The organism is Rhodococcus opacus B4 (assembly GCF_000010805.1).
GTDB lineage: Bacteria > Actinomycetota > Actinomycetes > Mycobacteriales > Mycobacteriaceae > Rhodococcus_F > Rhodococcus_F opacus_C.
The window spans coordinates 1,541,776-1,599,446 of record NC_012522.1 but is presented as its reverse complement, the minus strand read 5'-3'; the positions used below and the strand labels follow the sequence as shown (position 1 = coordinate 1,599,446).

General features: G+C 68.3%; 48 protein-coding genes and 1 pseudogene (2 of these 49 only partly in view). 19 read left to right on the top strand and 30 right to left on the bottom strand.

The annotated features are described in order from the left end of the window. The 10 genes from ROP_RS07455 to glyA form a co-directional block, all read right to left on the bottom strand. Positions 1-338, bottom strand: partial view of a hypothetical protein gene (locus ROP_RS07455; RefSeq protein WP_148222443.1) — the start only. Its footprint begins 346 nt before the window's first position; the window shows 338 of its 684 coding nt (coding positions 1-338); its start codon is at positions 336-338; its stop codon lies beyond the left edge, outside the window. A 1-nt stretch (position 339) separates the two neighbouring features. Further along, entirely contained in the window at positions 340-1,722 is a 1,383-nt protein-coding gene (locus tag ROP_RS07450; RefSeq protein WP_012688724.1) for an L-serine ammonia-lyase, read from the bottom strand. Beyond that, entirely contained in the window at positions 1,719-2,138 is a 420-nt protein-coding gene (locus tag ROP_RS07445; RefSeq protein ID WP_012688723.1) for a glycine cleavage system protein H, read from the bottom strand. The genes ROP_RS07450 and ROP_RS07445 overlap by 4 nt, the downstream gene beginning before the upstream one ends. 153 nt (positions 2,139-2,291) lie before the next feature. Beyond that, entirely contained in the window at positions 2,292-2,951 is a 660-nt protein-coding gene (locus ROP_RS07440) for an aminotransferase class IV (protein WP_012688722.1), read from the bottom strand. Continuing rightward, positions 2,948-3,847 (bottom strand): dihydropteroate synthase, encoded by a 900-nt coding sequence (gene folP, locus ROP_RS07435; RefSeq protein ID WP_012688721.1) that lies wholly within the window; start codon positions 3,845-3,847, stop codon positions 2,948-2,950. Before folP ends, ROP_RS07440 begins: the two co-directional genes overlap by 4 nt. A 75-nt stretch (positions 3,848-3,922) precedes the next feature. Further along, the gene (locus ROP_RS07430) at positions 3,923-4,516 is read right to left on the bottom strand and encodes a sarcosine oxidase subunit gamma (protein ID WP_012688720.1); all 594 of its coding nucleotides are present in this window, start codon (positions 4,514-4,516) and stop codon (positions 3,923-3,925) included. Further along, positions 4,509-7,379 (bottom strand): 2Fe-2S iron-sulfur cluster-binding protein, encoded by a 2,871-nt coding sequence (locus tag ROP_RS07425; RefSeq protein ID WP_012688719.1) that lies wholly within the window; start codon positions 7,377-7,379, stop codon positions 4,509-4,511. Before ROP_RS07425 ends, ROP_RS07430 begins: the two co-directional genes overlap by 8 nt. Then, a complete protein-coding gene (locus ROP_RS07420; protein WP_012688718.1) occupies positions 7,376-7,654 on the bottom strand; it encodes a sarcosine oxidase subunit delta in 279 nt (92 codons plus the stop codon). Before ROP_RS07420 ends, ROP_RS07425 begins: the two co-directional genes overlap by 4 nt. A gap of 19 nt (positions 7,655-7,673) precedes the next feature. Continuing rightward, positions 7,674-8,909, bottom strand: a complete 1,236-nt coding sequence (locus ROP_RS07415; RefSeq protein ID WP_012688717.1) for a sarcosine oxidase subunit beta family protein — start codon at positions 8,907-8,909, stop codon at positions 7,674-7,676. Beyond that, positions 8,909-10,234: a serine hydroxymethyltransferase gene (glyA, locus tag ROP_RS07410; protein ID WP_050785044.1), complete on the bottom strand. Its 1,326-nt coding sequence runs from the start codon at positions 10,232-10,234 to the stop codon at positions 8,909-8,911. The genes ROP_RS07415 and glyA overlap by 1 nt, the downstream gene beginning before the upstream one ends. Positions 10,235-10,347: 113 nt before the next feature. Between glyA and ROP_RS07405 the strand changes: the two genes are divergently transcribed. After that, positions 10,348-11,019, top strand: a complete 672-nt coding sequence (locus tag ROP_RS07405; protein WP_012688715.1) for a GntR family transcriptional regulator — start codon at positions 10,348-10,350, stop codon at positions 11,017-11,019. Between the two features lie 69 nt (positions 11,020-11,088). Here the strand turns inward: ROP_RS07405 and purU are convergent, their stop codons facing one another. The 4 genes from purU to ROP_RS07385 form a co-directional block, all read right to left on the bottom strand. Next, on the bottom strand, positions 11,089-11,937 hold the full coding sequence (gene purU / locus ROP_RS07400) for a formyltetrahydrofolate deformylase (RefSeq protein ID WP_012688714.1): 849 nt from the start codon (positions 11,935-11,937) through the stop codon (positions 11,089-11,091). Positions 11,938-12,049: 112 nt separating this feature from the next. Continuing rightward, the gene (locus ROP_RS07395) at positions 12,050-12,943 is read right to left on the bottom strand and encodes a bifunctional 5,10-methylenetetrahydrofolate dehydrogenase/5,10-methenyltetrahydrofolate cyclohydrolase (protein ID WP_012688713.1); all 894 of its coding nucleotides are present in this window, start codon (positions 12,941-12,943) and stop codon (positions 12,050-12,052) included. After that, a complete protein-coding gene (locus ROP_RS07390; protein WP_012688712.1) occupies positions 12,940-13,566 on the bottom strand; it encodes a cyclodeaminase/cyclohydrolase family protein in 627 nt (208 codons plus the stop codon). The genes ROP_RS07395 and ROP_RS07390 overlap by 4 nt, the downstream gene beginning before the upstream one ends. Next, on the bottom strand, positions 13,563-16,028 hold the full coding sequence (locus ROP_RS07385; protein ID WP_012688711.1) for a GcvT family protein: 2,466 nt from the start codon (positions 16,026-16,028) through the stop codon (positions 13,563-13,565). The genes ROP_RS07390 and ROP_RS07385 overlap by 4 nt, the downstream gene beginning before the upstream one ends. A gap of 315 nt (positions 16,029-16,343) precedes the next feature. Between ROP_RS07385 and ROP_RS07380 the strand changes: the two genes are divergently transcribed. Next, positions 16,344-17,144 carry an IclR family transcriptional regulator gene (locus tag ROP_RS07380; protein WP_012688710.1) on the top strand — a complete coding sequence of 267 codons (801 nt, stop codon included), beginning with the start codon at positions 16,344-16,346 and terminating at the stop codon, positions 17,142-17,144. Between the two features lie 8 nt (positions 17,145-17,152). On the opposite strand, the gene ROP_RS07375 is transcribed toward ROP_RS07380, so the two are convergent. Continuing rightward, complete coding sequence (locus ROP_RS07375) at positions 17,153-18,331, bottom strand: NAD(P)/FAD-dependent oxidoreductase (RefSeq protein WP_012688709.1); 1,179 nt, start codon at positions 18,329-18,331, stop codon at positions 17,153-17,155. Beyond that, complete coding sequence (locus tag ROP_RS07370; RefSeq protein WP_043824374.1) at positions 18,328-18,672, bottom strand: bifunctional 3-phenylpropionate/cinnamic acid dioxygenase ferredoxin subunit; 345 nt, start codon at positions 18,670-18,672, stop codon at positions 18,328-18,330. Before ROP_RS07370 ends, ROP_RS07375 begins: the two co-directional genes overlap by 4 nt. A 198-nt stretch (positions 18,673-18,870) precedes the next feature. Between ROP_RS07370 and ROP_RS07365 the strand changes: the two genes are divergently transcribed. The 6 genes from ROP_RS07365 (at position 18,871) to ROP_RS07340 (ending at position 27,614) form a co-directional block, all read left to right on the top strand. Further along, positions 18,871-19,683 carry an IclR family transcriptional regulator gene (locus ROP_RS07365; RefSeq protein WP_012688707.1) on the top strand — a complete coding sequence of 271 codons (813 nt, stop codon included), beginning with the start codon at positions 18,871-18,873 and terminating at the stop codon, positions 19,681-19,683. A 381-nt stretch (positions 19,684-20,064) separates the two neighbouring features. Then, positions 20,065-21,231, top strand: coding sequence for an aromatic ring-hydroxylating oxygenase subunit alpha (locus tag ROP_RS07360; RefSeq protein WP_043824371.1), 1,167 nt, complete (start codon positions 20,065-20,067; stop codon positions 21,229-21,231). Then, positions 21,228-22,853: a BCCT family transporter gene (locus ROP_RS07355; protein ID WP_012688705.1), complete on the top strand. Its 1,626-nt coding sequence runs from the start codon at positions 21,228-21,230 to the stop codon at positions 22,851-22,853. The genes ROP_RS07360 and ROP_RS07355 overlap by 4 nt, the downstream gene beginning before the upstream one ends. Then, positions 22,850-24,370, top strand: a complete 1,521-nt coding sequence (locus ROP_RS07350; protein WP_012688704.1) for an aldehyde dehydrogenase family protein — start codon at positions 22,850-22,852, stop codon at positions 24,368-24,370. The genes ROP_RS07355 and ROP_RS07350 overlap by 4 nt, the downstream gene beginning before the upstream one ends. Before the next feature lie 56 nt (positions 24,371-24,426). After that, the gene (locus ROP_RS07345) at positions 24,427-25,995 is read left to right on the top strand and encodes an APC family permease (protein ID WP_012688703.1); all 1,569 of its coding nucleotides are present in this window, start codon (positions 24,427-24,429) and stop codon (positions 25,993-25,995) included. Next, the gene (locus tag ROP_RS07340) at positions 25,992-27,614 is read left to right on the top strand and encodes a GMC family oxidoreductase (protein WP_012688702.1); all 1,623 of its coding nucleotides are present in this window, start codon (positions 25,992-25,994) and stop codon (positions 27,612-27,614) included. Before ROP_RS07345 ends, ROP_RS07340 begins: the two co-directional genes overlap by 4 nt. On the opposite strand, the gene ROP_RS07335 is transcribed toward ROP_RS07340, so the two are convergent. Next, a complete protein-coding gene (locus ROP_RS07335) occupies positions 27,595-28,704 on the bottom strand; it encodes an alpha/beta hydrolase family protein (RefSeq protein ID WP_043824368.1) in 1,110 nt (369 codons plus the stop codon). The genes ROP_RS07340 and ROP_RS07335 overlap by 20 nt on opposite strands. Before the next feature lie 102 nt (positions 28,705-28,806). Between ROP_RS07335 and ROP_RS07330 the strand changes: the two are divergent. The 3 genes and pseudogenes from ROP_RS07330 (at position 28,807) to ROP_RS07320 (ending at position 31,581) form a co-directional block, all read left to right on the top strand. Continuing rightward, a pseudogene (locus tag ROP_RS07330) lies at positions 28,807-29,678 on the top strand (LLM class F420-dependent oxidoreductase). Between the two features lie 165 nt (positions 29,679-29,843). Continuing rightward, positions 29,844-31,037 carry a DUF2207 family protein gene (locus ROP_RS07325; RefSeq protein WP_012688698.1) on the top strand — a complete coding sequence of 398 codons (1,194 nt, stop codon included), beginning with the start codon at positions 29,844-29,846 and terminating at the stop codon, positions 31,035-31,037. Positions 31,038-31,059: 22 nt separating this feature from the next. Further along, positions 31,060-31,581: a hypothetical protein gene (locus tag ROP_RS07320; RefSeq protein WP_012688697.1), complete on the top strand. Its 522-nt coding sequence runs from the start codon at positions 31,060-31,062 to the stop codon at positions 31,579-31,581. Positions 31,582-31,642: 61 nt separating this feature from the next. Here ROP_RS07320 and ROP_RS07315 read toward each other — a convergent pair whose 3' ends face one another. After that, complete coding sequence (locus tag ROP_RS07315; RefSeq protein WP_012688696.1) at positions 31,643-32,188, bottom strand: dihydrofolate reductase family protein; 546 nt, start codon at positions 32,186-32,188, stop codon at positions 31,643-31,645. Between the two features lie 93 nt (positions 32,189-32,281). Between ROP_RS07315 and ROP_RS07310 the strand changes: the two genes are divergently transcribed. The 4 genes from ROP_RS07310 (at position 32,282) to ROP_RS07295 (ending at position 36,158) form a co-directional block, all read left to right on the top strand. After that, positions 32,282-33,121, top strand: a complete 840-nt coding sequence (locus tag ROP_RS07310) for an NmrA/HSCARG family protein (RefSeq protein ID WP_012688695.1) — start codon at positions 32,282-32,284, stop codon at positions 33,119-33,121. A gap of 103 nt (positions 33,122-33,224) precedes the next feature. Then, the gene (locus tag ROP_RS07305) at positions 33,225-34,079 is read left to right on the top strand and encodes a tryptophan 2,3-dioxygenase (protein ID WP_012688694.1); all 855 of its coding nucleotides are present in this window, start codon (positions 33,225-33,227) and stop codon (positions 34,077-34,079) included. Then, on the top strand, positions 34,076-35,311 hold the full coding sequence (locus ROP_RS07300; RefSeq protein WP_043824362.1) for a kynureninase: 1,236 nt from the start codon (positions 34,076-34,078) through the stop codon (positions 35,309-35,311). Before ROP_RS07305 ends, ROP_RS07300 begins: the two co-directional genes overlap by 4 nt. Then, on the top strand, positions 35,295-36,158 hold the full coding sequence (locus ROP_RS07295) for a PaaX family transcriptional regulator (protein ID WP_043824360.1): 864 nt from the start codon (positions 35,295-35,297) through the stop codon (positions 36,156-36,158). Before ROP_RS07300 ends, ROP_RS07295 begins: the two co-directional genes overlap by 17 nt. 5 nt (positions 36,159-36,163) lie before the next feature. On the opposite strand, the gene ROP_RS07290 is transcribed toward ROP_RS07295, so the two are convergent. The 10 genes from ROP_RS07290 to ROP_RS07245 all read right to left on the bottom strand — a co-directional run bounded on the left by ROP_RS07290 (position 36,164) and on the right by ROP_RS07245 (position 51,959). Then, positions 36,164-36,613, bottom strand: coding sequence for a flavodoxin family protein (locus tag ROP_RS07290; protein ID WP_012688691.1), 450 nt, complete (start codon positions 36,611-36,613; stop codon positions 36,164-36,166). Between the two features lie 34 nt (positions 36,614-36,647). Beyond that, on the bottom strand, positions 36,648-38,417 hold the full coding sequence (locus ROP_RS07285) for a sulfite reductase subunit alpha (RefSeq protein ID WP_012688690.1): 1,770 nt from the start codon (positions 38,415-38,417) through the stop codon (positions 36,648-36,650). Beyond that, on the bottom strand, positions 38,414-43,921 hold the full coding sequence (locus ROP_RS07280) for a glutamate synthase-related protein (protein ID WP_012688689.1): 5,508 nt from the start codon (positions 43,919-43,921) through the stop codon (positions 38,414-38,416). The genes ROP_RS07285 and ROP_RS07280 overlap by 4 nt, the downstream gene beginning before the upstream one ends. 320 nt (positions 43,922-44,241) lie before the next feature. Further along, positions 44,242-44,637: a nitroreductase/quinone reductase family protein gene (locus ROP_RS07275; protein ID WP_012688688.1), complete on the bottom strand. Its 396-nt coding sequence runs from the start codon at positions 44,635-44,637 to the stop codon at positions 44,242-44,244. A 43-nt stretch (positions 44,638-44,680) separates the two neighbouring features. Beyond that, complete coding sequence (locus ROP_RS07270; protein ID WP_043824358.1) at positions 44,681-46,063, bottom strand: dicarboxylate/amino acid:cation symporter; 1,383 nt, start codon at positions 46,061-46,063, stop codon at positions 44,681-44,683. Between the two features lie 194 nt (positions 46,064-46,257). Then, positions 46,258-47,244, bottom strand: coding sequence for an isopenicillin N synthase family dioxygenase (locus tag ROP_RS07265; RefSeq protein WP_012688686.1), 987 nt, complete (start codon positions 47,242-47,244; stop codon positions 46,258-46,260). A gap of 31 nt (positions 47,245-47,275) precedes the next feature. After that, positions 47,276-47,764, bottom strand: a complete 489-nt coding sequence (locus ROP_RS07260; RefSeq protein WP_012688685.1) for a GNAT family N-acetyltransferase — start codon at positions 47,762-47,764, stop codon at positions 47,276-47,278. Positions 47,765-47,943: 179 nt separating this feature from the next. Next, positions 47,944-49,437, bottom strand: coding sequence for an aldehyde dehydrogenase (locus ROP_RS07255; RefSeq protein ID WP_012688684.1), 1,494 nt, complete (start codon positions 49,435-49,437; stop codon positions 47,944-47,946). A 27-nt stretch (positions 49,438-49,464) separates the two neighbouring features. Then, a complete protein-coding gene (locus ROP_RS07250) occupies positions 49,465-49,830 on the bottom strand; it encodes a cupin domain-containing protein (RefSeq protein WP_012688683.1) in 366 nt (121 codons plus the stop codon). An 11-nt stretch (positions 49,831-49,841) separates the two neighbouring features. Further along, the gene (locus ROP_RS07245) at positions 49,842-51,959 is read right to left on the bottom strand and encodes an FAD-dependent oxidoreductase (protein ID WP_012688682.1); all 2,118 of its coding nucleotides are present in this window, start codon (positions 51,957-51,959) and stop codon (positions 49,842-49,844) included. Between the two features lie 210 nt (positions 51,960-52,169). On the opposite strand from ROP_RS07245, the gene ROP_RS07240 reads away from it, so the two are divergent. The 3 genes from ROP_RS07240 to ROP_RS07230 all read left to right on the top strand — a co-directional run bounded on the left by ROP_RS07240 (position 52,170) and on the right by ROP_RS07230 (position 55,538). Then, entirely contained in the window at positions 52,170-52,787 is a 618-nt protein-coding gene (locus tag ROP_RS07240; RefSeq protein ID WP_043826338.1) for a TetR/AcrR family transcriptional regulator, read from the top strand. A 208-nt stretch (positions 52,788-52,995) separates the two neighbouring features. Further along, on the top strand, positions 52,996-54,525 hold the full coding sequence (locus ROP_RS07235) for an APC family permease (RefSeq protein ID WP_012688680.1): 1,530 nt from the start codon (positions 52,996-52,998) through the stop codon (positions 54,523-54,525). Between the two features lie 86 nt (positions 54,526-54,611). After that, positions 54,612-55,538, top strand: a complete 927-nt coding sequence (locus ROP_RS07230) for a LysR family transcriptional regulator (RefSeq protein WP_012688679.1) — start codon at positions 54,612-54,614, stop codon at positions 55,536-55,538. A 15-nt stretch (positions 55,539-55,553) separates the two neighbouring features. Here ROP_RS07230 and ROP_RS07225 read toward each other — a convergent pair whose 3' ends face one another. Then, the gene (locus ROP_RS07225; RefSeq protein WP_012688678.1) at positions 55,554-56,759 is read right to left on the bottom strand and encodes an enhanced intracellular survival protein Eis; all 1,206 of its coding nucleotides are present in this window, start codon (positions 56,757-56,759) and stop codon (positions 55,554-55,556) included. A gap of 120 nt (positions 56,760-56,879) precedes the next feature. Here ROP_RS07225 and ROP_RS07220 point away from each other — a divergent pair, with 120 nt between their 5' ends. Then, positions 56,880-57,557, top strand: a complete 678-nt coding sequence (locus tag ROP_RS07220) for a YrhK family protein (protein ID WP_012688677.1) — start codon at positions 56,880-56,882, stop codon at positions 57,555-57,557. On the opposite strand, the gene ROP_RS07215 is transcribed toward ROP_RS07220, so the two are convergent. Beyond that, positions 57,515-57,671, bottom strand: partial view of a dienelactone hydrolase family protein gene (locus ROP_RS07215; RefSeq protein WP_043826336.1) — the 3' end only. Its footprint extends 752 nt past the window's final position; 157 of the gene's 909 nt are visible here — the last part of the coding sequence; its start codon lies off the right edge, out of view; it ends in the stop codon at positions 57,515-57,517. The two genes, ROP_RS07220 and ROP_RS07215, sit on opposite strands and share 43 nt — an antisense overlap.

The following is a 57,671-nucleotide window of genomic DNA, read 5'->3' as shown; positions in this document are numbered from 1 at the left end:
CGGTCGTCCAGGACTGCTGTCGCGTCGACGGCGTGCATCATGACGTGCGGCCAATTCGGGCCGAACGTCTCCGCACATTCGTGTTCGGTCACGGCGAACGAATCGAGAACGGCGAGCGCGTCGTCCAGGCCGGCCTGCTGCAGGATGTCGGGCCCGGGCAGGTCGAGTCGGCTCAGCAACTGGAACGCCACGAACGCCTCGCCGCGAACCTGCGCGCAGTGCACGAGGACTTCGAGAACGGAGAATCCCGTCTCGGGTGCGCAGTCGCCGGCGTCGCGGTGCCGCCGAATGAACTGCGCGGCACGGGCGGGCAGAAGGCGGAGTTCGTCGGTGATCACGTCAGCACTCGACATAGTTGACCGGAACGTTGACTGCGAGACCGCCGGTGGACGTCTCCTTGTACTTCGACAGCATGTCGGCGCCGGTCGACCGCATCGTCTCGATCACCTGGTCCAGGCTGACGCGGTGGGTGCCGTCGCCGCGCAGGGCCATCCGGGCGGCGTTGATGGCCTTGCCCGCCGAGATCGCGTTCCGCTCGATGCACGGAATCTGGACGAGGCCTTCGATGGGGTCGCAGGTGAGGCCGAGGCTGTGCTCCATGGCGATCTCCGCGGCGTTCTCCACCTGTGCCGGTGTGCCGCCGAGGATCTCGGCGAGCCCTGCGGCTGCCATCGACGCCGCCGAACCCACCTCGCCCTGGCAGCCGACTTCGGCGCCGGAGATCGATGCCCGCTCCTTGTACAGGGATCCGACCGCGCCGGCCGCGAGGAGGAACCGGACTGCGGTCTCGTCCGGGTCGGCCCGGCCGGCGGGCGTGTAGTGGACGGCGTAGTGCAGGACGGCGGGAATGATGCCCGCGGCGCCGTTTGTGGGGGCAGTGACGATGCGCCCACCCGCCGCGTTCTCCTCGTTGACCGCGAGCGCGACGAGGTTGACCCAGTCCTCCGCGAACGCGGGATCACGGTGCGGGTCTTCCTGATCGAGCCGGAGATACCAGTCCCGGGCGCGACGCCGGACGCGCAGGGCGCCGGGAAGGAGTCCGTCGCGGGAGATTCCGCGCCGCTCGCACTCGACCATGACGTCGCGGATGTGGAGCAGCCGGTCTCGGATTTCCTCGGCCGAGCGGGTTTCGCTCTCGAACTCGAGCATGACCTGGCTGATGCGGTAACCGTGCCGCGCGCAGATGTCGAGGAGTTCCTTCGCGGACCCGAACGACGACCCGCTCGCCGGCGCCGGCCGGTGTTCCGTGCTCTCGGCTTCGGTGACCACGAACCCGCCACCGATCGAGAAGTACGTCTCCCGATGGATTTCCACGTTCCCGGCCGCATACGCCGTCACCGTCATCCCGTTCGGGTGGAACGGCAGGATCGTCAGCGGGTGAAGCACGATCTCGTCCTCGGCCAGCGCGATGTGGTGCGAACCGCCGAGCGCGATGCGCCGCGTGGTCCGCATCGACTCGAGTCGCTGCTCCATCTCCTCGGTTTCGATCGTCTCGGGCCGGTACCCTTCGAGTCCGAGCAGAACTGCGGACATCGTCCCGTGGCCGGCGCCGGTCGCGGCGAGTGAGCCGTACAGGTCGACGCGGACATCGGTGACGTCGTCGAACGCGCCGAGCGTGTGCAGGTCGGCCACGAAACGGGCGGCCGCGCGCATGGGCCCGACGGTGTGCGAACTCGAGGGGCCGACACCGACGGAGAACAGGTCGAACACGCTGATCGTCACAGGGTCACCGTCTCGCTGAGTTCGGTCGCGTACTGCGCGGGGGTCAGCAGGCCGTACGTGGACGACGACGCGGTCGGCAGGATGGCGAACAACCAGCCACGGTGAAACGGATCTTCGGCGACGAGCGCCGGGTCCGCGGAGGCGTCACCGTTCGTCATCGTGATCAGGCCGCTGATCGGCGCGTACACCGTGACGGCGGTCCGCGCGGACGACCAGATCACGGCGCAGGGGGAACCCGCGTCGACAGTGCTTCGCACTGCAGGCAGGTCGACGCCGACCACGTCGATGTCGTCGAGAGCGCGGTCGGTGACGCCTGCCCGCAAGGGGAAGTCGGAGAAGTTCTGTCCCGGTGGGAGGGCCACCCAGCCGTGCGTGGCCGTGAACCGTCGATCCGAGGGAATCTGTCGAGCTCTCATGCCTTTTCCTTTGACAGTCGGGCGTTGGGGTCGCGGACGTCTCACTGGTCGTCAAATAGATCGAATATTGATATATCAGTGTGAGTGATAACGGTAGGTCAGGTGTCAGGGTGGGGTCAAGAGGTGATCCGGAGAAGGTTCGGAACGGAGCGGCTACGACCGGAGGGTCGCGGGCAGCACACCCTTGAGTGAGCTCGTCACGGCGAGCGCCTCGGCGGCCAGGAGGTCGCCCGGCGTGAGAATCCGCTCGCGCATCAACCCGCGGTCGACCTGCCACGACCGCTCGACACCGGGCAGGCACCCCGACGACAACGGCGGCGTCCACCAGACGCCGTCGATCCGGGCGGCGAGGTTCGCGATCGTGGTCTCGGTGACGTGCCCGAGTTCGTTGACCAGCACGACGTCGTCGGCATCGGGATTGCGGTGACGCCTGCGGTCGTACCGCTCGCGCAACGTCGTCTTGTGCCCGAGGAGGATGTCGAGGGAATCGACGGGCTCGTCGTCGAGGACGAGGGATACACAGGCAGGCGCGACCGGGGGCGCGAAGATGTCGACTTCGACCTCGCCGTCGCGGTGCAGGCGCACCCGAACCCGGGCCGCTCCGGCGCACGACAGCTGTTGCGCGAGGTGGCGCTGGACCTCTCGCTCCTGGAACTCGTACCCGAGCACAGAGGCGGAACGGGCGAGACGTCGCAGGTGACGGTCGAGATGCCGCAAGCCGGTGCGGGGATCGTGATACATCGTCTCCATCAGCTGGACGTCAGCTGTGTCGATCGTCGCGAGCCCCGCTGCGGCGGACACGGAGGTGTTCACTGGGCGGAGTCTCGATTCGGCGCGTGACTGGAGCTGGCGGGACCACGATATACGAGCGCGCGCAGTACCGATACCGCGTCCACGGTGGCGGCGACGTCGTGGACGCGGAGGATGGCTGCGCCGTTCTGGGCGGCGATCATCGCGGCGGCGACGGAGGCGGCTTGGCGGTGGTCGACGTCGCGGCCGGTGATGGCCCCCAGCATGCCTTTGCGCGAGAGTCCGGCCATGACCGGAAAGCCGAGGTCGGCGATCTCGGGCAGCCGCGACAGCAGCTCGAGGTTGTGGGTGAGTGTTTTGCCGAATCCGAACCCGGGGTCGAGCAGGATGCGTTCGCTCGGGATGCCGGCGGTGTGGCAGGCGTCGATGCGGGTGAGGAGGAATTGTCGGACCTCGTGCACGACGTCCCGATACTGCGGTGCGTCCTGCATCGTCGCCGGATCGCCGAGCATGTGCATGAGGCAGACCGGGACCCGCAGGTCGGCGGCGGCATGCAGAGCGCCGGGCAGTCGCAGGGCACGGACGTCGTTGATCATCGACGCGCCGGCGGCGACCGCCTCCCTCATCACCTCGGGACGTGAGGTGTCGACCGAGATCGGGACCGAGGTGTGGCGCGCGAGCGCCTCGACCACGGGAACCACCCGGGCGATCTCGTCGGACACCGACGGCGGTGTCGAGCGGGGCCGGGTCGACTCCCCGCCGACGTCGAGGAGATCGGTACCCTCGGCGACGAGCGACAACCCGTGATCGACCGCCCGTGCACGATCGAGGAAGCGGCCGCCGTCCGAGAACGAATCCGGGGTCACGTTGACGACGCCGCAGACCAGGGGAACGTCGCGGGCGAGCGCGGTGAGCAGGCGGTCGGGGTGGGACGCGATGAGAGCAGGGGACGAGGCCATCCGACGCACTCCTTCCAGAATGGGATCGGCCCGGGGGGCGCCGTCATGTCGCCCCCCGGACCGAGAACTGTCGCCTTACACCGGATCGACGCCGAACTCCTCGGCGGCGTCGATCAGCCACGCCGCGAGATACCGGGCGAAGGACGCCCGCACCAGGATCCGGTAGTCGGTGCCGCTGTCGTCGAGGGGGATGAGGACGACACCGGCGAGACCGAGCATGGTCTGCACGGCCGATCCCGGCCGGAACACCCTGGGGTGCAGGTCGATCGAGCAGCCCTTGGCGAGGATGTCGCGGGCGTGCGCTCCGGTGAGCCGGATCGTGGTGCGCTGCCCGGAGACGTCGATTGCCGCGCCGCCGTGCGGGGTCACCGCGGTCCGCAGCGTGCCCTCGAGCTCCTCGGGTGACTGGGATCGCGTGGTGATCAGCCATTCCTCCGGACCGAGCCAGACCGCGGTGACCGCGCCGCTGTCCACGCGGGTCGACGGTGTCGTGGGCAGGTCGACACCGAGCGCGGCGGCCGCCGCCGCCCCACCGGGGCCGGCCGGGTCCACCCACAGATCGACCATCGAGACGAACGGTTCCTCCGTGATGCGGACCGACTCGGGGAGTGCCGAGAACTTCTGGTCCCAGCCGTGCAGGGGGCTGAGCGGGGTGAGGGTGTCAGCCATCGCGACGTGCTCCTTCGGGATCGACGAGAACGGAACCGGTGACCTCCACGGCCACGAGACGGCCGTCCACCGGGACGTGCAGGGTGTCACCGACTCGGGCCCGGCCACCCTTGACGAGGGCGAGACCGAACGGCCGGCCGAGTTCGGCGCTGAGGTAACTGGACGTGACGTGCCCGAGCATCGGGACCGGCGCGGGCGGCAAGTTCCCGTCCAGAACCTCCTCGATGATCTGCGCGCCCTCGGGCAGCACGGTCTGCTTGTCGAGGGGCAGCAGTCCGACGAACTGCTTGCGCAGCGGGTTCTGGTTCTCCTCCCGGCTGAAGGAGCGCTTGCCGACGAAGTCGACCTTCTTCTTCGACACCGCCCAGCTCATCCCGAGATCCTGGGGGGTGACGGTGCCGTCGGTGTCCTGCCCGATGATCGGATAGCCCTTCTCGGCGCGCAGGACGTGCATGGTCTCGGTGCCGTACGGGGTGATGCCGAACTTCTCGCCGGCGGCGATCAGGCGTGCCCAGACCGCGGGGGCGTGCCAGCCGTTGACGTTGACCTCGTAGGCGAGTTCGCCGGAGAAGCTGACCCGGGCCACCCGCACATGCACGTCGCCGAGGGCGGTGTCCCGCCAGGCCATGAACGGAAACGCGTCGTTGGCGACGTCGAGGTCGGGGAAGACCTCACCGATCACGTCACGCGATTTCGGTCCGACGACGGGGAACGTCGCCCACTGTTCGGTGACGGAGGTGAGCCGCACCTGCAGGTGGGGCCATTCCGTCTGGAGCCATTCCTCCATCCAGTCGAGGATCTTCGCGGCGCCGCCGGTGGTGGTGAAGACCTGGTACCGGTCGTCGGCCAGGCGCATCACGGTGCCGTCGTCGATGACCATGCCGTCGACGCCGCACATGACGCCGTAGCGGACCATGCCGACCTTGAGGGTGCTCATCATGTTCGTGTAGAGCATGTCGAGCAGCACGCCGGCGTCGGGTCCCTGGACGTCGATCTTGCCGAGGGTCGAGCCGTCGAGGATGCCGATACTGCGGCGGACGGCGGCGCACTCGCGGAGCACCGCCGCGTCCATGTCCTCCCCGGGCAGCGGGTAGTAGCGGGGACGCTTCCACTGGCCCACGTCCTCGAACACCGCGCCGCGGCCGACGTGCCAATCGTGCAGTGCCGTCACCCTTTCGGGATCGAACAGGGCGCCGCGGCTGCGGCCGGCCAGGGCGGCGAACGCGACGGGGGTGTACGGCGGGCGGAACGTGGTGGTGCCCAGTGTCTCGATCGGGCGGCCGAGGAGTTCGGCGGTGATGCCGGAGGAGATCACCCCGGAGGTCTTGCCCTGGTCGTGCGCGGTGCCGATGGTCGTGTAGCGCTTGATGTGCTCCATCGACGTCATCCCGGCGCCGACCGCGCGGGCGAGGTCGGCGACCGTCGCGTCGCGCTGGACGTCGACGAACTGGGTGTCCTGCCCGGCGACGTCGGGAACCCGCCAGAGCACCAGGGGCTTCGTCGTCTCGGGTGCGGCGGACGGTGCGGTCTGAGCTGCGGGGGCGTCGAAGCCCAACGCGCCCAGAATGCCCCGGCCCGCGCTTTCGCCGTCGTGCAGACAGCCACCGAGGTCGAAGATGCCGTTCGCGGAGCCGGCGACGGTGACGCCGTCCAGGTCCTCGCCGGGCACGAACGCGCCGAGGTTCTCCTCGTAGCGGAGCTTGCCGCGGGCCTGGCTGAACAGGTGCACGGCCGGGTTCCAGCCGCCGCTGACGAGCAGTGCGTCGCAGGCCAGCGGGACCGCGGCGGCGGTGCCCTCGGCGGTGCCCTCGGTGGTGCGGGAGGTGACCAGGGCGTGGCTGACCCGGCCGTTGCCGCGGGTGCCGCTGACGACGGATCCGGTGCGGACCGTGATACCCCGCTTGTCGCATTCGGCCAGCCAGCGGGCGGGTGCCTGATCGCGGGCCTCGACGACCGCGTTGATCCGGACGCCGGCGTCGTGCAGGTCGATCGCCGCCTCGTACGCGCTGTCGTTGGTGGTGAACACGACCGCCTGCTCGCCGACCTTGACACCGTAGCGGTGCAGGAAGGTGCGGGCACCGTGCGCGAGCATGATGCCCGGGCGGTCGTTGTCGGTGAACACGATCGGGCGTTCGTGCGCGCCGGCGGCGACGAGGATGTGCCGGGCGCGGATCCGCCAGACGCGCTGGCGGCTCAGTGCGGCCGGGGCCTCGACACCGAGGTGGTCGGTGCGGCGCTGAAGGGCGAGGACGAAGCCGTCGTCGTAGTTGCCGAACGCGGTGGTGCGCTGCAGGTGCAGCACGTCCGGGTAGGTGGCGAGTTCGGCGACCGCGGCGGCGACCCAGTCCAGCGCCGGGGCGCCGTCGATCAGATCCGTACTGCCGAGCAGGTCGCCGCCCGCTTCGCTCTGCTCGTCGACGATCACGACACGCGCGCCGGCCCGGGCCGCGGTGAGCGCGGCGGCGAGACCGGCCGGCCCCGCGCCGGCGACCAGAACGTCGGCGTGGACGTGCTTGGCGTCGTACTTCGCCGAATCGGCGATGGTCGCGAGCCGTCCCTGACCGGGGATGCCGCGGGCGACGAGGCCGTCGAACAACTCGATGGTGGTGGCGAGCAGCATCGGCTCGGGGAACGGCTCCTCGATCTGCACCAGGCCGCCGGTGTCCTCCGCCCACGCCGCGGTGATGCCGCGGGGCCTGCCGAGCTTGATGCTGGTGGTGACCTGATGGACGCCGTTCGCGAGCAGCGCCGAGCCGAGCGTGTCACCGGGGTGACCGGTCAGTTCCCGGCCGTCGAACGTGAAGGTGTAGGAGGTGTCGCGGTCGAGGCGACCGCCCTGGCGGGTGCGGAAGGGTGCGTTCACGATATCGTCGGCTTCTGCTCGTCCAAGCGGTAGACGCTGTGGAATCGGTAAGTGGCGGTGTCTCGTACGGCGTTGAACCAGCGCCGGCAGCCGGCGCTGTGGTTCCACCGTTCCGCGAAGAGACCCTTCGGGTTCGCGCGGAAGAACACGTAGTGCGCCCACTGTTCGTCGCTGAGCTCCGCGGGATCGTCCGGGTACACGACGTGGGCTTCGCCGCCGTAGTGGAACTCGGTTTCCTCGCGGGACCCGCACCACGGGCATTCGATGAGTTGCATGGGTGTGTTCTCCTTCCGCTCAGTGCGCGACGGCTGCGGCGCCGTGCTCGTCGACGAGGGCGCCGGTGACGAACCGGTCGAGGCTGAACGGGGCGATGAACTCGTGCGGTTCGTCGTTCGCAATGGTGTCCGCCAGACACCAGCCCAACCCCGGGGTTGCCTTGAAACCTCCTGTGCCCCAACCGCAGTTGAGATACACGTTGTCGTAGGGGGTGCGGCCGACGATCGGGGAGGCGTCGGGGCAGGTGTCGACGATGCCGCCCCAGGTGCGCAGCAGATGCGCGCGGGCGAACACCGGGAACAGTTCGACCGCGGCCGCCATCTGGCGTTCGATGATGTGGAACGCGCCGCGCTGGCCGTAGCCGTTGTAGGAGTCGACACCGGCGCCCATCACCAGTTCTCCCTTGTGCGCCTGAGAGACGTACACGTGGATGGCGTTGGACATCACGATGGTCGGGTGCACCGGCTCGAGCAGTTCGGAGACCAGGGCTTGGAGCGGGTGGGACTGCACGGGGGTGCGGATGCCGAGCATGTCGGTGAGGGTGGAGGTGTGCCCCGCCGCGCAGAGCGCGACCTGCCCGGCGGCGATGTCGCCGCGGGTGGTGCGGACTCCGGTGACCTTGTTGCCGTCGGTGACGAAGCCGGTGACCTCACAGTTCTGGATGATGTCGATGCCGGCCTCGTCGGCGCGCCGGGCGAAGCCCCAGGCCACGTAGTCGTGCTTGGCGATGCCGGCCCGTGGCTGGTACGTCGCACCCATCACGGGGTAGCGGATGTCGCTGGAGATGTTCACCAGCGGGCACAGCTTCTTCACCTCGTCGGGCCCGACCCACTCGGCGTCGATGCCGTTGAGCTTGTTGGCCTCGACGCGGCGCACGCTGTCGCGGACGTCCTGGAGGCTGTGCGCGAGGTTGAGGACGCCGCGCTGGCTGAACAGGATCGGGTAGTCGAGGTCGTCCTCGAGGCCCTCCCACAGCTTCAGCGCGTGCTCGTAGATCTTCGCGCTCTCGTCCCACAGGTAGTTAGAGCGGATCAACGTGGTGTTGCGGGCCATGTTCCCGCCCGCGAGCCACCCCTTCTCCAGGACGGCGACGTTGGTGATGCCGTGGTTCTTGGCCAAATAGTGGGCGGTCGCGAGACCGTGCCCGCCGCCGCCGACGATCACGACGTCGTAAGACTTCTTCGGTTCCGGGTTACGCCACAGGAAGTCCGGGTGGTCGGGCAGGTGGGCGCCGGGCGGCTGGGTGGCACTCATCAGTTCGCCTCCGTGAGGTCGGGGTAGAGCGGGAACGCGGCGGCGAGGGCGTCGACCCGCGCGCGCAGGCCGTCGAGTCCGGCCTCGTCGGTGGCGGGGCGCAGCGCGTGGCTGATGATGTCGGCGACCTCGGTGAACGCGGCCTCGTCGAAACCGCGGGTGGCGAGCGCGGGGGTGCCGATCCGCACCCCGGAGGACACCATCGGCGGGCGGGGGTCGAACGGGACGGCGTTGCGGTTCACCGTGATTCCCACGCGGTGCAGCCGATCCTCGGCCTGCTTGCCGTCGAGCTCGGACTCGCGCAGATCCACCAGGACCAGGTGGACGTCGGTGCCGCCGGAGACGACGTTGATGCCGGCGGCCCGGGAGTCGTCCTGCAGCAGGCGGTCGGCGAGGATCTTCGCGCCGGCCAGGGTGCGCTCCTGACGTTCGCGGAACTCGGGTTCGGCGGCGAGCTTGAACGCCACGGCCTTCCCGGCGATCACGTGCTCGAGCGGGCCACCCTGCTGTCCGGGGAACACCGAAGAGTTGAACTTCTTCGCCAGCGCCGCGTCGTTGGTGAGGATGACGCCGCCGCGGGGACCGCCGAGGGTCTTGTGCGTCGTCGACGTCACCACGTGCGCGTGCGGGACGGGGGAGGGGTGCAGTCCGGCGGCGACCAGCCCGGCGAAGTGCGCCATGTCGACCATCAGGTAGGCGCCGACCTCGTCGGCGATCGCGCGGAACCGGGCGAAGTCGAGCCGGCGGGGGTAGGCGGACCAGCCGGCCATGATCAGCTTGGGGCGGTGCTCGCGGGCGAGGCGCTCGACCTCGTCCATGTCGACGAGGTGGTCGTCCTCGCCGACATGGTAGGCGGCGACGTCGTACAGCTTGCCGGAGAAGTTGAGCTTCATCCCGTGCGTGAGGTGACCGCCGTGGGCGAGGTCCAGTCCGAGGATGCCGTCGCCGGGTTGCAGCAGCGCCGCCATCGCCGCCGCGTTGGCCTGCGCCCCCGAGTGCGGTTGGACGTTCGCGAACTCCGCGCCGAACAGCGACGTCAGGCGGTCGATGGCGAGCTGCTCGATGACGTCGACGTGCTCGCAACCACCGTAGTAGCGGCGCCCGGGGTAGCCCTCGGCGTACTTGTTGGTCAGCACCGACCCCTGCGCCTGCATCACCGCGAGCGGGGCGAAATTCTCACTGGCGATCATCTCCAGGGTGCCCTGCTGCCGCTCCAGTTCGGCCGCGATCGCCTGGTGCACGGCGGGGTCGAGATCGGCGAGCGAATGAGTCAGCGTCGGATTCGCTGCTGCCACCTCGGTGAGGTTTGCGGTGTCCACGGTCATGGTTCGCCTTTCTAGAAGGTCAGTTGAACTGGAACTGATATATCAACTGGAAAGTAGAGTAAGGTCAGTACCGGACAAAGGTCAATAGCTCCGGAGAATCAGGGAGACGCAACATGAGCCTGGCGCATTCATCGGTCGCGGACGCGGCATCGAACGGCGGCACCAACGCCGACCGCGCGTACGAAATCGTGCGCGAACGCCTGGTCATGCTCGACATCCGGCCGGGCGAGCCGATCAACGACGACCGCCTCGCCGAAGAACTCGGCTTCGGCCGCACCCCCGTGCGGGAGGCGCTCAAGCGGCTCGAACGGGAGCGTCTCGTCATCGCCTATCCCCGTCGCGGTACGTTCGCCACCGCCGTCGACATGACCGACCTCGCCGACATCTCCGAAATCCGCAAGCAACTCGAACCCAACGCCGCCGCCCGTGCGGCGCGGACCGCATCGCAGGACGCGCGAGCCCGGCTGTCCGCGCTCGCCGACGAGATCGCACAGATCGACGACAGCGAAGACCCGCGCGACGTCCTGCGTAAGGACGTGCGGGTGCACCGCGAGATCTACCGGGCGTCCGGCAATCCGCACCTCGAAGACATCCTCGTCAGCCTCGACGCCCACGCCACCCGCATCTGGTGTCTGTTCCTCGACCGCCTGCCGGACGTGGCGAGCCACGTCCGCGAGCACGCGGAACTGCTGCGGGCCATCGTCGACGGCGACGGGGACACCGCCTCGGCGCTCACCCTCGCCCACGTCGCCGGCTTCGAGCAGGCGATCCGCGACCTGCTGTAGGCGCTTCGCGCCCGTGCGCCTTTCTGGTTGTGGGAGCAACCAAAAAGGCGCACGGGCGGCGGAGCCGCCTCAGCTGAAGACGACCGTCCGGTGCCCGTGGAGCAGGACCCGGTTCTCGCAGTGCCAGCGCACGGCCCGGGACAGTGCGAGCGCTTCGGCGTCCTGCCCGACCGTGGCGAGTCGCGCCGGGTCGAAGGTGTGGTCGATGCGGATGACTTCCTGCTCGATGATGGGGCCCTCGTCGAGGTCGGGTGTCACGTAGTGGGCGGTCGCGCCCACCTGCTTGACGCCGCGATCGAATGCCTGGTGGTAGGGCTTGGCGCCCTTGAAACCGGGCAGGAACGAGTGGTGGATGTTGATCGCCCGTCCGCGCAGTGCCCGGCACGCGTCGTCCGACAGCACCTGCATGTAGCGGGCGAGGACCACGAGGTCGGCGTCGAATTCGTCGACCAGTTCGAGCAGCCGGGCCTCGGCCTGCGGCTTGGTGGCCGGGGTGACCGGGACGTGGACGAACGGCAGCCCGGCGGCCTCGGCCATCGGTCGCAGTACCTCGTGGTTGGAGACGACGGCGACGAGTTCGGCGCCGAGGTTGCCTGCTCGCCAGCGGAAGATGAGGTCGTTGAGGCAGTGGCCCATCTTGGAGACCATCACGATCACGCGGGGTAGGTCGCTGCCGTTGACGGTGAACGTCATGCCGAACTTCGTGGCGACGCTCTGGAATTCGTCGGTGAGGCGCTCGATGTCGACATCTTCCGCCGACACGAACGACGTGCGGAGGAAGAAGGCGTCGCTCAGGGTGTCGTCGAATTGCTGATGCTCGGCGATATCGCAGTTCTGCTCGAAGAGAAAGGAGCTGACTGCGTGAACGATCCCGGGACGCTGCGCGCAGCTGAGCGTCAGGGTGAAGGTCTGGGTCATGTGGGTCTCCTCGATGCCGGACTGGTTGAGGTGTCAGTCCGAGCGAACTGATATATCAGAATGGGACAATGCTATTTCGGTGGGACGAGCGGGTCAAGGGGTGGAGCGTGAGTCAGCCGCCGATGCGGGCCCCGGTCAGCAGGGCATCGGTCCGGGTCCGGGCGTACTGTGTCGCGGCGGCGTCGACGGTGTGATTGAGCAGCAGTGCGGTGGTCACCGGTCCCACCCCTCCGGGAACCGGGGTCAGCGCGCCGGCCCGACCGTCGACGGCGGCGGCGTCGACGTCACCGAGCAGTTGCCCGTCATCGGTGGCCGTGGTCCCGACGTCGATCACGACGGCGCCTTCGGCCACGTGCTCGGCCGCGATCAGACCCGGTATTCCGACCGCGACGACGAGGATGTCGGCGTCTCGGGTGCCGGCTGCCAGGTCGGCGGTGTGCCGGTGGCACACGGTCACCGTCGCGTTGCGCTGCACGAGCAGATGCGCGGCGGGACTTCCCACGACCGTCGATCGCCCGACGACGGCGGCGGTCCTGCCGTGCATGGGGATTCCGTGGTGATCGAGAAGTGCGATCACGGCCTGCGCGGTGGCGGGCGCGAACGCGGGAAGACGGGCGACGAGGCGTCCGAGGCTCACCGGATTGGCGCCGTCGACGTCCTTCGCCGGATCGATCGCCTCGCGCAACGCATCGAGGTCGGTACCCTCAGGCAGGGGCGTCTGCAGGATGATTCCGTGGACGTCGGGGTCGTGGCCGAGTTCGACGAGCGTGGTGCGGATCTCCTCGGTCGTCGCCGACGGTCCGAGATCGACGATATCGCACAGAATTCCGGTGCGTTTCGCCGCGGACGCGATGGACCGCACGTACCAGGCGGTCGATTCGTCGTCGGTGGCCAGCACGACCGCGAGTCTGGGCCGGATTCCGATGTCGGTGAGAGCGGCGGCGGCGACGGACGCGTCGTCTCGGATGGAGGTGGCGAGTTCGGCACCACCGAGGCTTCTTGTCATGAACTCAGCTGCTTTCGTACTCGTGTCGTAACTGCTTCGGCGCGCTCCACGATTGCGTCGACGACGGCCAGGCACTCGGTGAGGGACCGGCGGGTGTCCGCATCGGTGATGCCGGGCAGGTTCACCTCGATGTTGACCCGGGCGGTGGTGGCGGCGGCACGGGCCGCCTCGGCGGCGGCCGCGACGTCGCTGACGACGGTGCGGTTCGCCACCGGCAGCAGCGTGTCGGCGAGTGTGACGACCTCGCCTGCCGCGACCACCACCTCGGCGGGAACGGCGGCGGCTCCGGCGAGCGCGGTTGCGATCGCCGCTGTGCGCGAAAGGGATTCGCCGTCCGTGCCGTGCGGCAGCCGGTAGGCGTCGATCACCGCCGTGAACGCCGCCATGTCGTCGTCCGCGAATTGCAGGGACTTCTCGCGGACCGCATCCGCGTCGGAGCAGATGCGTTCGACGAGCAGGCCGTGGTCGGCGTACTTCTTGCCGGTGGTGTACCGGGCGACCATCGAGACCAGTGCGGCGGCCTGGCCGAGGTGCAGCGCGCCGGTCGCGCCGCCGCCCGGCGCGGGGGTCCGGGCGGCGAGCGAGTCCAGGAAATCGGCGATCGTGTCGTCTCGGATGGTCATGACCGGATCTTCTTCATCTCGGGGTCGACGAGGGGTTCGGCCACGACGGTGGCGGGGATGCGGCGCCCGAAGTACTCGATCTCCACCGCGGTGTCCACGGTCGCCGTGGCGGGAAGCCAGGCGTAGGCGATCGGGGCGCCGACGGTGTGGCCGAATGCGGCGCTCGTGACGTAGCCGGCGGGCCGGCCGTCGACGAAGACGGGTTCGTGGCCGAGGACCACCGACTGCCGGTCGTCGATCATCAGGCACGCCAGCCGCCGCGCGACGGTCTCGTCGGAGACGCCGTCGAGGGCGTCACGCCCGCGGAAGTCGCCTTTCTGCAACCGGACGGCGAAGCCGAGGCCGGCCTCGTACGGGTTGTGTTCGGTGGTCATGTCACTGCCCCACGAGCGGTAGCCCTTCTCCATCCGCAGGCTGTTGAACGCGGCGCGGCCGGCCGCGATGACGTCGTACTTCTGCCCCTCCGCCCACAGCAGATCCCACAGCCGCAGACCGTTGTCGGCGGAGGTGTACAGTTCCCAGCCGAGTTCGCCGACGTACGACAGGCGCATCGCCGTGACGGGGACCCCGCCGATCCGGACCTCCTTGGAGCGGAAGTACTTGAAGTTCTCGTTCGAGAAGTCGTCGCTGCTGAGCGCCTCCACGACGTCGCGGGCGTGCGGACCCCACAGGCCGATGCAGCAGGTGCCGCCGGTGATGTCGCGGACCGTCACGGAGCCGTCGGCGGGGGACTGCCGGCGGAAGTAGTCGAGGTCGAGGTTGCCGTTGGCGCCGACCTGGAAGACGGTGTCGGACAGCCGGGTGACGGTGAGGTCGCTGCGGACGCCGCCCGCGTCGTCGAGGGCGAGGGTGTAGGTGACGGACCCGACGGACTTGTCCATCTTGCCGGTCGTCAACCGATCGAGCAGGGCCAGCGCGCCGGGACCGCTGATCTCCAGCCGCTTCAGCGGTGTCATGTCGTACATCGCCACCGAGGTGCGGGTACGCCAGGCCTCGGCCGCGGCGATGGGGGAGTGGAACATCGCCGCCCACGGCTCACGGGCCGGCGGCTGCCACTCGGCCGGAAGCTGCTGCACCAGATGCGCATTCGACTCGAACCAGTGCGGGCGTTCCCAGCCGGAGCTCTCCAGGAACATGGCGCCGAGTTCCTTCTGGCGGGCGTGGAACGGGCTCACCCGCAGGTCGCGAGGAGACTCCTTGGGCTGCAACGGGTGCAGCACGTCGTAGATCTCGACGAAGTTCTGCTGCGACGTCTCGCTGACGTAGTCGGGTGCGATCTGGATGTCCTCGAACCGGTGGACGTCGCAGCCGTGAAGTTCGATCTCGGAACGACCGTCGACGAGCAGTTGCGCGACGGCGCGCCCGACGCCGGCGGAGTGCGTGACCCACACGGCCTCGGCGATCCAGAATCCCGCGACGTCGGGGGATTCCCCGATCAGCGGGCCGCCGTCCGGGGTGAACGAGAAGACGCCGTTGAAACCGTGCTCCAGCTTGGCGGATTCGAGGCACGGCAGCAGCAGTTTGCTCTGCTCCCAGGACGGCGCGAAATCCTCGTCGGTGAAGGGGAGCATCGACGGCATGTCGGCGTCGGAGACGTCGCCGCTGCTCTCGGCCAGGTCGCGCAGGTTCACCGGCATCGGCCGGTGGGCGTACGAGCCGATGCCGAGACGGTCGACGTGCTCACGGAAGTACAGGTCCTGGTCCTGGTGCCGCAGGATCGGGAACCCGGCCTCGGCCAGTTCGGTATTGCGGCCGACGAGTTCGGGAATCTGCTCGGTCTTCGCGTACTGGTGCGCCAGCGGCAGCAGCGGGACGTCCATCCCGACCATCGCGCCGACGTCTGGACCCCAGAAACCGGCGCAGGAGACGACGATGTCGGCGGGGATCACCCCGTTCGGGGTGGCGACGCCGGTGACCTTGCCGCCGGCCTGCTCGATCCCGATCACCTTCGTCGAGCCCTGGAACACCGCACCGCGGGCCTCGGCGCGGCGGGCGAGCGCGACGACGACCCGGGAGGCCTTCGCGAGGCCGTCGGTCTCCACGTACAGGCCGCCGAGGACCCGCTTCTGATCGAGCAGCGGGTGCAGTTTGGCGCACTCCTGCGGGTCGAGGACGCTGCCCTCGATGCCCCAGGACGTCGCCCACCCCTGCTTGCGGTGCAGATCGGCGAGACGCTCTTCGGTGGTGGCCACCTCGAGTCCGCCGAGCTGGTTGAAGCACCACTGCCCGTCCACGTCGAGTCCGAGAAACTTTTCGACCGTGTACCGGGCGAACTCGGTCATCGTCTTGGACGCATTCGTCTGGAACACCAGGCCCGGTGCGTGTGAGGTGGAGCCTCCGGTGAGCGGCAACGGTCCCTGATCGAGAACCGTGATCCGATCCCAGCCGCGAGCGGTGAGCTCGTCGGCCAGATTCGCGCCGACGATGCCGGCTCCGATGATCACTACGCGCGGTGACCCCATGATGGTCCTCCTGATTGGGTGGGTGCCGGTATGCGGCGAAGAACGGGTGCTGTTTCGGAAAGAATTTGGAATCGCGAAATGTGCCGTAGCGGAGATCGATCGTTATCGACAACTGATATATCAACACTGTAAGTGTGTGTTCGATAACGGGTCAACCCCGAATTCCGGTCAATTCCAGTGTGGTTGGATGTGGAAAACGACGACGGTTCCGTGGATTTCGGCGGAATTGCGCGGCGGTGTGCTGTGCGATGGAACCGGAGTGGTTGTGGATGGAGGTAACCGTCGCACGGTGATGTCGCCTATCCTGAAGTCGCGATGACTGAATTGGACGATAACTCGAATGGAGATCGGAGCCGGCCGGCCGGCGCTGTGCAGTCAGTGGACCGTGCTCTGGCGGTACTCGAAATTCTCGCCAGGCTCGGCACCGCCGGCGTCACGGAAATCGCCGACGAGCTGGGCGTCCACAAGTCGACCGCGTCGCGCCTCGTCGCTGTCCTGGATTCGCGGGGTTACGTCTCCCAATTGAAGAACCGGGGGAAGTTCCAGCTCGGGAATTCGATCGTCCGTCTGGCCCGCACCGCGACGCCGGACGGCGATCTGGTGCGGCAGAGTCAGGAATTGTGTGCCGAACTGGCGGAAACTGTCGGCGAGAGCGTCAATGTGTCGATACTCGACGGCAATCGCTCGGTGAGCATCGTCAAAGCGGACGGCCCGGCCGGTGTCGGTACCAATACGTGGGTGGGGCAGAGTAGCCCGGCACACGCGACGGCGAGCGGAAAATTGTTGCTGACGGAATTGTCCGACAGCGAAATTGCGGAGCGGGTGGGAGAAAGCCCGATCGCTCTCACGTCCGAAACCCTCACCGATGTGACTGCCCTCGTGGAATCGCTGAATTCCATCCGCGAACGGGGCTGGGCGGAGTCCGAGGAGGAACTCGAACTCGGGTTGAACGCGGTGTCCGTCCCGATCCGCGACTACACGTCGAAAATGATTGCGGCCCTGAGTGTGTCCGGCCCCGCCTACCGACTGCTGCCGGAACGGTTCGAGGGCGTCGCACGCGCTGCGCTCGACACGTCCCAGCAGATCAGCAACCGCCTGGGCTACGCGGTCACGTAGCGCCGGCATCAGGCCCGCGACCTGGCGAGTTGCTTCTTGTACCGGGTGAACAGCCTGGGATTGTTCATCGCGAAGACGCCGACGGTGTCGCCGTCCCGGTCGTAGGTGGCCACGAATGTGCCGGTTCCGGGGTCGCCGTCGACGAAGCGGACCTCGTCGGTGCTGTGCCTCGTCCCGGCGAATTGCAGCATCTTGCCGTACTGGTGCGACCAGAAGTACGGGATCGCGGCGGGGCCGGACGGTGTGGCCATGATGGTGTCGGCCACGGTGGCCGCCTGGGTGACGGCGTTGCTCCAGTGCTCGCTCCGGTGATGGACCTGGTGGGCCTCGTCGAAAGTCCTTGCGCAATCGCCGATCGCGTACACGCCGGGGAGGTTCGTCCGGCACGAGGAGTCGGTGAGGAAGCCGTCGTCGATCATCAGTTCCGAACCGCCCGCCCACTCCACGTTGGGTACGGCCCCGATCCCGACCACCACGACGTCCGCGGGCAGGACCGTTCCGTCGCTGAGCCGAACGGCTTCGACGGCGTCGTCGCCGAGCAGGGCGTCGACGACCGCGCCCGTGAGAAGCCGGACGCCGTGCACGGCGTGCTGTCCTGCGCAGATCGCCCCGAGTTCGATGCCGAGCGGACCTGCCAGGGGTGTCGGCGAGGCCTCGACGACCGTGACCTGGAGGCTCATTCCGGCGGCACTGGACGCCACCTCCGCTCCGATGAAACCGGCTCCCACGATCACGAGGTTCTGGGCTCGTGACAGCGATTCCCGCAGAGCGCGTGCGTCGTCGACCGATCTGAGCGTGTGCACACCGGCGAGACCGAAGTGCCCGGGCAGTGTCCGGGCGCGCGCGCCCGTTGCCACGACCACCGCATCGGCGTCGAGGTGGGACCCGTCGTCGAAGGTGACGCGGTGGAGTCCGTCGGGGGAGCGGATGAGGCCGGTGGCCGTGCTGTTCATCCGCCATTCGACGTCGAGGGTGTCGTCGTCGCTGTTCATCAACAGCAGGTCCTCGTCCGTCACGTCTCCGGTGAGGAACTCCTTGGAGAGGGGTGGCCGGTCGTAGGGCAGGGACGTCTCGCTGCCTGCCACGACGAGGCGGCCGGTGTATCCCTTCTCGCGGAGCGCACGGACCGCGGACAGTCCGGCGAGTGAAGCGCCGAGTACCACAATGGAATTCGGGACAGTGTTCATCGGGTGTCGCCCTTCTGTTCGAAGTGGAGCAGCACGGTGCCGTCGACGATCGACACGTCGTGGGTGCGGACGGCGATCTTGGCCGGCGGACCCGACGGCACCCCGGTGCGGAGGTCGAAGCAAGCCTCGTGGAGCGGGCACTCGACGGTGCAGCCCTCGACCCAGCCGTCGGCGAGGGAGGCGTCCTGATGGGTGCAGGTGTCGTCGATGGCATACAGACCGTCGGAGGTGTGGAAGACGGAGATGGGAGCCATTCCCGGCGGTGTGACCGTGACAACTTCGCCCACGGGCAGGGTAATGAGTTCGCACACGGCGAACGGTGTGGTGCCGGGGTGGATCACAACTGGGGAATCGTTATCGAGAATCACTCGATACCTCCGGATGCGTCGGGAAGGAGGGGCAAGTTGTGGAGCGTTTGTTGCGCTATGCGCGACGACTTGCAAGCTGTGCAACACAATGCTCGCCGGTGCTGCCCCGCGGTGTCAAGCATTCGCGTGTAAAAACTGCGTACCGGAAGTTGGTGGGCATAACCTCGGGGCATGAGTGAATCCGAGGCGACGGCACCCGCGGCTCAGGGCGCGGACGGGAAGGCGAAGACCGTGCACGCGGTGGAACGCGCCATCGACGTGCTCGAGATCGTCGCGGCGGAGGGCCGAGTCGGCGCCACCGAGATCGCCATGCGTCTCGGCGTGCACAAATCGACCGTCTCACGCCTGATCGCCTCGCTGCAGCAACGCGGATTCGTGGAGGAGGCCGGCGTCCGCGGCAAGTACCAGCTCGGGTTCGCGGTCGTGCGATTGGCCGAGGCCACGGTCGCGAGGAGCGGGCTCGTCGAGGTTGCGCAGCCGGAGTGCGACCGCCTCGCCGATGCGTTCGGGGAGACGGTCAACCTCGCGGTGCTGGACGGCGCGGCGACCCTCAACGTGCTCGAGGCTCGCAGCGATCGCCACGTCGCGCTCCGCACTTGGGTGGGTCAGGTCACCCCGGCACACGCGACCGCGACCGGCAAGGTTCTGGTCTCGGAGATGACGTCGGGCCAGCTCCGAAGCAGGTTGGGCCCGCAATTGAGCGCACTCACGCCCAATACGATCACCGACTTCCGTGCCCTCGACGTCGAACTCGAGCACGTGCGGTCGCGGGGGTGGGCGTCCACGGCGGAGGAGCTGGAAGTAGGGCTCAATTCCATCGCCGTGCCGGTGCGAAGCCGGGTCACCAACCGGATCGTGGCGTCGATCTGCGTGTCCGGGCCGGAGTACCGGCTGGCACCCGATCAATTCGAGGCGGTGGCGCTCGAACTCGCCGATGCGGTGATGCGGATCGAAGCGCAGCAATCCGTCGGTGCGGGTGACTGACGGCCCGGAAGTGACTCTCCCTCAACGCTGGACGAGCCGATAGTCCCGTTTGCCCGGGTTTCGGCGTCCCGCGGTTAACGCGGTGTTTCTGCCGTGTCGCGTCCGCGAAAGAAGTGTCGAATGTGATGTTTGACACGTCCGGCGGCGACGGTCTAAGTTGTCTAAATCGCATAGCGTTGCCAATGACGCAACAATGCTGACGCCGCGATGACTCGGCGGGAACAGCTGTCCGCTGTTCGAACGATCGTCGCGGATCGGGCACCCATGTCGTCACACTCGGCAACGACGCCCCCTTGCGATCTGCGCCCCACTTCGCACACAGACATCAGGTCACGGCCCGACCGAACGCATCTTTCCCGTAACGAAAGAACGGTGACATCTATGTCCGCTCCGGACGTCCAAGCCCCCGCCCCCGCGCCCGCCCCGGCACTGATCCCCACTCTGGGGGGTCGCTATTACACCGACCCCGACATTTTCGTGAGCGAGCAGGAGAACGTCTTCGAGGCGATGTGGTTCTGCGCCGCCCGCGCCGCAGATCTCGCCGACGCCGGCGCCTTCAAGAAGGTCACCGTCGGCCGGGAGAGCGTCCTCCTCGTCCGCGGCAGGGACGGCGCCCTCCGGGCCTTCCTCAACATCTGCCGGCACCGCGGCGCCATGCTCTGCACCGAGGACGAAGGCCAGGTCCGGCGGAACCTCCAGTGCCCGTACCACGCGTGGACGTACGGACTCGACGGCAAACTGGTCGCCGCGCCGAACATGGCCGCGCTGCGCGACGAGACCGGAGCCGACATCGACCGGGTGCGGTACGGCCTGGTGCCGGTCGCGCTGCGCGAGTGGCTGGGTTACGCCTGGGTCTGCCTCGCGGACGAGCCGCCGTCGTTCGAGGACGAGGTCATCGGTTCCGTCACCGAACGGCTCGGCGATCCGGCCGCCATCGATCGGTACGAGATCGGAACCCTGGAACTCGGCCGCCGGATCACCTACGACGTCGCGGCCAACTGGAAGCTGATCATCGAGAACTTCATGGAGTGCTACCACTGCGCCACCATCCACCCGGAACTCACCGAGGTGCTTCCGGAGTTCGCGGATGGTCTTGCCGCACAGTACTTCGTGGGACACGGCGCCGCCTTCGGCGACGAAGTCGAGGGCTTCACCATCGACGGAAGCGGTGGATTCGAGGCCTTGTCCGGCATCAGCGACGATCAGGACCGCAAGTACTACGCCATCACCGTCCGGCCGCAGGTCTTCGTGAACCTCGTGCCCGACCACGTCATCTTCCACCGCATGTACCCCATGTCCGCGGACCGCACCATCGTGGAATGCGACTGGCTGTACGCGCCGGACGTCACGGTGTCGGGACGCGACGTCTCCCGCTCGGTCGAACTGTTCCACCGGGTCAACCAGCAGGATTTCGACGCGTGCGAGCGGACGCAGCCGACGATGTCGTCGAAGGCCTACCGCGACGGTGGTGTGCTGGTACCCGCGGAGCACCACATCGGCGAATTTCACGACTGGTTACTCACCCGGCTGGGTGGGGACGCGAAATGACGTACGCCGGCGAGCAACCGAGGGTGATCGACCCTCCCGAAGTGCAGGCGCCGGAACCGGAGGGCGCGGCGCCCGCCCAGGCCGAGGGGCGGGGCGGCGTCGACAAGGTGGTGTTCGGCGTAGCGGCGGGCGTCGGGGTGGGGATCATCCTGTGGGGCCTGCTGGCGCCGGAGAACCTCGCGCTCGTGTCGAACGCGGCCCTCGAGTGGCTCGTCGCCGACCTGGGGTGGTTGTTCATCACGTCGGCCACCGGGTTCGTCCTCTTCTCGCTGTTCCTGGCGTTTTCCCGGTACGGCCGGATTCCGCTCGGCAAGGACGGCGAGAAGCCGGAGTTCCGGACGGTCAGCTGGATCGCGATGATGTTCAGCGCCGGCATGGGAATCGGGCTGATGTTCTACGGTGTCGCCGAACCCCTCGCGCACTTGGTGAGCCCGCCGCCCGGGACCGACGGCAGCGCCGGGTCGGCGATGGCGACGACGATGTACCACTGGGGTCTGCACCCGTGGGCGATCTACGCGGTGGTCGGATTGTCGATCGCCTACGGCTCCTACCGGCGGGGCCGCAAACAGCTGATCAGCTGTGCGTTCGTCCCGCTCCTCGGCCGCCGCGCCGAGGGGGCGGCCGGCAAGGTCATCGACGTCCTCGCGATCATCGCGACGATGTTCGGCACCGCCGCGTCGCTCGGCCTAGGCGCACTGCAGATCGGGTCCGGGCTCGAGATCATCGGCTGGATGGGCGAGGTCGGCACGTTCGCGCTGGTGGCCCTCGTCGGATTGCTGACGTTCGCATTCGTCGGTTCGGCGGTGTCCGGGGTGGCGCGCGGCATCCACTGGTTGTCCAACATCAACATGGTGCTGGCCATCGTGCTGGCGGTGTTCGTGTTCGTCCTCGGACCTACGGTGCTTATCCTCAACCTGCTGCCCACCACCATCGCCGACTACAGCGCGCAACTCGCGACGATGTCGGGTCGCACTGCCGCGAGTGCGGGCGACGACACCGCATCGTGGCTGTCGTCGTGGACGATCTTCTACTGGGCGTGGTGGGTGTCGTGGACCCCGTTCGTCGGCATGTTCCTGGCCCGGATCAGCCGTGGCCGCACCATCCGGCAGTTCGTCGTCGGCGTGATCGTCATTCCCACCTCGGTCAGCCTCGTGTGGTTCGCGGTGTTCGGAGGCTCCGCGATCGGGGTGCAACGTGACGGCACCGATGTGGCGTCCCAGTCGTCGACCGAGGGACAGTTGTTCGGAATGCTCGACCACCTGCCGCTCGCCGGTGTCTCCACCGTGCTGGTGATGGTGCTGGTGGCCCTGTTCTTCGTCTCGGGTGCCGACGCCGCATCGCTCGTGATGGGCACCCTGTCGGAGCGGGGGACCCGGCACCCGAGCAAACGAATCGTCGTGTTCTGGGGCACGCTCACCGGCGGCACCGCCGCCCTCATCCTCTGGACCGGCGGCTCGGACGCCCTGCAGGGACTGCAGACGATGACGATCATCGCGGCCGCGCCGTTCCTCCTGGTGATGATCGGCCTGTGCCTCTCGCTGTACCGGGACGTCTCCCGTGATCCGCTCATCGTCGGCCCATCGAAGAAGTCTGCACACGAAAGGGTTTCGGACACACTATGAAGATGTCGGCGCTATCCGCTGATCTCGACGTCCAGAAATTGTTCGGCACGGTGAATTTCATCGCGGGGGAGTGGGTGGCTGCGACGTCGGGGCGCACCCGCGACTGCATCGACCCGGCAACCGGCAACGTGATCGCCACCGTCGACGAGGCGTCGCCCGACGACGCCGGGAGAGCAGTACGGGCGGCCCGGGCGGCCTTCGACGCCGGGGACTGGCCGGAGACACCGGTCGCCACGCGGTCGTCGCTGCTGTCGCGGATCGCCGACCTCCTCGAACGCGACAAGGAGGAATTGGCGCGCATCGAGACGGTCGACACCGGTAAGACTTTGGTGGAGAGCATGATCGACATCGACGACGTCGTCTCCGTGTTCCGGTACTACGCCCGCCTCGCCCTCGTCTCGAGCGACCGCGTCGTCGACGTGGGTAACCCCGCCGTCGTCTCCCGCGTCGTTCGCGAACCGATCGGGGTCTGCGTCCTGATCGCACCGTGGAACTACCCGCTGCTGCAGATCTCCTGGAAGGTGGCACCGGCGTTGGCGGCGGGGTGCACGATGGTGCTCAAGCCCAGTGAGGTCACGCCGCTGAGCACGATCGCGTTCACCCGGCTGATCGAGGAGGCCGGTGTGCCCGCCGGGGTGGTCAACCTCGTGCAGGGAAGCGGAGCCGACCTCGGCCCCGCCCTCACCGACACCGGCGACGTCGACTTCATCTCGTTCACCGGTGGACTCGCCACCGGCACCACGATCCTGGAGACGGCCGCGAAACACGTCACGAAGGTCGCCGTGGAACTCGGCGGCAAGAATCCGCACCTCGTCTTCGCGGATGCCGACTGGGAGTCGTCGATCGACCAGGTGCTCACCGGAGTCTTCCTGCATTCGGGTCAGGTGTGCTCGGCCGGGACGCGCCTGATCGTCGAGGAGTCGATCGCCGACGAGTTCGTCGCCGCCCTCGTCTCGCGCGCCGAGGCCATCCGTGTCGGCCCGGGGCTCGATCCGCGTAGCGAGACCGGACCTCTCGTGTCGACTGCGCAACGCGACAAGATCGAAGCCTATGTGGCGCTCGGTATCTCCGAGGGGGCGACCCTCCGGACGGGCGGCTCCCGGCCCGCCGATCCCGCGCTCGACGGCGGCAGCTTCTACCTGCCCACCATCTTCGACCACTGCGACCGCTCGATGCGGATCGTGCAGGAGGAAACGTTCGGGCCCATCCTCACGGTCGAGCGATTCACCACCGAGGAGGACGCGGTCCGACTCGGCAACGACACCGAATACGGCCTCGCCGCCGGGGTCCGGACGTCGGACGCCGCCCGCGGCGAACGGGTGGTGCGGCGCCTGCGCCACGGAACCGTGTGGCTCAACGACTTCGGCTACTACACGCCGGCGGCGGAGTGGGGCGGATTCAAGAAGTCCGGCAACGGACGCGAACTCGGACCCGCCGGACTCTCCGAATACCAGGAAGTCAAACACATCTGGAACAACACGGCCTCACCTCTCGCGGGGTGGTTCGCCGCGACCTGACGTGCACTCGGCAGGGGCGCGCGAGCACACCCATCGACTTCTCAGGAAGTGATCGAATGACCAGACCCGACAACACGACCGGCGATCAGGACAGTGGACTCGAAGATTTCGGATACAAGGAGTCCCTGGATCGCAGTATCGGCAAGTTCGCGAGTTTCGCCGCGGGCGTCAGCTACATTTCCATCCTGACCGGCACTTTCCAACTGTTCTACTTCGGTTTCGGCTCCGCAGGCCCCGCATACCTGTGGTCGTGGCCGGTGGTGTTCCTCGGCCAGCTCTCGGTGGCACTGTGCTTCATGGAGCTCGCCGCCAAGTATCCGATAGCCGGCTCCGTGTACAACTGGGCGAAAACACTCGGCAGCAGAGTGGTGGGGTGGTCCGCGGGCTGGCTGATGCTGACCGCATCGATCGTCACCCTGTCGGCCGTTGTACTGGCGCTGCAGCTGAATCTGCCGCGGCTGTGGAGCGGCTTCCAGATCGTCGGCGACGGCACCGGGGAACACGACTTCGCCACCAACGCCGTCATCCTCGGAACCGTGATGATCGGCTTCACCACCGTCGTCAACGCGCTCGGCGTCCGTCTGATGGCGATGATCAACAGCGCCGGTGTGTTCATCGAACTCATCGCCGCGGTGCTGATCGCGATCATCCTCGCCGCCAACATGACCCGCGGCCCTCAGGTGTTCTTCTCCACCCACGGCTACGGCGCCGGGGAAAGCGGGGGCTACCTCGTTGCCTTCCTGGTGGCCACCCTCGCGTCGGGCTACGTGATGTACGGCTTCGACACCGCGAGCTCGCTGGGCGAGGAGACGGTGGAACCCCGCCGCACCGCCCCCAAAGCGATCCTCCGCGCGATCCTCGCCTCGTTCGTGATCGGCGGCGCGATCCTCGTCTTCGCCGTGATGGCGGCACCCGACCTGGACGATCCGAAGATCGGTGCGTCCGACGGCAGCCTGCAGTACATCGTGGAGCAGGTGATGTGGGGCCCGCTGGGCACCATCTTCCTGATCTGCATCGTGATCGCGGTGACCGTGTGCTCGCTCGCGGTGCACACCGCCGCCATCCGGCTGACGTTCGCCATGGCACGCGACAACGCACTCCCGTTCGGGGAGCGGCTCGCCCGCGTCCACCCGAAGACACGGACACCCGTCGTGCCCGCCGTGACGATCGGAGTGGTGGCCGCGCTGATCCTGGTGGTCAACATCGGCCAACCGCACATCTTCACCGTGCTGACCTCGATCGCGATCATCATGATCTACCTGGCCTATCTCATGGTCACCGGCCCGATGCTGAAGCGGAGGCTGCGCGGCCAGTGGCCGCCGCAGGACCTGAAGGAGGGCGGCTACTTCACGATGGGAAGGTGGGGGTTGCCCGTCAACATCGTCGCCGTGGTGTGGGGCGCGGGCATGGCCGTCAACCTCGCCTGGCCCCGCGAGGCAGTCTACGGCGAACCCTGGTACAACACCTGGGGCGCTTTCGTCTACATCGGCGTCATCCTCGGGTTCGGGCTGCTCTGGTACCTCACCACCGGCCGGCACCACATCGGCACGTTGACGTCACACTCCGCGGCGGTGGCAACGCCCGCACCGGAATCCGAACCGAACGACAAGGAGCTCGCCCGATGACCGACGACGTATTGCGCACCTCCGCAGGAGAATTCGACTATGTGATCGCGGGCGGTGGCAGTGCGGGATGCGTTCTCGCGGCACGCCTGAGTGAAGACCCGTCGGTGACGGTGTGCCTGCTGGAGGCCGGGCCGTCCGACGTCGGTGACCGCAACGTCCTCGAGCTGTCGCAGTGGATGCACCTGCTGGACTCCGGGTACGACTGGGACTATCCGGTCGAGCCGCAGGAGCGGGGCAACAGCTTCATGCGGCACGCCCGCGCCAAGGTGCTCGGCGGCTGCTCGTCGCACAATTCGTGTATCGCGTTCTGGCCGCCGGCCGAGGCGCTCGACGACTGGGAGGCGATGGGCGCGTCGGGGTGGGGTGCGCGCGACATCCTGCCGTACGTCGGCCGCCTGGAGAACAACGACGCCCCCGGAGACGGTCATGGCCGCGGTGGTCCGGTGCGACTGCGCGACGTCCCACCGAACGATCCGTGTGGCCGCGCGGTACTCGACGCCGCCGCCGCGGTCGGGTTGCCCACCGTCGCGTTCAACCGTGGCGGAACGGTGCTCAACGGGGCCGGGTGGTTCCAGATCAACGCGTCCGAGGACGGCACCCGGATGTCGTCGTCGCATGCCTACCTGCACCCGATCCTCGGGACACGCCCCAACCTGGAGGTCCGGACCGGCTGCTGGGTCAGCGAGATCCTGTTCGACGAACGGCAGACGGCGATCGGTGTCCGGTATCAACGTCCCGACCTCACCGGGTACGACACGGTGTCGGCGCGACGCGAGGTAATCATCACCGCCGGGGCCATCGACACCCCGAAACTGTTGATGCTCTCGGGGATCGGGCCGGCGGAGCATCTCGCGGAGTTCGGCGTTCCCGTCCGCGTCGATTCGCCCGGGGTCGGGCAGAACCTCGACGACCACGTGGAGGGGCTGGTGTTCTGGGAGGCGTCCCGGCCGATGGTCGAGACGTCGACGCAGTGGTGGGAGATCGGCCTCTTCGCCACCACCGAGGATGGGCTGAATCACCCCGACCTGATGATGCACTACGGCAGCGTGCCGTTCGACATGAACACGCTCCGGTGGGGTTACCCCACCACCGACAACGGTTTCTGCCTGACACCCAACGTCACCCAGGGCCGTTCCCGCGGAACGGTGCGGCTGCGCTCGCGGGACTTCCGCGACCGCGCGAAGGTCGATCCGCGGTACTTCACCGACAGTGAGGGCCACGACGACCGGGTGATGCTGTCCGGGGTGAAGCTGGCCCGCACGATCGCCGAGCAGAAGGCGCTGCGCGGATGGATCGCCCGGGAACTGGCGCCGGGACCGGACGCGGTGACCGACGACGAGATCCTCGACTACATCCACAAGACCCACAACACGGTGTATCACCCGGCGGGCACGGCCCGCATGGGCGGCGTCGACGATCCGATGGCGGTGCTCGATCCGGAACTGCGGGTCAAGGGGGTGCGCGGACTGCGAGTGGTGGATGCGTCGGCGATGCCGAAACTGCCGCACGTCAACCCGAACATCACGGTCATGACGATGGCCGAGCGCTGCGCGGACCTGCTGCGCGGTCGCGCGGGGGCCGGGTTGCAGTCGGCGGTGTCTACGCTGTCCGAGGTCTGACCCGCGCGTCGATGGCCCCGGCGATCCTTCGCCAGATCTCGCTCGCGGGATCGATGACGGCGAAGTGGTCGCCGGGGCCCTCGATCAGGGTGACGTCGTCCGGGATCTCCGCGGCGGCCGCGTGGTATTCCCTGCTCATCTCCAGCAGGTCCGGTTCGTCGCCCTCGCCGCACGCCACCAGTTGCGGGACGCCGAGCGGCAGCCGATGGAGCGGTGACGACCGCTGGTACGTCGCCCGGTCGTCGGCCCAGTGGCCGCCGACGGCGTCGGCCACGGCGCCCGCGCCGAGACGGCGTTCGTCGGCGAGCCGCAGGTTCAGGACCCCGGCCAGGCTGACCGCCAGAGCCGGACGCACCGCCGCCCCGTCGGCGACGGCGGCGGCGTCGGCGGCGGCGCGCAGGGCGAGCTGACCGCCGGCCGAGTGGCCGAGGATCACGACGCGTCCCGGATCCGCCTGCGGGACGGACCCGGCGGCCTGCAGTGCGGCGGCGACATCGGACGTCATCGCTGCCCAACGGCCGTCGGCGGGGCGACGGTACTCGACGTTCCACGTCACGTACCCGCGGGCAGTCAGGTCCACCGCCAGACCGTCCATCAGGTCGAACTCCCAACGGGGACGCCAATATCCGCCGTGGATCAGCACGGCGACGGGGAACGGTCCGGTGTCGTTCGGGACCCGCAGTTCGGCGCGCTGATCGGGGTCGTCGCCGTAGTGGACGATCGTCCCGGGGTGAAAGCGGTGGTGGTACCAGCTGTCGACGGCGAATCGGAGTCCGTCGAGTCCCCGCCCGCGGATGTGGGCCCGGATGCCGTCGGAGCGGTCCGCCTCGCACTCTCCGAAATCGACGCGGATCGCCCCGCGGGCCGGGGCGGTGAACGATGCTCCGGCGCCGGGCACGACGACGAACTCACCCCGGCTCGCCGCCGTCCGTACGGCGCGCTGCAGATCCGAGGTGTCCGCGGCGAACGTCACCTCGCCGGTGAGGCCCCGCGCATCCAGCGCCCGGCCCACCACTTCCTCCGCGGTTCCGCGGTGCGCCACGGTGTCGGGGGCGAAGACCACGTCGAGTCGGCGAGCGGATTCGGTCACCGGGTCACCGTACGTATTCGTGACGGCATCTGGCGAGGGCACGTGTGGGTGGTACCGGCGATCCCTGGGTAGCCGGCGGCAACAGGTTTAGCGTGGAGAGCTATGGAACTGGGACTGCACATCGCCGACTTCACCTATCCGGCCGGCCCGTCGATCCTTTCGGACGACCTGCGCCGCATTGCCACCACCGCCGAGGACGTGGGTTTCTCCAAGCTCAGCGTCATGGATCATCTCTGGCAGATCGAACCGGTAGGACCGATCGACACCGAGATGCTCGAGGCGTACACCACCCTCGGATTCCTCGCTGCCGTCACCGAGAGGGTGGACTTGCTGGCCTGGGTGACCGCCACCGTCTATCGCGAGCCGGGCCTCCTCGCCAAGGCTGTGACCACGCTCGACGTCCTGTCCAAGGGGCGCGCGTACCTCGGAATCGGCGCCGCCTGGAATGAGGACGAGAGTGTCGGACTCGGCCTCGACTTTCCGCCCACCGCCGAACGCTTCGAACGGCTCGAGGAGACACTGCAGATCTGCCTGCAGATGTGGAGCGAGAACGACGGGCCGTTCGAGGGAAAGCACTATCAGCTCGGCCGCACGATGAACGTGCCGCAGCCGCTACGGCGCCCGCACCCGCCCATCCTCATCGGCGGCGGGGTTAGAAGAAGACTCTTCGGCTGGTCGCGCAGTACGCACAGGCCTGCAATGTGTTCGGTGGACCCGAGGTCTCCCACAAGCTGGAGGTGCTGAGGAATCATTGCACCGCGCTCGGGACCGACTACGACGCCATCGAGAAGACCGTGATGTTCCCGCTCGACCCGGGTGCGGGCGGACAGAACCTGGACACCTTGCTCGGTCAACTCGAGGACCTGGCGAAGCTGGGAGTCACCCACGTTCACGGATGGGTGCCGCAGGTCGCGTCGATCACGCCCCTCGAGATCCTGGGCGAACGCGTCGTTCCGGTGATCGCGGACTGGTGAATCCCGTTCGCCGCAACACACCGTGAGCGGGCGCGGCGTCCCCGATAGGGTGAGGAATCATGCACCTCGAGGTGGGGTCGGTAGTCCCTGTGTCGTCTGGTTGCCGGTGACGGTTGTGCCGAGGATTGCGGTATCAGCGAACATTCCCGGCGACGAGGTAAGCGAATGTACGACAACGGCGATGAGTACCAGCCCGATTCCGACGGGGAGGACCGCAGCGCCGGGCACCGCCGCGCGTCGGATGCGTCGAGGACGCGAGTTGCCGTTGCCGTACTCGTCGGTGTCTCGGCCTGCACAGGACTGCTGTTGCCTCTGGTGTGGGGTCCGACGTCGAATGCGCGTGGACTCGCCGCGATCGTCGGCGACTCGTTGGTGCTCGCCGCGGTTGCCGTGGGGATGTCGGTCGTCGCATGGGGCGCGGGTCTTCTGTGGTCGCGAAGTGCCCGCGAGGAGCTCCCCGAGGCGCCGGTGCGGTATGGACCCGTTCCCGGTCTCGGGCCCGCGCAGACCGAATACGTCCTGCGGAAGTGGATCGGCGACAGCACGCCGACGGCGACACTGCTCCACCTGGCCGAGCAGTCGGTGGTCCGGCTGACGCTGGTCGATGACGACCTGTGGCAGATCGAGGGGATCGGCACCCCACAGCAGTGGAGGCAGATCGATCCCATTTCCCGGGTGTTCGCCGAATGTCTCGGAATCTATTCGCCGGGTGGGGTATTCGTCGCCGACGGCTCGCCCGAATCCGGCTACGCGGTAAGGGAGGGCCTGGGCGCGATGTCCGAACGATGCCGGTCGTGGGCGGCGCAGGGCGATCTGCTCGTGTTCTCGGTGAGGACGTGGATCGGGCGGGCGATGGCGTGCCTGTGCACGGTACTCGCCGCGCTCGGGTTCCTCGGCATACTCGGTCCCACGATCATCGGCGTTCCCTTCGTCGCGTTCGTCATCGGCTCGCTCGGCGTGTTCGCCGCGGGAACGGGTCTTCGGCACACGCCGACGGGGCGGCAAGTGTGGTCGGGCGCCGCCGGGTTCGAACGCGTGCTGTCGGGTCGGTCGAAGACGATCGGCTCCGCCGCGGTCCGTGAGTGCTTCCTCGCCGCCGTCCCCTACGCCTTCGCCTTCGGTGTCGCCGACCGGTGGTCGGCGCAGTACCGCCGCGTAACCGGACATCCTGTCCCGCAACCCGACTGGTATCCGTCGACCGCGTTGTACGACGACGAGGTAGGCCTGTATGCGGAAGTCGGATTCAACAACCTCGACGCCATCTTGTGTTTCGCCCTCTACCGGCTCGAGGCCGCCGGGAGCCGTCCGGACATCGGTGGATGCGGCAACGTCGGAGCGGTGGGTGGCGAAGCCGCATAATTGAGGGTGCGAGGTGAGACCGATGCGACACACACCCTGGTTGGCGGCGACGGCATTCGTCGGGTCCGTCGCTCTGCTGCTCGCCGTCCACACCGGCGGCGGTGCGTCGAGCGAACCCGACCGGGAGGCGACGCGCATGCTCGATCCCGCTGGGCCGGTCCTCTTCGTCAGCCCGCCGCGCGGGGAGCCGGGCGACCGCATCCAGTATCACGCGACGAATCTTCCGACGTGCGGCGGACCGTGGGCGGTGGAGTTCGGCGATCGCATCCTGGGCGAGACCCGTCAGGTCGGCAGCGTCGCCGACTTCCGCGCGGCGGTGCCGAACCGCGGCAGTCGCGGTTTCCAGGTGGCCGGGCTGCGGTGCGTGCCGATCCCGTCGATGGTGGTGCAGACGACGTTCGAGGTGCTCCCCGTGACCCGCTCGTCGGAGCCGACCACGACCTGGCTGCTGCCGCCACCACCGGAGCTCCCGACGCGGACGAAGCGACCCACACCGACCACCATCACGACCACGCTCACAGCTCCTGCTGACGCGGAGCGGTAGCGGTGGCGGGGACGGACGGAGGTCGCGAAACCGCCACCCTTGGGTCGCCTCGGTGGCATCGTCAGGCGGTGTAGTGCAGCAGGGAGACACCGTTCCGGAAGCCGCGGGCCTCGGCCAGTTGCAGCCCCGGCTTCTCGTATCCGTCGGGGAACAGCCGTCGTCCCCGACCCTGGACGACGGGGTACACGAAGAGCCGGTATTCATCGACGAGGCCGGACTCGATCAGGGCATGGGTCAGCATGATGCTCCCGGTGACGACGATGTCGCGGCCCGCCTGCCCCTTCAAGGTCCGCACCTGGTCGATCCAGTCGCCCGTGAGCACGGTCGAGTTCCGCCACTGGGGGTCGGACATGGTCGAGGACACGACGTACTTCTGAATCTGGTTCAGCTCGTCGGTGATCCCGGTCCGGTCGTCGGTCTGCTGGGGCCAGTAGCTGCGGAAGTCCTCGAACGTCTGCCGGCCCAGCAACATCGCGTCCGCGCGCTCGGACTGCCGGTTGGTCGCCTCCAGCAACTGTTCGTCCTGGTCCGCTGGGTCGAACCAGTCGCCGAGCATCTCGATCGAGCCGTCGAGGGTGATGTTCTGAGTAATCGCGAGTGTTCTCATACGAATACTGACACCGGCAAGACCGCAAAATCATCGCGGCGGCCATAACTCGACCCTGCGAGTACGCTGGCGCGGTCGAGAAGGAGAGGTGTTGTGCCCATGAGTGAGCCGTATGCAGTCGTCGGAGCGACGGGTGGTCAGGGAGGCGCTGTCGTCGACGCGCTGCTCGAGCGAGGGCGTGAGGTCCGAGCGCTTGTTCGTCGAAGTTCCTCTCGCTCAGAGGCGTTGCGCCTGCGAGGCGTCGACATTGCCGTGGCCGACATCACCGATCGGGCGGCGATCGCGTCTGCGGTCGACGGGTGTGCGGGCGTGTTCGCCATGACGACCCCATTCGAGGCCGGCCCGGAGGCGGAGATTGCTCAGGGCGCCGCGCTCGTCGACGCGTTCGCTGATTCCGGTGTTCCCCACGTGGTGTTCTCTTCGGTGGCCGACGCGGACAAGAGCACCGGGGTGCCGCATTTCGAGACGAAGGCGGTGACCGAGGCGTTGCTGCGCGAGTCATCGGTCTCGTACACGATCGTCGGTCCGACCTACTTCTACGACAATCTGCTCGGTGGACTCGACGGCATCCGCCGGGGCCGACTCGAGCTGCCTCTGCCCGTCGATACCCCGCTGCAGCAGTTGTCGCGCCGGGACCTCGGCCGTTTCGTCGCCCTCGTGTTCGACGATCCGGACCGATTTGCCGGGACGAGAATCGACCTGGCATCGGACGATCCGACGCCGGCCCGAATGGCCGAGGTGCTCGGTGAGGTGCTGGGCACGCCGGTGCATGCCCATTCGTCCGACCCGGACGCCATCGCATCGCCGGACATGCGCGCGATGTTCCGCTTCCTCACCGACACGGGGTACGACGCGAACATCGGCGAACTGCGCCGGCTCTACCCCGAGGTGGGCTGGCAGAGCTTCGCCGATTGGGCGGCCGAGTTGGCGTGAGGTCCGCGGCGGCCAACTCGTATTAGACGATGCTAGCGGTCGCCACGATTATGTAATATGGAGGTCGGAGCCCGGTACTCGAACACCAGCAGTGAGGACGGCCATGGGCGTGCAGGCCAACACCAGAGCCATCGAGAAAGACATCGTCACCGATTTCAGTGAGCGGATGAGCTACGGCTCGTACCTCGACCTCGACACCCTGCTGAGCGCGCAGAAACCGGTGAGCAGGCCCGAGCATCACGACGAACTGCTGTTCATCATCCAGCACCAGACCACCGAACTCTGGCTGAAGCTCGTTCTGCACGAAACCCTCGCGGCCCGAGATGCTTTCGATGCGGACGACATCGGCAGGGCGCTCAAGTGCGTGGCACGCGTCAAACACATCCAGAAGACGCTGACCGAGCAGTGGTCGGTGCTGGCCACGCTGACGCCCACCGAGTATTCCGAGTTCCGGCAGTTCCTCGGGAATTCGTCCGGGTTCCAGTCCTATCAGTACCGCGCCGTCGAGTTCGTGCTCGGCAACAAGCACGCCGGGATGCTGGAGGTGTTCGAGGCCGATCCCGCCGCCCACGAACTGCTCGCCCGGCTCCTCGGCGAGCCGAGTCTGTACGACGCGTTCTGGCGGTGCCTGTCGCGGCTCGGATACGACGTGCCGGCGTCCGCGCTGAACCGCGACGTGACCGCCGCCTACAGCCTGAACGACGATCTGATGCCGCTGATCAAATTCGTGTACGAGAATTCCGAGGAGCACTGGGCCGTCTACGAGGCGTTCGAGGAGTTCGTCGACCTCGAGGAGAACTTTCAGCTGTGGCGTTTCCGCCACATGCGCACGGTGCTCCGGACTATCGGCATGAAGCCCGGGACGGGCGGATCCAGTGGTGTCGGATTCCTGCAGAAGGCACTCGAGCTGACGTTCTTTCCCGAACTTCTCGCCATCCGCACCGAGATCGGACGATGATGACCACGTCGACGGATGTGCTGGCGGCCCGCGCCGCGGAACTCGACGCCGCCGACCCGCTCCGCTCGTATCGCGACCTCTTCATCGGCGCCGACGACCTCGAGGTCGTGGCGTACCTCGACGGGAATTCACTGGGGAGGCCCACGAAAGCGAGCGCCGAGCGGATCAACGGTTTCGTCACGCAGTCGTGGGGTGGCCGGCTGATCCGTGGGTGGGACGAGGAGTGGTACGAACTGCCGATCACGATCGGCGACACCCTCGCGCGGGTGGCGCTGGGCGCGGCCGCCGGTCAGACCACGATCGGCGACTCGACGACGGTCCTGCTGTACAAACTCGCGCGGGGTGGGCTCGCGTTGCGGCCGGGTCGCACCGAGATCGTGGTGGACCGCGACAACTTTCCGACGGATCGGTACGTGCTCGAGGCCGTCGCCGGGGATCTCGGGCTCACCCTCCGGTGGATCGAATCGGATACCCGGGGCGGCGTCACCGTCGACGACCTGAAGTCGGTGGTCTCCGAACACACCGCGCTCGTCGTCCTCAGTCACGTCGCGTACCGCTCGGGTTACCTGGTGGACGCGGCCGGGGCCGCCCGGGTGGCGCACGAGGCGGGCGCGCTCCTGCTGCTCGACCTCTGCCATTCCGTCGGCTCGGTTCCCCTCGAACTCGACGCGTGGGGTGTCGACCTGGCGGTCGGGTGCACGTACAAGTACTTGAACGGCGGGCCCGGCTCACCGGCGTTCGCGTACGTCCGGGCCGGCCATCAGCAGGGCTTCGTGCAGCCGATCTGGGGGTGGATGGGGCGCGAGAACCCGTTCGCGATGGCGCAGGGTTACGAGCCGGCACAAGGCATCCGGCGCGTGATCAGCGGAACGCCGCCGGTCCTCGGCATGATCGCGTTGCAGGACACCCTGGCCCTCCTGGGCGAGGTCGGCATGGACGCCGTGCGGGCCAAGTCGATCGCCCTGACCGAGTACGCACTCGACCTCGTGCGCGAGGTGCTGGTTCCGCTGGGCGTGGAGATCGGATCGCCGGAGGATTCCGCCGAGCGGGGCGGCCACGTCATCATCGACCACCCGCGGTTCGAGGCCGTCGTCCAGCGGCTGTGGACGAAGGGCGTCATCCCCGATTTCCGTGCCCCACGGGGACTGCGCCTCGGCCTGAGCCCGCTGAGCACGAGCTTCGGCGAGGTGTGCGCCGGGATACTCGCGATCCGTGATGAACTCGCCGACTGAACCGGCGAGCGCGATTCTCGACGACTTCGATTCGCGGCCCGGCAGCGCCACGTCGCTGATCCGAACCGTGCTCGGTGCATACGTGCGTGACGTCGGCGGGTGGGTGGCGATCGCCGATTTCGTGGAAGTGATGCAGGCCGTCGGCATCCCGCCCGAATCGACGCGCATCGCGGTGACCCGCTTGAAGAAGAAGGGGGTGCTCCGGCCGCTGACCCGCGACGGCCGCAGCGGGTACGAGGTGACCGAGCAGGCCGAGTCGATGTTCACCCGCGGCGATCCGCGGATCTTCGGTTTCCGTCAGATGGCCGACACCGATCCCTGGCGGCTGATCTCGTTCACCATCCCCGAATCGCAGCGAGCGGCGCGGCACCAGTTGCGCAGGCGGCTCGGCTGGATCGGGTGCGGAACCGTGTCGCCGGGCCTGTGGATCGCCCCCGAACACCTCGCAACCGAGGTCGGGGACATCGTCGACGCGCTGGGCCTGTCCGAGTACGTGACCACGTTCGTGTCCACGTCGGTGTCCGTCCCCGATTCGATGGAGGACGCGGCCGCCCGGTGGTGGGATCTGGGCGGCATCGCCGCGCGGCACCGCGACTTCCTGGACCGCCACCGTGCCGCTCTCGCTGCCGCGGAGGAGGTGTCGCCGCGCGACGCGTTCGTCCGCTTCGTGCCGCTGCTCGACGAATGGCGCATCATCCCGTACATCGACCCGGGCCTGCCGGGCGCGATGCTGCCCGCGGACTGGCCCGGCGCCGACAGCGTTCGCCTGTTCGCGGCGGCGCGGGAACGCTACCTCGCCGGGAGCCGCGACTGGGTGCGGAGCGTGCAGTCGCGACTCCCGGCCTGAGGGCGTCAGCCCAGGAATTCCTCGCCGATGTTCTTGGCCCACTCCTCGGCCTGATCCTTGGGGCGGATCGAGCTGGAGCCGTCGTGCCTGCCGTGCTCGCCGACCTGCACCGCGCCGAGGGAGATCAGCTTCGCGGCCATGATCTCGCCGCCGCGGTTGTACGTCTCCTCGTACACCTTGTCGCCGAGGCCGAACAGTGCGAACTGCATGCCGGTGAGGTCGGGTTCGTCCTCCTCGAGTCCTTCGAAGAAGGGTTCCGCGCCGGTGGGCAGCTCGCCCTCACCGTACGTGGAGCACACGATGACGTGGAAGTTCGCGGGGTCGAGATCGCCCGCATCGAATTCCATCATGTCGTACAGGGACGTGTCGCCGTAGTCGCCGAGCACGTCGGCGATGTTGTCGGCCACCAGTTCGGAGGTCCCGCCCTCGCTGCCGTACAGAATCACCACTGCCATTGTTCTTGCTCCTCGTGAGTAGCTGCCGACGTGGTCAGTACACGTCGCGCAGGTAGCGCTTTTCCTTCTTGAGCTTGGTCACGTAGTCGGCGGCCTGCTCGGTGGAAAGGGTGCCATGGGTGGCGATCACCTCGTGCAGGGCCCGGTCGACGTCCTTCGCCATGCGGGTGGCGTCGCCGCAGACGTAGAAGTGGCCGCCGTCCTCGAGCCAGGAGAACAATTCGGCGCCGTTCTCGATCATCCGGTTCTGCACGTAGATCTTCTCCGCCTGGTCGCGGGAGAAGGCGAGGTCGAGGCGGGTGAGCAGACCGCTGTCGCTCATCGCGCCGATCTCCTCCTCGTAGATGTAGTCCGACGCGCGGTGCTGGTCGCCGAAGAACAGCCAGTTGCGTCCCGACGCGCCCCGCGCCTGACGCTCCTGCAGGAACGCGCGGAACGGTGCGATGCCGGTGCCCGGGCCGACCATGATCATCGGTGCGGCGTCGTCCGCGGGGACCCGGAACGACTTGTTCTTCGACACGAAGATCCCGCCGGTGCCGCCCTCGGCGATCCGATCGGCGAGGAAGGTGGAGCACACGCCGCCGCGGTCGCGGCCGGCCGAGCTGTGGCGGACGCTGGCGACGGTCAGGTGCACTCTGCCCGGGTTGGCCAGCGGGCTCGAGGAGATCGAGTAGGCCCGGTGCTGCAACGGCTTCAGCAGTCCGACGAACTCGTCCGCTGTCAGCGTCACCGACGGTTCGAGGCGCAGCAGGTCGAGCACGTCCTTGCCCCACAGCCAGGCGTCGAGGGCCTCCTTGTCGCCGTGCCGCAGCACGTGACTCAGCTCCTCGTCGCCCGCCCGCTTCTCGATCTCGTCGATGAATTCGTGGCTCGGCGTGGAGATCTCGTAACTGTGCAGCAGCAGGTCGGCGAAGGGCCGCTCCTTGCCGGTGACGGCGGCGTCTGCCGGGATGCCGAGCCGGGCGACGAGGGCGTCGACGAGGGCGGGATCGTTGATCGGCATCACGCCGAGCGCGTCACCGGCCTCGTATTCGAGGCCGCTGTCGGCGAGCGCGAACTCGTAGTGGCGGATCTCCTTCGCGGACTCCTCGCTCGACAGCAGGCGGTTCACGGACAGCGTGGAACCGTAGGGGTTCTTGCGGTTCCACTGCGACCGTGTGCGGGCGGGCTTCGCCACCGGCTCGGCGACGTCGGCGACCGCGGACTCGCCGCGAATACCCTCGACGGCCGCGAACAACGGCAGCGTCTCCGCGACCCAGGCGGCGGCGGCATCCTCGTAGTCGACGTCGCAGTCGACGCGCGGCGTCACGCGGTGCGCCCCGAGCTGCTCGAGCCGGGTGTCGATCATCTTGCCGGCCTGGCAGTACCCGTCGTACCCGGTGTCGCCGAGCGCGAGCACCGCGAAGTCGGTGGTCTCCAACCGTGGTGCGGTCTCCGCGGCCAGCGCCTGCCAGAACAGCTCGGCGTTGTCGGGCATCTCGCCTTCACCGTAGGTGGAGGTGACGACGAGGACGCGCTGCATGGCGGCGAGGGCGTCCATGTCGACGTCGTCGAGGGCGCTCACGACCGGCGCGAAGCCGTGCGAACGTGCCGCGGCCGCAGCGTCTTCCGCGACACCCTCGGCGTTCCCGGTCTGGCTGCCGTACAGCACGTGCATGGCGGGCAGCTGCCCACCGGCCGCCCCGGCGGGCGCGTCGGAGCCGCCGACGGCCAGACGCGAGCTCATCCCGGCGAGAAAGCCGGTGAGCCAGACGCGCTGGTCCTCGCTGAACGGGGCATCCTGGGGGATGTAGGGCAATTTCATGAGGGCACCACGTCTTTCGCGGGGATGTCTCGCGCGGGGATCAGATCGGGGAGGGCGTGCTGCGCGAACAGTTCCTCGAAACCGGGCAGCCGGCCGATCTTGTCGACGTTCTTCGCGTCCTGGTGCAGGATCCAGCCGTACGTGCCGGGGGCGTCGATGGACCGGACGTTGCGGCGGCGCAGCGCATCCTTGTAGTCGGCGAGCCGCTTGGCCGCCACCATCACGGCGAGGTCCTCGTCGCTGTAGTCCTTCAGCGCTTCCCGTGCGTACCGCTGCAACCGCTGCATGAGGAAGAAGTCCTCGGTGAGCAGCAGGTTGCGGACGGCCTTGTCGACGGCCGGGTCGGACGGATCCGTGACCCCGGGCAGCTTGGACAGCGCCATCTCCTGCGCAGCGTTCAGCACGGTGTAGTTGTTCAGCAGCGCGAACATCGCCTCGGTGTCGGCCTCGCCGTAGCCGGGCACGGCACCGTCCAGCACGGCGCGGCCGTCGCGGTAGTCCAGCTTGAACTTGCGCAGCTGGTGCGCGACCAGCGCTGCGGCCAGTTCGTCGGCGAGGTCCTTGCGGGACTTGGCCTTCAGGATCTCGTCGCTGTCCTGGTACTGCAGCAGCGCGCGCGGCATGCCGTACACGAAGTGGTGCTGCTCGGTCTCCCAGTTCTCCAGCAGCCACGCCGCCTTCGCGGAGCCGGTGGCCTCGAGGTGCCACCCGAGCAGCACGTGCACGGCCGAACGGTGCAGCGCGGCGTGCTCGCCGTCACCGGTGATCGAACCGAGCAGGATCGAGTCCGCGCTGGCCTTGCCGGGCAGCTTGTTCTCGGGGTCGTACTGGTAGACGAAGCCACCGCTCATGCCGTTGCCGACGCCCTTGCCGAAGCCACCGAGGTTGAGGACGGCGCCGTTCGTCATGTACTCGCAGGCGAAGTCGCCGACACCCTCGACGACCGCGGTGGCACCCGAATTGCGCACGGCGAAGCGGTCACCCGCCTGGCCCTCGACGAACGTGCGCCCACCGGTGGCGCCGAACAGTGCGAAGTTGCCGATCAGCACGTTGCCGCCGTGGCGGTCCGAACCGCCGCCGGGGGAGCGCACGACGATGCTGCCGCCGTTGGCGCCCTTGCCGACGCCGTCGTTGGCGGTGCCGGTGTGGACGAGGGTCATGCCGTCGTTGCAGAACGCGCCGTACGACAGGCCCGCGGACCCGGACGTCGCGATGCGGACGCTGCCGTCGCGTAGGTAACCGCGGCCGCGCTCGTCGCGGAGCACGGCGGGCAGCGCGACCTCGGTGAGCTCGTGGTTGAGCATCCGCTCGATGTCGACCGCCAGCTGGGCGCCGACGCTCTTGTTGCGGTTGCTCAGGTGCACGCCGTCACCGAGTTCGACCGTGGCCTCGCCCTGCTCGATCAGCGCGGCACGCAGCTGCACGAGCCAGCCGTCGTCGAGCGTGTAGTCCTTCTCCAGGTACACCGGATCGCCGATGGTGACCTCGTCGACCACGGCGAGCATCGCGCGCAGGTCGAGCTGGCCGACGCTGGACGGGTGGTCCAGGAGCTGCAGCAGATCCGAACGTCCCCGGGCCTCGCGCAGCGAGGACATGCCCAGCTCCGCCAGCACCTCGCGGGTCTCGTGCGCGATGTTCAGCAGGTACTGCGCCATCGCCCGCGGGTCGCCGTCGAACAGCTCGGGGTTGGTGGTCAGTCCGGCCGGGCACTTGATGTTGCAGTTCTTGGCCATGACGCACTTGAGCATCATCAGCGCGGTGGTGCCGAACTCGAAGCTGTCGGCGCCGAGCAGCGCCGACTTCACCACGTCGCTCGCCGTCTGGTGCGCACCGGAACAGCGGAGCAGCACCTTCTGCCGCAAACCGTTGGCGCACAACGCCTGATGGACTTCGGCGACGCCGATCTCCGCCGAACGTCCGGCGTACTTGAGGCTCGTCACCGCGGCGGCACCGGTGCCACCGGTGTTACCGGCCACGTTGATGACGTCGGCTCCGGCCTTCGCGACACCCACCGCGATGGTGCCGATGCCCTCCGAGGACACGAGCTTGACGATGACCCGGACCCGCGCCGCCTTGCAGTCGTGGATCAGCTGCGCGAGGTCCTCGATCGAGTACGTGTCGTGATGCGGTGGGGGAGAGACGAGTTCGACGCCGGGAGTGCCGCCGCGCGCGGCCGCGATCTCGACGGTCACCTTCGGCGCGGGCAGCTGCCCGCCCTCGCCGGGCTTGGCGCCCTGCGCGATCTTGATCTCGAGTTCCTCGAGCATCGGGTCGGCGAGGTAGCCGGCCCACACCCCGAAACGGCCCGACGCGAACTGTTTGATCCGCGAACCACGGATGGTGCCGTAACGGGAGATGTGCTCGCCGCCCTCACCGCTGTTCGACATGCCGCCGACCATGTTGGTTCCGTGCGCGACGGCCTCGTGCGCGTTGGAGTTCAGTGCGCCGTGGCTCATGGCGCCGGACGTGAGGAACGGGGTGATCTCGCTGGCCTTCTGCACCTGCCCGATCGGCAGGCTCGCCGGAGCGGTGCGCAGCAGCGACAGACATCGCAGTGCCTCACCGGTCGTGCGCACGAGGAGCGCGTCGCCGTCGACGCGGTGCTCGCAGAGGTCGTCGCCGAACCGCATCACCAGCGACTCGCCGAGGGCCGCGAGCACACCGGCCTCACCCGCGTGGGGGCCGGTGAGCCGGAGCCGGAACCCGTCGTCGCCGACGGCCTCGGACGCGAGTCCGCGCACCGCGAAGCTGTTGTTGCCCTTGCGGGAGAACCGGCCCATCTGCTTGCGGAACTCCGCCGCCGTGGTGAGGAACGTGACGTCGGCGGGCAGATCCAGCACGTCCCGCAGCGCTGCGGGACGGCGGGTGCGCTCGTCGGCCATGGTCCGCGCGAATGCGCGGTAGCCGGGAGTGATCTCGAAGCGGTCGATCGCCTCGGGCGTCAGCGTCTGGAAGCCGGCGTTGCGGTAGGCGTCGTCGTCGAGACCGAACGCGTCCTCGAGCCGGTTCAGCGGCAGCAGTCGCAGCGACTCCGTGTGGTCCTGGGTGCCGGCCGTGTCGAACGCGATGGGCTCCTCGGTGAGGTCGACGAAGCCGCGCACGGCCGCCGTGCCGTACGAGTGCCCGGCGCCCTCGGCGCGCTCCTTGAACAGGCCGAGCAGCGGGATGTCCTTCTCGCCCGACACGGTGACGGCACGGGCGTGCCAGTCGGCGACGGCCTGCGCGATCACCGCGAAGCCGACACCGCCGACCGGGGTCTGGACGTTCGGGAACCAGCGGCGCAGGATCGGGTCGTCGGTGTCGAGGTAGTTGGGTTCGAAGAACTCGCCGCCGATGTAGCTCTCGGCGGTGCACAGGCCGACGCGGCCCATGGTCTTCATCAGCGACTTCTCGGCTGCCTTCGCGAATCGCTTGAACGCGGCGTCGGCCTCGTCGGCGAACTTCTCCTCGGCGCGCAGCCGGACGGCGAGCGGGTACACCGCGGCGGCGCCGAACCCGAGGGCGGCGGCCACGTGGTGGGACGACGAGATCTGGCCGCTCTCCGCGACGACGGAGACCCGCAGGCGCAGACCCTCCTCGATGAGCCGCTGGTTGAGCGCCGAGATCGCCACGATCATCGGCAGCGCCGCCTTGTCGGTGGACACGTGCCGGTCGGTGACGACGGCGATGCCACCGCGCTCCCGCGCGAATGCCTCGACATCGTCACACAGTGCCGACACCGCGGCCTCGAGGGCGGCGGCGTTGGCGGCCGGGTCGCCCTGGACGGGGGTGTACAGCATCGAGAACCGCTCGACGGGGGTCTCGGTCTGCTTGCGGATCCGCAGCGCGTCGGCGTGGGTGAGGATCGGCGACGGCACCACGATCTGCGGGGCCGGGCGGGCACCGCTGTTCGGCTTGGCGCCGAGCGCCACCCGCAGCGTCATGCCGTCGGCCTCCCGGATGCTGTCCAGGGACGGGTTGGTGACCTGCGCGAACCGCTGCGAGAAGTACTTGGCGACGCCGCCTTCCTGATCGGAGAGCGCGTTGATGGCGTTGCCGTAGCCCATCGCGGAGATCTTCTCCTGACCCGATGCGAGCATCGGGTCCATCATGAACTTGAAGCTCTCCTGGTTGTGGGAGTACGCGACGAACCGCTGGTGGCGGTCGAGGTCGCCCTTGTAGCGCAGCGGGCCGGGCTCGGGCTGCACCTCGGGCAGGGCCTCGAGGGTGCGGCGCGCGTCGGCGACCAGCGCGACGTAGTCGGTGCGGGCGGCGAGCAGTTCGAGCGCCTCGTCGGTGGAGTACGCGCGGCCCTCGCGGTGATCGAAGTACAGCATGCCGCCGGCCTCGATGCGTCCCCGGTGCAGCACGGTGGCGGGATCGAAATCGATCTGCCCGGCCTCGGACGTCACGCACAGGTACTCGTCCGTCTCCACCGAACGCAGCGGACGCAGTCCGAGCCGGTCGAGGCGGGCGCCGACGACGGTGCCGTCGCCGAAGATCAGCGCGGCCGGGCCGTCGTTCTTCTCCTCGTACAGCGAGAAGTACTCGAGCATCGCGCGGACCTCGGGCGACAGGGTGGAATCGTTCTCCCACGCAGGCGGCATCATCGACACGACCGCGGTCACGAGGTCGAGGCCGTCCTCCACGACGCGGCTCTGCAGCGTCTGGTCGAGGCGGCAACTGTCGGACTGGCCGTGCGGGCGGACGATCTCCCGGTTGCGGGCACGCGCGAGCGCGGCCTCCGACAGCCGGTTCTTCTTGTCGGTGTTGAGCTCACCGTTGTGCGCCATCAGACGGAACGGCTGCGCCATCGTCGGGTGCGGGTCGGTGTTGGTGGAGAACCGGGTATGGAAGTAGAGGGTGTGGATTGCGTGCGCCGGATCGACGAGGTCCTGGAAGTAGGGCATCACCTCGTTCGAGTTGAGGCGGCCCTTGAGCACCTGGGTGCGCGCGCTGAGCGACAGGGGGTACAGCCCGGCCAGATCCGGCTGGGTGTACGCGACGGCCTCGATCGCGAGCAGGGCGTCGTGGATGCGGCGGTCGAACTCGGCCTCGTCGGCGCACGCCTCGGGCGCGGTGAACACCCACTGCCGGATCGGCAGCTGGTGCCGGATCGCGGCGGGCCGGAGCACGGTGGCGTCGACGGGCACGTCGCGCTCGAGCAGCACCTCGAACCCCTGCTCGGCGAGCGCCCGCTCGATGACGGCTTCCGCATCGGCGTGGAACGCGACGTCGGTGGGGAGGAAGAAGTTGCCGACCCCGAAGCGGCCCGCCTCGAGACCGTCGTCACCGGTCAGGGCCCGGAAGTACGGCACCGACAGGTCGACGCACACGCCGGCGCCGTCGCCGACACCCTCCGCGGACATGCCACCGCGGTGAGGAACGGCACACAGGGCCTCGTGGCCCCGGAGGAGGACGTCATGGGTCTGAATGCCGTCCTTGCGGGTAATGAAGCCCACGCCGCAGCTGCTCTTGTCGAGCGTCCTGTCGTACAGGCCGGACTCGGTGGCACTCGTAATCAACCGACTGTCTCCTCGCGATACTCGCCGAATAGGGGTCCGTGCTGGGCGCACGGGTGGCGTCGGCGAGAGGATCACGGCAGAGAACCGGCCCCGTACCGATGCGCCGGTGAGGCAGACGTCGTTGTCTGAAATGCGGACTTTGGCATGTCCACGCGAAACCGCAGATTAGCCGAGGCTAAGTCTTTACTGCAAGCTGCTCGGCCACAGCACGACGAGCGGTAGCAAATCCGCGCCCGGCGTGCGGACCGAACGTGCAGTTGCGAACATCACACCTGGCCAGGCCGCAAAACGTGCATGACCCGGCAGCCCGCGGTCTGGGCTCAGTCGGCGAGGTCGATCCGGACCGTCAGGAGGTCGGTACCGACCGCGCGGACGGCGGTGCTGTTCATCCGGGGCAGCTGCGCCAGCCGCGCCCGGGTGTCGTCGTCGGGTAGCGGCGTCGCCGTGCCCGTGTGCCACCGGCCGTGGATCCGCAGGCGAACGGCGTTGTTCGCACGGATGTTGCGGATGTAGTTCGACTTCTCCCCGAATTCGGACACCAGCCAGAACTCGGTGCCAGCGCGCCGGCCGCCGATGGGCGTGACGCGGGGCTGCCCGCTCACCCGGCCGGTGGTCTCGAGGAGGGTCTGGCTCGACAGTCGCGTGGAGAGCGGGTTGGCGACGTGCCGCTGGAATTGCGTGACGATCCGTCGCTTGATCTCGCTGAGGTCGGCCATGACGACAGCCTTCCACGTGCGGAAGGCTGTCGTCTTGCCTTTGCTATGCCGCGACGGCGGTGTCGTCGTCGGCGAAGGGGTCGCCGTTCCGCTCGGCGTTGTAGCGGGACTCGTCGAGGATGCCCTCCCGCTTGGCGACGATGGTCGGGACGAGGGCCTGACCGGTCACGTTCACCGCGGTGCGGCCCATGTCGACGATCGGTTCGACCGCGAGCAGCAGCCCCACGCCGGCGAGGGGAAGGCCCAGGGTCGACAGCGTGAGTGTCAGCATGACCGTCGCGCCGGTGGTGCCGGCGGTGGCCGCGGACCCGATGACCGAGACGACGATGATCAGCAGGTAGTCGGTGAACGACAAAGGCACACCGTAGAATTCGGCGACGAAGATCGCTGCGATCGCGGGGTAGATCGCGGCGCACCCGTCCATCTTGGTGGTCGACCCGAGCGGAACCGCGAACGACGCGTACTCGCGGGGGACACCGAGATTGCGTTCGGTGACCCGCTCGGTGAGGGGCAGGGTGCCGATCGACGACCGCGACACGAAGCCGAGTTGTGTGGCAGGCCACACGCCGGAATAGAAGGCGCGCACCGACAGACCGTGCGCGCGGATCAGGACGGGGTAGACGACGAAGAACACGATGGCCAGGCCGACGTACACGGCGGCGGTGAACCAGCCGAGCGAGCCGATGGCATCCCAGCCGTACGTGGCGACGGCGTTCGCGATCAGTGCCGCGGTCCCGATCGGTGCGAGACGGATGATCCACCACAGCACCTTCTGCACGATGGCGAGGAGTGACGCGTTGAACTGCAGGAACGGTTCGGCTTTGGCCCCGACCTTCAGGGCGGCGATGCCGATCGCGGCCGCGACGACGAGCAGTTGCAGCACGTTGAAGCTCAGCGACGTACTGGCCGCGCCCTCGGTGACGGTGGTCTTCGCGTTCAGGCCGAGGAAGTTGCTGGGGACCAGTCCGGTGATGAACGCCCACCACGAACCGGTGGTGCCGGGCGCCCTTTCGGTGGCCGCGCTGACGCCGGTGCGGGCTCCGGGCTGGGTGATCGACCCGACGACGATCCCGATGATCACGGCGATGAACGCGGTGATCGCGAACCACAGCAGCGTCTGCACGGCCAGGCGTGCGGCGTTGGCCACCTCGCGCAGGTTGGCGATCGAGCTGACGATGGCCGTGAACACCAGCGGAATCACCGCGACGGTAAGCAATTTCACATAGCTGGATCCGATGGTGTGGACGGTTCCGACGAGCCAGTTCTCGTTGCCGTCGGCGGCGACGGGCATGGCGCGGGCGACGAGACCGAGGACGACGCCGACGACGAGTCCGGTGACGATCTGGGGGCCGAACGACGTGGCCCACTGGGGGAGTCGGCGCCGAGAGGTGGTCTCGGCGCGCGTGGACAGCGCGGGGCTGGGCATGGGTGTGCCTTTCGCATGGGGCCGTGAGACTTCGCCCGGTGGGGCGGGTACGGCGAGAGAGAGAGTCCTGAAGTGAAGCGGTGCGTCAGCGCGAGCGCGGACAGATGGCACTCGCCTGCAGGCGGAGGTCGACGTAACGCCGAGAGGTCAGGAGCAACACTGCGGGAACATTACTCCCGGTGGTGGCGGGACTTTTACCCCGGTTCCGCCTCGTCCGGGTACCAGCGCGCGTAGACGTCCGGGTGGGCGCGGGTGCGGCTCTTCCATGCGTTCTCGCCGTACGTGTTGTAGAGCGGGTTCGATGGGTCCATCTCGATTCCGCGGGCTCGCGCGGCGAGGTGCGGCGGCAGGGTGATCACCGGGACCGTCGCGTCCAGAGCGGGATTGAGGAAGTACGGCACCGACAGCCGCTCGGGTGCACCGGCGGGTGTGAGCACCCGATGCCGGGTGGCCCGCAGGTAGCCACCGGTCGCGACCTCGAGCAGTTCTCCGATGTTCACGACGAACGACCCGGTCCGGGCGGGTGCGTCGATCCAGTCGCCGTCCTCCGTCTCCACCTGCAGTCCCGACGATCCCGGTTCGAGGAGCAGCATGGTCAGCACACCCGAGTCCTTGTGGGCGCCCACACCCTGTTCGCCGGTGTGGTCTGCGCTCGGCCGTGCCGGATAGCGGACGACCTTGATCAGCGTGGCGGGGGCGTGCGCGAACGCGTCGTCGAAGATCGCCGGGTCGGCGTCGAGTGACGCGGCCCAGTTCCGGAGCAGCCGCATCCCGACGTCGGCGAGGGCGGCGTCGAGGGCCTCGATCGTCTTCTCGAGATCGGGCAGGTCGGTAGGCCACTGATTGGGACCCTGGAGCCGCAGGTAGTCGGCGGCGCCGGGGATCGGCTGCCGTTCGGGACCGATGTCGATCTGTTCGCGCCAGTCGGTCTCGCCGTTGGTCAGCTCACCGCCCACGCGGTTGTAGCCGCGGAAGTGCGGGCTGTTCAGCATCGCGATGGACTGTTTGGAGTCCTCGGACAGCGCGAAGAACTCCCGTGCGACCGTGAACACGCGGTCGAGCACTTCCCGGTCCACGCCGTGCCCGTCGAGGTAGAAGAAACCCACGTGGTGGGTGATTTCCCGCAACCGTTCCCGCCCGGCCGGGGTGTCCAGTTCGGCGAGATCGACGATGGGGAGCATCCCTCCACGGTATGCCCGGTTCGTCGTGGTGTCAGGTGTCCCGGCGGCGCTCGAGCAGGACGCTGTCGTGCCAGACGCCGTCGATCTGCGCGAGCCGCTCCCGCATCCCGACCGTCCGGTAGCCGACCGCGTGGTGCAGGGCGATCGATCCCGCGTTGACGGCGAGCACCGAGGCCTGCAGCGTCCAGATGCCCGAGAAATCGGCCTCGTCGATGAGCCGCCGCATCAGCGCGGTCCCGACGCCCACGCCGCGGAACTCCCCGGCCGTGTACACGGAGTTCTCCGCCACCCCGCGGAAGCAGCGCCGCGACGACACGGGGGAGAGGGTCGCCCACCCGGCGACCGTCCCGTCCACCTCGGCCACCCACCGGTGTCCGTCCAGCCACCGCGCGTCCAGTTCGGACCGGGTGGGGGTCTGCGTGTCGAACGTCGCCCGTCGCGTCGCGATCCCCTCGGAGTAGATCCGGAGCACCGCATCCCAGTCGGTCGCGTCGAGCCGGCGGACCGCGACCGTCTCCATTGTGGAGGTGGTGCCTTGAAGTGCTGTGGCACAACGCAATCGAGGATCCGGTTCCGAAGGGGCGAGGGCAAACATGGCGCCAGCTTAGCGGCTCGACCCGGTGGCGTGGGGTGCCACGTTTCGGGGCGAATGTACCTCCCGGCGCCTCGGGTGCGCTGAAAGGTACGTCCGCCCGCTCACTACCGCAGCCGGATCCAGGTCGTCTTCAGCCCGGTGTACTTGTCCATCGCGTGCAGGGACAGGTCGCGGCCGAAACCGGACTGTTTGAACCCGCCGAACGGGGTCTGCGCGCTGATGGCGTCGACGGTGTTGACCGACACGGTTCCGGCCCTCAGTGCGGAGGAGACGCGGTGGGCCCGGTTCAGGTTCTCCGTCCACACCGAGGCCGCCAGCCCGTAGATGCTGTCGTTGGCCATGCGGACGGCGTCGGACTCGTCGGTGAACGTCTGGACGGTGAGGACGGGTCCGAACACCTCCTGGGTCACGACCTCGGCGGTCGGGGCGAGGTCGCCGAGGATCGTCGGTTCGATGAAGCAACCCCGCCCGTCGACGGTGGTGCGGTTGCCGCCGAGCAACACCCGGCTGTCGGGGCGGGCGCGCTCGATGAAACCGGCGACCGTCTCGGTGTGCTTCTCGTCGACGATCGCGCCCAGCGTCGACGCGGGGTCGAGCGGGTTTCCGGGCCGGATCGACGACGCCCGCCGGACGAGGGCCTCGGTCACCTGCTCGGCGACCGACTCCTGGACCAGCAGGCGGGAGTTGGCCGAGCACACCGCCCCCTGGTTGTAGAAGGCGCCGAACACGGCCTTCTCCACGGCCTCGTCGAGATCGGCGTCGGCGAACACGAGATTCGGGCTCTTGCCGCCGCATTCGAGCCAGACCTGCTTCAGATTCGAGTCCGCCGCGTACCGGAGGAACCGCTTCCCGGTCGCGGTCGAGCCGGTGAACGCGACGACGTCGACGTCGGGATGCAGGCCCAGCGACGCCCCTGCGGTGGCGCCGAGCCCGGGAAGAACACCCAGGACGCCGTCCGGAAGGCCCGCCTCGGCCGCGAGTTCGGCCAGCCGCAACACCGACAGCGGGGCCTGCTCGGCGGGCTTGACGATGACGCTGTTTCCGGCGGCGAGGGCGGGCGCCAGCTTCCACACCGCCAGATCGAGTGGAAAGTTCCACGGCACCACGGCGGCGACGACCCCGAGCGGCTCGCGGGAGACGAGCGCGAGACTTCCCGGATCGGTGGGCGCGATCTCCCCGCCGACCTTGTCGAGGGCCTCGGCGTAGAACGTGAAAAGTTCTGCGGCCGATGGAACATCGACGTTAAGCGCCTCCACCACGAGCTTGCCCATGTCGAGGGAGTCGAGCAGGGCGAGCTCGTGGCGGTGCTCGAGGATCAGCTCGGCGAGCCGGAGCAGGACCCGTTTGCGGTGCGACGCCGGGCTGCGCGACCAGATGCCCGAGTCGAACGCCTCCCGCGCCGACCGGACCGCCACGTCGACATCGGGGGCGTCCGCGGCGGACACCCGGGCGAGTAGTTCGCCGGTCGCCGGGTTGATCGAATCGAACGTCTCGTCCGACTTGGCGGGACGGAATGCGCCGTCGACGAACAGTTCGCGGCGCGGCGTGATCGTCGCGGCGCGAACTGTCCAGTCGTCGAGTGTGGTCGGATCAGGCATCGTCATCCTCGTGCTCGAAAGTGGTGGTCAGGGAACGTAGATGGCGAACTGCTTGAGCAGCGGTTCGTCGACGCGGTACTCCCCGCGCCACCCCCTGGTCAGCGTGAACGCGTCGCCGGGGCCGAACGTGTGCGCGACCCCGTCGTCCGACGTCAACGTCACGGAACCCTCCAGTACCCGGGTGTATTCGTCGCCCGGGTAGCACTCGATGAACTCGCGGTAGGGCTCGGCGCGCCACGAGCCGACGGTGAACTTCTCGTCGCCGCTGCTCAGGTGGACCATTTCGTGTTCCCGGGGATCGCCGGCCCGGAGCGTGTCCGCGGTGACGTAGGCGCTGGGGGTCATCGCCGCGACGTTCTCGGCGCCGGTGGGGATCGGGTGTACTGCGGTCATGGTGGGACTCCTCAGTTCTGTGCGTTGACGAGCGGGGGGACGGACAGGGTGCGGACGGGTTCGATGGACAGGCCGGTGACTTCCCGGCGGAACGCGACCGGTCCCGGTGCGGGTGGCTCCTCCAGTTCCTCGGCGTACCGATGCCCGGACCAGACGGCCGCCGCGATGGTGGACGGCGCCCACGCGTCGCCGATGCCGCGGACGCTGCGCAGGTCGGCGGCGGCCCATTCGGATTCGCGCGACTGCAGGTCGTGGAACAACCCGTCGTGCGGAAGTCGGGCCGTGACGAGGACGACGCCGTCCGCCTCGACGAACTGTTCGTCTCCGGTGAAGGCGCACACGGTGCGGACACCGTCCGGCGTGACCGCCGTGGCGGCGCGGTTCACCTGAACGTGCACCCCGGCCTTGATGATTCGCTTGCGGATGCGGACCACCTCCATGGTGTTCGTCGTCCACTGCGACACGTGCGCGGCCGGCGTGATCAGGGTGACGTCGAATCCCTCCTTCGCCAGGAGTTCGGCGACGACCGCCCCGAGGTAGTAGTGGTCGTCGTCGAAGAGCACCACCTTGTTGCCCGCGGGTCGTAGCCCCGCCATCACGTCGTCCGGTGTCAGGACGTCGGCGTGCTCGTCGACGGGAACGGCGTGGGTGTGCCACCGGCCGACACCGTCGCGGCGCCAACTGGAACCGGTGGCGACGACCACGTGGTGGAAGTCGTTGTCGATGACGTCGTCGGCGGTCATCTCGCTCTCCATGAACACGTCGACGTTCGACAGCGTGCGGAGCTGCTGCTGCCGGTAGTCCACCACCCGGATCCAGGCGGACAGCCCGGGCAGCTTCGACTCACGGGTCACCCGGCCACCGAGTTGCCGGCTCGCCTCGGCGAGGCTGACGTTGTAGCCGCGTTGCCCGAGGGCGCGTGCCGCCTCGAGTCCGGCCGGACCCGCGCCGACCACGAGCACGTTCGACTCACTCGAGCGGACCTTGATCCGCTCCGGGTGCCACCCGCGACGGAACTCCTCACCCATCGTCGGGTTCTGCGTGCAGCGGATCGGCGACATCGTGAAGTCACCGGACACGCAGATGTTGCAGCCGATGCATTCCCGGATGTCCTCGAGGTTCCCTTCCTCGATCTTGCGGGGCAGGAACGGGTCGGCGATCGACGGGCGGGCCGCCCCGATGAAGTCGAGGATGCCGCTCTTCACCTGGTGCAGCATCGTGTCGGGCGAGGTGAAGCGGCCGACGCCGACGACGGGTTTGGTGGTGAGCTGCTTCAGTCCCCGAACGTACGGTTCCTGCTCCGCCTCGGGTCCGAACCGCGAGGTGACGGAGTCGTCCTCCCAGCTGCCGAGCACGAAGTCCCACAGGTCCGGGGTCTCGCCGAGCAGGCCGATCACGTCCTCGATCTCGCTGCGGGTGATTCCCTCGTCGCCGAGGAGTTCGTCGACGGAGATGCGGCACGCGACCGCGGCCTTGCCGTCGGCGACCTCGCGTGAATCCTCGAGGATCTCGCGGAGCAGGCGCACCCGGTTGGTCAGGCTGCCGCCGTACTCGTCCGTCCGGTTGTTGTAGCGGCGGGACAGGAAGTGGTGCAGGCCGCCGATCGCGTGCCCGGCATACACGTAGACGATGTCGTATTCGGCCTTCAGTGACCGGCGCACCGCCTCCTTGTGCCAGTGCCGGAGGTCCGCGATGTCCGACTTGGTCATCTCCCGGGCCTGGACGGGGTCGTAGTTCCAGGAGACGACGGGCAGGTTCTGCGGGCCGAGCGGCGTCTCGCGGCTGATCAGGTTGGGGCTGTTCAGGCCGTTGTGGGCGAGTTCGATGCCTGCGAGGGAGCCGCCCTCGTGGATCTTCTCGGAGATCCTGGTGAGGGCGGGCAGGTCCTGATCGTCCCACAGGCGCAGTTCGATGAACGGGCCGATGTCCGAGGTGGGGTGGATCTCGACCTGCTCGGTGCAGACGACCGCCCAGCCGCCCTCGGCCTTGACTCGGCGCATGTAGGCCTCGCCGGACGGGTCCCGGTAGCCCATGCCGTTGCAGTGGGGGACCTGGAAGAACCGGTTGCGGGCGGTGACCGGTCCGATCTTGACCGGTTCGAACAGGATGTCGTATCGCGGATCACGCACGGTGGGTTCCTGACTGGAGGCGGGGAGTGGGTTCGCTGTGGCGGCCTGCGCACGCGGCTGGCTGGCCGTTCCACGGTCGCCGAGACGGGCGATTCTTTGCGATCTGTCTCAAATAATTACCGATCGAATGCGGAAAGTCCAGGCTTGGTCAGCGAAATACCGCTCCGATTGCCACTTGTTTATTGATGAAGTTCATCAATAATGGTGGTCATGGCACGTCCGAAGCGGCAGGGAATCCGGCGAAGTGAGATGGTCTCGGCGGCCACCACCGCGATCACCAAGCGGGGCATGACCGGGCTGCGCATCAAGGACGTCGCGGAGGAGGCGGGCCTGTCGGCGGGTCTGGTCAGCTACTACTACCCGTCGCTCGAGGATCTGCTCGTCGAGGTGCACGAGCACGCAGTCGACCGGTTCTACCGGCGCAGGCACGACGCGGTGCAGGACCTCGCCGATCCGGTCGAGCGGCTGCGCACCACGGTGCGCCTGGGCATTCCCGATGCCGCCGACGACCCTTTGTGCACGGTCCTGTACGAACTGCATCTCCACGCGAGCCGCAACGGGACGCACTCCGCACTGCTGTCGACGCTGTTCGACCTGGAGGTGTCGCTGTACAGCACCGTGCTCGAGATAGGCCGGTCCCAGGGCGTGTTCACGCCCTCGATGCCCACCGAGGAGATCGCCCGCACGGCGGTGAGCCTCGAGGACGCCTACGGCCTCCACATCATCGCGCGGAACCGGCGCATCGAGCCGTGGACCGCACGGAACAGCGTCCTTCGCTATCTCGAGACCGTGCTGTCGTGCTCCATCGCCGAGTTCGCCGCGGACTAGAGCTGCGGGGCGAGGATTTGCGGGAGACCTGGCATCTGCAGAACTGATGCACTACCCCGGATCTTTGTGCTGTACAGATTTGCCGGGTGCGGACGAGAGTAGTGACCGGCATCACTGCAGCGTTTACCGCCGAAGACTGATACCGCGCCGGTCGAAAAGCGGTAGTACGCAGACGCATTCCTATCGACTCCAGCAACGAGGTACATCGATGAGCGACAACACCCCCACCGCCCTGGCGGACGAACAGACGCAACATCTCAAGAAGTCCCTCGGTCGTTTCGACATCGTCTTCCTCATCGTCGCGGCGGTGGTGTCGGTCGAGGTCCTCGGCCAGGTCTCCACGTTCGGCGCGGAGACGTTCACCTGGGCGCTCGTGCTCGCCGTGTTCTTCCTCCTGCCGTACGGGCTGATCTTCGCCGAGATCGGCAGCACGTTCACCGGCGAGGGCGGCGTCTACGTGTGGGTCCGGCGAGCGTTCGGCCGTCCCCTCGCCGCGCTCGCGTCGCTGCTGACGTGGGTGACCCAGCCCGTGTGGGTCGGCGGGTCGATGGCGTTCATCGCCGCCGAGACGTGGAACCACTACGTCACCGACTTCGAGGAGGGCTCGGTGACGGACTATCTGTTCAAACTCGTCTTCATCTGGCTGACGGTGCTCGCGGCCGTGGTGAGTCTCGCACGGGGCAAATGGATTCCGACAGTCGGCGCGTTCCTGAAAATCGTGTTCCTGCTGTTCTTCCTCGTCACCACCGGGATCTACGCCGCGAAGAACGGTTTCGCCGGCATCTCCGCCGGAGACTTCAGCCCCACCCTCACCGGACTCCTCGGCGTCACGCCGTTGCTGCTGTTCTCCTACCTCGGTTTCGAATCCGGGAACAGTGCCGCCGGCGAGATGAAGAACCCCGCCCGCGACGTCCCGATCTCCATCGCCCGCGCCTGCGCCATCGCCGCCGCGTCCTACCTGCTGCCGATCTTCGCGATCCTCCTCGTCGTGCCCGCGGACGACATCACCGGTGTCGGCGGCCTCCTCGAGGCGGTCGCAACCGTGTACAGCGTCTACGGACCTGCCGCGCCCGCCATGCTGACGGTGACCGGGGTGATCTTCGCGGTGATCCTGATGACCCAGGGTGCGGCGTGGATGATCATCAGCGACCGCATGCAGGCGATGGCCGCGGCCGACGGCGCCTTCTTCGGCGGATTCTTCGGCCGGTTCCATCCCCGACTCGGAACGCCGGTGCGCGTCAACTTCCTGTCCGGGCTCGTCGCCACCGTCTTCATGATCGCGGCGATGCAGATCACCGGCTCCGGCGGTTCCGTCTTCGCGGTGGTGCTGACGATCTCGATCTCGACGTTCCTGCTCAGCTACCTGATCGTCATCCCGTCGGCCGTCCGGTTGCGCACGCGGTTCCCGGACGTCGCCCGGCCCTTCCGGGTGCCCACCGGAAACGTCGGCTTCCGCGTCCTCGGCTCCCTCTGCTTCGCCTGGGTGCTGCTCGGGTCGTGGGTGGCGGTGTTCCCCGGCACGCTGGAATCGGTGTTCGGCCTGGACTACGACTTCGACGAGATCTGGGGCGTGAGCCAGGCGACGTTCGAGGTTTTCACCCTCGGGACGCTGGCCGTGCTCGCGCTCCTCGGCGCCGTCGGCTACGTGCGGGGCAAGCCGGTGCGGTCCGCGAGCGTCCCGCGTTCGGTGCGCGACGACGAGCCGGACCCCGGCCTCGTGAAGGCCGACCTCCGCTGACGGGGCCACGGCCGCCGCGGGTGTCGGAGGTGGCTCCCCGGTCGGAGACCTGCGATCCTGGTGGCCTCAGATCCCGAGGAGAGCGCATGCAACGACGACCCGACGTGACGTTCACCCAGCTCAGGTATTTCGTCGAGGCCGCGAACTTCTCCAGCATGACCAAGGCCGCCGACGAACTGATGGTCGCGCAGTCGGCGGTGTCTTCGGCGATCTCCCAGCTCGAGCACCAGATCGGCACCCAGCTGTTCATCCGGCAACGGTCCCGCGGGCTCGTGCTGACGGCGGCGGGGGAGGAAATGCTCCGCGACACCCGCAGCGTCCTCGCCCATCTCGGGGAGGTCCTCGACGCGGCGCGCGGCCACGAGGACACCGTCCGCGGGACGGTGCGCCTGGCCTGCTTCGTCACGCTCACCCCGTTCATCCTCCCGACGCTCATCTCGGACCTGCGCGATCAGCACCCCGACCTCGAGGTGGAGGTCGTCGAGACCCAGGCGGAGGCGGTGCGGGCGGCACTGCGGAACGGCACCGCGGAATTGGCCCTCACCTACGACCTCGCACTGGGCGAAGACATGGAGACGGAGACGCTGGGCGTCGCCCGACCGCACGTCGTCCTGCCCCCGGACCACCGGCTGGCGGGCCACGACGCGATCGCGCTCGCGGACCTCGAGGGCGAACCCATGGTGCTGCTGGACCTGCCGAGCAGCCGCGACTATTTCCTCGCCATGCTGTCGGGGTCGGGGGTGACCCCGATGGTCCGCTACCGGTCGGCGAGTTACGAAACGGTGCGTGGTCTCGTCGCCCGTGGACACGGCTTCTCGATACTGAACCAGCGGCCCGCCGACGGCCGGACATACGACGGCGGAAGGGTCACGACACTGCCGATCACCGACGACGTTCCCGGACTCCCCGTCGTCCTGGCCCGGCTGAAGGGGGTCCGGAGCACGGCTCGGGCCCGCGCCGTCGCCGAACGGGCGCGGGCCGTGTTCGCGAAACAGGCACGGACGTCGGGCTAGAAACTGGGCGGAAAGCTAGAAGGCCCACCCCATCTGGGCGTCGCGGCCGGAGCCGAACGCGTGCTCGAACCGGTCGAGAACGTCGGCGTCGGCGGCCCACAGCCGGTTCGCCGCAGCGAACGTCCGCGCCCGGTGCGCCCCGAGGTACAGGCTGCCGAGCACGTCCAGGTCGAGGACCAGGTGCGGCGTGGCGTCGGTCCGCGTGCACACGGCCTTGCCGTCCCGGACGGACAGGGAGAATCTGCCACCGGCGTCCAGGAACCCGTCGTCGACCTGCACCACCACGTCGAGGTCGCCGCGGAACGTGCGGGCCTCCAGCGCGGCGGGGACGTCCATGATCCGCACCCACAACTCGTCGTGACGCGACGACGTGCGCACCAGCCGGCCGTCGGTGAGCAGATAGGGCAGCGGATCCTCCGGGGTGAGGTTCGCTTCGATGCGGCGCACGAGGTCGAGGCCGAGCATCGCCCGCCACAGCGCGGCGTGGGCGTCGGAGGTGACCGTGCGGATCTCCTCCACCCGGGCGAACGATCCGTTGTCGCCGGAGGCGCGGCGGTACAGCACGTAACCGTCGTCGTGGACGAGCCCGAACAATGCTGTGCCGCCACCCCGTTCGCTCTCGCGGTCGGCGAAGATCCGGTTCCACACGATCTCCGGCCGCACCTGCGCCCCCGGCGTCACCTGCTGCCAGCGGTGGTACACGTCCGTGAACGCGGGCCGGGCCTGCGCGGGATGGACCATCCGCACACCGCCCGGGTCCGGGGCCTTCGGGTGCGGGACGGCGAACCGGCGGTCGATGCTCACCGTGGACTCGACGGTGGCGGGTCCGTAACCGAATCGTCCGTAGATGCCGCCCTCGCTGGCGGTGAGAATCGACAGCGGCGCGCCCGACGCCCGGATCCGTGCGTGGTGTTCGGTGTACAGCGCGCGGAGAATGCCACGTCGGCGGTGAGTGGGCGCTACCGTGACCGCGGTGACGCCCGCCGCCGCGACGCTGCCACCGCCGGGAACGGTGACTTCCATCGGAATGTCCATCGTCGCGCCGACGACCTCGTCGCCGTCCAGCGCGATGATCGGCGGTTCACCGCTGACGAGTTGCTTCCAGTGCGCGGTGAATTCCTCCGTCTGCGGTGTCACGAAGCAGATCTCGTTGAGCACGACGATCTTCGGCCAGTCCTGCTCGGTCGCAGTTCTGATCGTGATTCCGCCGGTGCTCGTCATGGTTCGACCCTGGCACACCCCGCGTGGACTCGCAGCCGAATTTCGGCGCCCGGCCTTGACCGGGACCGAGTCTTCGGAGAGTCTGAGAAATCCGGGCCGACGGATGAGGGGGACGTCACGATGGCGAAGGACCGTGCCTCCTCCGCACCGCGCCGGGTGTTGCGCCTACGACGGGAGTCCTGGGGATTCGTCGTCGGCTCCTTCCTGTTCGGGATGGCGGCCACCCGGGTGTACGGGCACGCGGTCGGCCCCGAGATCGACAACATCACGTACTTCGTCGGGTCGCTGTTCTTCACCGCCGCCGGGTTCATCCAGTTGCGGCTCAGTGGCAGACCGGTCCCCGGGGACGACTCCGAGACGGTCGAACGCTACGACTGGTGGGCCGCACTGATCCAGTTCGTCGGCACCCTGCTGTTCAACATCAGTACCGGGGTGGCGCTCATCAACGGGCTCACCGTCGAGCAGGACCGGGTGTGGGGATGGCGGCCCGACATCTTCGGGTCGACGGCCTTCCTCGTCGCCAGCGCTCTGGCGGTGGTGGCCACCACCGAAACCGACAAGCTGTGGGACCCGCACGCCCGGAACTGGCGCAGTACCTGGCTGAACATGATCGGGTCGGTGGCGTTCGGGGTGTCCGCGGTCGCCGCGTTCATCGTGCCCGGCACCGACGTGCTGAAGAACGCGACGGTCGCGGACCTGGGGACGTTCGTGGGCGCGGTCTGCTTCCTCGTCGCCGCGCTGCTGATGCGACCGCCTCACCCCACGTATTCGCCGAACCAGGCGAGGACGCGTTCGTAGGCCTCCGCCGCCGCGGCCGCGTTGTACCGAGGCCCGGTGTCGTTGAAGAATGCGTGATCGGCACCCGGGACCGTGACGATCTCGTGCGGTAACCCCGCCTTCGTGAGTGCCGCC

Bases quoted from the DNA above. Each gene is read 5' to 3' on its own strand.
- ROP_RS07380 (WP_012688710.1), top strand. From the start codon at position 16,344: ATGACTGAATTGGACGATAACTCGAATGGAGATCGGAGCCGGCCGGCC.
- ROP_RS07445 (WP_012688723.1), bottom strand. From the start codon at position 2,138: ATGAGAGCTCGACAGATTCCCTCGGATCGACGGTTCACGGCCACGCAC.
- ROP_RS07275 (WP_012688688.1), bottom strand. From the start codon at position 44,637: ATGGCCGACCTCAGCGAGATCAAGCGACGGATCGTCACGCAATTCCAG.
- ROP_RS07265 (WP_012688686.1), bottom strand. From the start codon at position 47,244: ATGCTCCCCATCGTCGATCTCGCCGAACTGGACACCCCGGCCGGGCGG.
- purU (WP_012688714.1), bottom strand. From the start codon at position 11,937: ATGACCCAGACCTTCACCCTGACGCTCAGCTGCGCGCAGCGTCCCGGG.
- ROP_RS07270 (WP_043824358.1), bottom strand. From the start codon at position 46,063: ATGCCCAGCCCCGCGCTGTCCACGCGCGCCGAGACCACCTCTCGGCGC.
- ROP_RS07220 (WP_012688677.1), top strand. From the start codon at position 56,880: ATGGCGAAGGACCGTGCCTCCTCCGCACCGCGCCGGGTGTTGCGCCTA.
- ROP_RS07250 (WP_012688683.1), bottom strand. From the start codon at position 49,830: ATGACCGCAGTACACCCGATCCCCACCGGCGCCGAGAACGTCGCGGCG.
- ROP_RS07295 (WP_043824360.1), top strand. From the start codon at position 35,295: ATGAACTCGCCGACTGAACCGGCGAGCGCGATTCTCGACGACTTCGAT.
- ROP_RS07350 (WP_012688704.1), top strand. From the start codon at position 22,850: ATGAAGATGTCGGCGCTATCCGCTGATCTCGACGTCCAGAAATTGTTC.
- ROP_RS07345 (WP_012688703.1), top strand. From the start codon at position 24,427: ATGACCAGACCCGACAACACGACCGGCGATCAGGACAGTGGACTCGAA.
- ROP_RS07230 (WP_012688679.1), top strand. From the start codon at position 54,612: ATGCAACGACGACCCGACGTGACGTTCACCCAGCTCAGGTATTTCGTC.
- glyA (WP_050785044.1), bottom strand. From the start codon at position 10,234: ATGACCGTGGACACCGCAAACCTCACCGAGGTGGCAGCAGCGAATCCG.
- ROP_RS07385 (WP_012688711.1), bottom strand. From the start codon at position 16,028: ATGGGGTCACCGCGCGTAGTGATCATCGGAGCCGGCATCGTCGGCGCG.
- ROP_RS07390 (WP_012688712.1), bottom strand. From the start codon at position 13,566: ATGACCATCCGAGACGACACGATCGCCGATTTCCTGGACTCGCTCGCC.
- ROP_RS07430 (WP_012688720.1), bottom strand. From the start codon at position 4,516: ATGGCTGACACCCTCACCCCGCTCAGCCCCCTGCACGGCTGGGACCAG.
- ROP_RS07305 (WP_012688694.1), top strand. From the start codon at position 33,225: ATGGGCGTGCAGGCCAACACCAGAGCCATCGAGAAAGACATCGTCACC.
- ROP_RS07395 (WP_012688713.1), bottom strand. From the start codon at position 12,943: ATGACAAGAAGCCTCGGTGGTGCCGAACTCGCCACCTCCATCCGAGAC.
- ROP_RS07325 (WP_012688698.1), top strand. From the start codon at position 29,844: ATGTACGACAACGGCGATGAGTACCAGCCCGATTCCGACGGGGAGGAC.
- ROP_RS07300 (WP_043824362.1), top strand. From the start codon at position 34,076: ATGATGACCACGTCGACGGATGTGCTGGCGGCCCGCGCCGCGGAACTC.
- ROP_RS07255 (WP_012688684.1), bottom strand. From the start codon at position 49,437: ATGCCTGATCCGACCACACTCGACGACTGGACAGTTCGCGCCGCGACG.
- ROP_RS07405 (WP_012688715.1), top strand. From the start codon at position 10,348: ATGAGCCTGGCGCATTCATCGGTCGCGGACGCGGCATCGAACGGCGGC.
- ROP_RS07290 (WP_012688691.1), bottom strand. From the start codon at position 36,613: ATGGCAGTGGTGATTCTGTACGGCAGCGAGGGCGGGACCTCCGAACTG.
- ROP_RS07285 (WP_012688690.1), bottom strand. From the start codon at position 38,417: ATGAAATTGCCCTACATCCCCCAGGATGCCCCGTTCAGCGAGGACCAG.
- ROP_RS07340 (WP_012688702.1), top strand. From the start codon at position 25,992: ATGACCGACGACGTATTGCGCACCTCCGCAGGAGAATTCGACTATGTG.
- ROP_RS07235 (WP_012688680.1), top strand. From the start codon at position 52,996: ATGAGCGACAACACCCCCACCGCCCTGGCGGACGAACAGACGCAACAT.
- ROP_RS07320 (WP_012688697.1), top strand. From the start codon at position 31,060: ATGCGACACACACCCTGGTTGGCGGCGACGGCATTCGTCGGGTCCGTC.
- ROP_RS07375 (WP_012688709.1), bottom strand. From the start codon at position 18,331: ATGAACACTGTCCCGAATTCCATTGTGGTACTCGGCGCTTCACTCGCC.
- ROP_RS07360 (WP_043824371.1), top strand. From the start codon at position 20,065: ATGTCCGCTCCGGACGTCCAAGCCCCCGCCCCCGCGCCCGCCCCGGCA.
- ROP_RS07365 (WP_012688707.1), top strand. From the start codon at position 18,871: ATGAGTGAATCCGAGGCGACGGCACCCGCGGCTCAGGGCGCGGACGGG.
- ROP_RS07415 (WP_012688717.1), bottom strand. From the start codon at position 8,909: ATGAGTGCCACCCAGCCGCCCGGCGCCCACCTGCCCGACCACCCGGAC.
- ROP_RS07315 (WP_012688696.1), bottom strand. From the start codon at position 32,188: ATGAGAACACTCGCGATTACTCAGAACATCACCCTCGACGGCTCGATC.
- ROP_RS07225 (WP_012688678.1), bottom strand. From the start codon at position 56,759: ATGACGAGCACCGGCGGAATCACGATCAGAACTGCGACCGAGCAGGAC.
- ROP_RS07240 (WP_043826338.1), top strand. From the start codon at position 52,170: ATGGCACGTCCGAAGCGGCAGGGAATCCGGCGAAGTGAGATGGTCTCG.
- ROP_RS07260 (WP_012688685.1), bottom strand. From the start codon at position 47,764: ATGGAGACGGTCGCGGTCCGCCGGCTCGACGCGACCGACTGGGATGCG.
- ROP_RS07355 (WP_012688705.1), top strand. From the start codon at position 21,228: ATGACGTACGCCGGCGAGCAACCGAGGGTGATCGACCCTCCCGAAGTG.
- ROP_RS07420 (WP_012688718.1), bottom strand. From the start codon at position 7,654: ATGCAACTCATCGAATGCCCGTGGTGCGGGTCCCGCGAGGAAACCGAG.
- folP (WP_012688721.1), bottom strand. From the start codon at position 3,847: ATGGCCTCGTCCCCTGCTCTCATCGCGTCCCACCCCGACCGCCTGCTC.